This window comes from Roseateles agri (genome assembly GCF_034043675.1).
Classification (GTDB): Bacteria; Pseudomonadota; Gammaproteobacteria; order Burkholderiales; family Burkholderiaceae_C; genus KK5.
Window position 1 is genome coordinate 1 of sequence record NZ_JAXCLA010000008.1, and the last position, 55,861, is coordinate 55,861.

At 68.1% G+C, this 55,861-nt stretch carries 53 protein-coding genes (1 of these 53 cut by a window edge); 22 read left to right on the forward strand and 31 right to left on the reverse strand.

The annotated features are described in order from the left end of the window. Window positions 1-452 precede the first annotated feature (452 nt). Window positions 453-1,328 (reverse strand): sterol desaturase family protein, encoded by an 876-nt coding sequence (locus tag SNE35_RS22745; protein WP_320425314.1) that lies wholly within the window; start codon window positions 1,326-1,328, stop codon window positions 453-455. 232 nt (window positions 1,329-1,560) lie between these two features. Continuing rightward, window positions 1,561-1,986: a VOC family protein gene (locus SNE35_RS22750; protein WP_320425315.1), complete on the reverse strand. Its 426-nt coding sequence runs from the start codon at window positions 1,984-1,986 to the stop codon at window positions 1,561-1,563. A gap of 96 nt (window positions 1,987-2,082) precedes the next feature. On the opposite strand from SNE35_RS22750, the gene SNE35_RS22755 reads away from it, so the two are divergent. Beyond that, window positions 2,083-2,775, forward strand: coding sequence for a dienelactone hydrolase family protein (locus SNE35_RS22755; protein WP_320425316.1), 693 nt, complete (start codon window positions 2,083-2,085; stop codon window positions 2,773-2,775). An 18-nt stretch (window positions 2,776-2,793) separates the two neighbouring features. Here the strand turns inward: SNE35_RS22755 and SNE35_RS22760 are convergent, their stop codons facing one another. The 3 genes from SNE35_RS22760 to SNE35_RS22770 form a co-directional block, all read right to left on the reverse strand. After that, the gene (locus SNE35_RS22760; RefSeq protein ID WP_320425317.1) at window positions 2,794-5,802 is read right to left on the reverse strand and encodes an EAL domain-containing protein; all 3,009 of its coding nucleotides are present in this window, start codon (window positions 5,800-5,802) and stop codon (window positions 2,794-2,796) included. 82 nt (window positions 5,803-5,884) lie between these two features. Further along, window positions 5,885-6,130 carry a hypothetical protein gene (locus SNE35_RS22765; protein WP_320425318.1) on the reverse strand — a complete coding sequence of 82 codons (246 nt, stop codon included), beginning with the start codon at window positions 6,128-6,130 and terminating at the stop codon, window positions 5,885-5,887. Between the two features lie 226 nt (window positions 6,131-6,356). Next, on the reverse strand, window positions 6,357-6,857 hold the full coding sequence (locus SNE35_RS22770; RefSeq protein WP_320425319.1) for a Rossmann-fold NAD(P)-binding domain-containing protein: 501 nt from the start codon (window positions 6,855-6,857) through the stop codon (window positions 6,357-6,359). A gap of 171 nt (window positions 6,858-7,028) precedes the next feature. Here SNE35_RS22770 and SNE35_RS22775 point away from each other — a divergent pair, with 171 nt between their 5' ends. Next, entirely contained in the window at window positions 7,029-7,751 is a 723-nt protein-coding gene (locus SNE35_RS22775) for a Crp/Fnr family transcriptional regulator (protein ID WP_320425320.1), read from the forward strand. Between the two features lie 10 nt (window positions 7,752-7,761). On the opposite strand, the gene SNE35_RS22780 is transcribed toward SNE35_RS22775, so the two are convergent. From SNE35_RS22780 to SNE35_RS22790, 3 genes are all read right to left on the reverse strand, one after another. After that, entirely contained in the window at window positions 7,762-9,831 is a 2,070-nt protein-coding gene (locus tag SNE35_RS22780; RefSeq protein ID WP_320425321.1) for a PAS domain S-box protein, read from the reverse strand. A gap of 1 nt (window position 9,832) precedes the next feature. Beyond that, window positions 9,833-10,585: a response regulator transcription factor gene (locus tag SNE35_RS22785; RefSeq protein WP_320425322.1), complete on the reverse strand. Its 753-nt coding sequence runs from the start codon at window positions 10,583-10,585 to the stop codon at window positions 9,833-9,835. 66 nt (window positions 10,586-10,651) lie between these two features. After that, window positions 10,652-11,740, reverse strand: coding sequence for a fatty acid desaturase (locus SNE35_RS22790; RefSeq protein ID WP_320425323.1), 1,089 nt, complete (start codon window positions 11,738-11,740; stop codon window positions 10,652-10,654). A gap of 176 nt (window positions 11,741-11,916) precedes the next feature. Between SNE35_RS22790 and SNE35_RS22795 the strand changes: the two genes are divergently transcribed. Further along, window positions 11,917-13,467, forward strand: coding sequence for a methyl-accepting chemotaxis protein (locus tag SNE35_RS22795; protein WP_320425324.1), 1,551 nt, complete (start codon window positions 11,917-11,919; stop codon window positions 13,465-13,467). 84 nt (window positions 13,468-13,551) lie between these two features. Then, complete coding sequence (locus SNE35_RS22800; RefSeq protein WP_320425325.1) at window positions 13,552-13,998, forward strand: universal stress protein; 447 nt, start codon at window positions 13,552-13,554, stop codon at window positions 13,996-13,998. Here the strand turns inward: SNE35_RS22800 and SNE35_RS22805 are convergent, their stop codons facing one another. After that, complete coding sequence (locus SNE35_RS22805) at window positions 13,999-14,664, reverse strand: sulfite exporter TauE/SafE family protein (protein ID WP_320425326.1); 666 nt, start codon at window positions 14,662-14,664, stop codon at window positions 13,999-14,001. It lies immediately after the preceding gene. 1 nt (window position 14,665) lies between these two features. Further along, complete coding sequence (gene hemN / locus SNE35_RS22810; RefSeq protein WP_320425327.1) at window positions 14,666-16,096, reverse strand: oxygen-independent coproporphyrinogen III oxidase; 1,431 nt, start codon at window positions 16,094-16,096, stop codon at window positions 14,666-14,668. Window positions 16,097-16,179: 83 nt separating this feature from the next. Here hemN and fnr point away from each other — a divergent pair, with 83 nt between their 5' ends. Further along, window positions 16,180-16,938, forward strand: coding sequence for a fumarate/nitrate reduction transcriptional regulator Fnr (gene fnr / locus SNE35_RS22815; protein ID WP_320425328.1), 759 nt, complete (start codon window positions 16,180-16,182; stop codon window positions 16,936-16,938). 36 nt (window positions 16,939-16,974) lie between these two features. Next, window positions 16,975-18,270, forward strand: coding sequence for an acetyl-CoA hydrolase/transferase family protein (locus tag SNE35_RS22820; protein ID WP_320425329.1), 1,296 nt, complete (start codon window positions 16,975-16,977; stop codon window positions 18,268-18,270). On the opposite strand, the gene SNE35_RS22825 is transcribed toward SNE35_RS22820, so the two are convergent. The 10 genes from SNE35_RS22825 to SNE35_RS22870 form a co-directional block, all read right to left on the reverse strand. Next, window positions 18,271-18,531 (reverse strand): hypothetical protein, encoded by a 261-nt coding sequence (locus SNE35_RS22825; RefSeq protein ID WP_320425330.1) that lies wholly within the window; start codon window positions 18,529-18,531, stop codon window positions 18,271-18,273. Continuing rightward, a complete protein-coding gene (locus SNE35_RS22830) occupies window positions 18,503-18,724 on the reverse strand; it encodes a nitrogen fixation protein FixH (protein WP_320425331.1) in 222 nt (73 codons plus the stop codon). The genes SNE35_RS22825 and SNE35_RS22830 overlap by 29 nt, the downstream gene beginning before the upstream one ends. Before the next feature lie 21 nt (window positions 18,725-18,745). Further along, a complete protein-coding gene (gene ccoG / locus SNE35_RS22835; RefSeq protein WP_320425332.1) occupies window positions 18,746-20,146 on the reverse strand; it encodes a cytochrome c oxidase accessory protein CcoG in 1,401 nt (466 codons plus the stop codon). 4 nt (window positions 20,147-20,150) lie between these two features. Continuing rightward, complete coding sequence (ccoP, locus tag SNE35_RS22840; protein ID WP_320425333.1) at window positions 20,151-21,074, reverse strand: cytochrome-c oxidase, cbb3-type subunit III; 924 nt, start codon at window positions 21,072-21,074, stop codon at window positions 20,151-20,153. Continuing rightward, entirely contained in the window at window positions 21,071-21,217 is a 147-nt protein-coding gene (locus SNE35_RS22845) for a CcoQ/FixQ family Cbb3-type cytochrome c oxidase assembly chaperone (protein WP_320425334.1), read from the reverse strand. The genes ccoP and SNE35_RS22845 overlap by 4 nt, the downstream gene beginning before the upstream one ends. Window positions 21,218-21,239: 22 nt before the next feature. Beyond that, complete coding sequence (gene ccoO, locus SNE35_RS22850) at window positions 21,240-21,872, reverse strand: cytochrome-c oxidase, cbb3-type subunit II (protein WP_320425335.1); 633 nt, start codon at window positions 21,870-21,872, stop codon at window positions 21,240-21,242. Between the two features lie 12 nt (window positions 21,873-21,884). After that, window positions 21,885-23,327 carry a cytochrome-c oxidase, cbb3-type subunit I gene (gene ccoN / locus SNE35_RS22855; protein WP_320425336.1) on the reverse strand — a complete coding sequence of 481 codons (1,443 nt, stop codon included), beginning with the start codon at window positions 23,325-23,327 and terminating at the stop codon, window positions 21,885-21,887. A gap of 332 nt (window positions 23,328-23,659) precedes the next feature. Beyond that, window positions 23,660-23,812 carry a cbb3-type cytochrome oxidase assembly protein CcoS gene (ccoS, locus tag SNE35_RS22860; RefSeq protein ID WP_320425337.1) on the reverse strand — a complete coding sequence of 51 codons (153 nt, stop codon included), beginning with the start codon at window positions 23,810-23,812 and terminating at the stop codon, window positions 23,660-23,662. Between the two features lie 7 nt (window positions 23,813-23,819). Continuing rightward, on the reverse strand, window positions 23,820-26,030 hold the full coding sequence (locus SNE35_RS22865; RefSeq protein ID WP_320425338.1) for a heavy metal translocating P-type ATPase: 2,211 nt from the start codon (window positions 26,028-26,030) through the stop codon (window positions 23,820-23,822). A gap of 66 nt (window positions 26,031-26,096) precedes the next feature. Next, window positions 26,097-27,491, reverse strand: a complete 1,395-nt coding sequence (locus SNE35_RS22870; RefSeq protein WP_320425339.1) for an aminotransferase-like domain-containing protein — start codon at window positions 27,489-27,491, stop codon at window positions 26,097-26,099. 132 nt (window positions 27,492-27,623) lie between these two features. Here SNE35_RS22870 and gabT point away from each other — a divergent pair, with 132 nt between their 5' ends. Next, on the forward strand, window positions 27,624-28,925 hold the full coding sequence (gene gabT / locus SNE35_RS22875) for a 4-aminobutyrate--2-oxoglutarate transaminase (RefSeq protein WP_320425340.1): 1,302 nt from the start codon (window positions 27,624-27,626) through the stop codon (window positions 28,923-28,925). Here gabT and SNE35_RS22880 read toward each other — a convergent pair whose 3' ends face one another. Beyond that, a complete protein-coding gene (locus SNE35_RS22880) occupies window positions 28,926-29,384 on the reverse strand; it encodes an Lrp/AsnC family transcriptional regulator (protein ID WP_320425742.1) in 459 nt (152 codons plus the stop codon). 146 nt (window positions 29,385-29,530) lie between these two features. Between SNE35_RS22880 and SNE35_RS22885 the strand changes: the two genes are divergently transcribed. From SNE35_RS22885 to SNE35_RS22930, 10 genes are all read left to right on the forward strand, one after another. Continuing rightward, the gene (locus tag SNE35_RS22885; protein ID WP_320425341.1) at window positions 29,531-30,841 is read left to right on the forward strand and encodes an NAD(P)/FAD-dependent oxidoreductase; all 1,311 of its coding nucleotides are present in this window, start codon (window positions 29,531-29,533) and stop codon (window positions 30,839-30,841) included. Beyond that, on the forward strand, window positions 30,838-31,635 hold the full coding sequence (locus SNE35_RS22890) for a gamma-glutamyl-gamma-aminobutyrate hydrolase family protein (protein ID WP_320425342.1): 798 nt from the start codon (window positions 30,838-30,840) through the stop codon (window positions 31,633-31,635). Before SNE35_RS22885 ends, SNE35_RS22890 begins: the two co-directional genes overlap by 4 nt. A gap of 137 nt (window positions 31,636-31,772) precedes the next feature. Next, window positions 31,773-33,140, forward strand: a complete 1,368-nt coding sequence (locus SNE35_RS22895; protein WP_320425343.1) for a glutamine synthetase family protein — start codon at window positions 31,773-31,775, stop codon at window positions 33,138-33,140. A 14-nt stretch (window positions 33,141-33,154) separates the two neighbouring features. Then, window positions 33,155-34,543 carry an aspartate aminotransferase family protein gene (locus SNE35_RS22900; RefSeq protein ID WP_320425344.1) on the forward strand — a complete coding sequence of 463 codons (1,389 nt, stop codon included), beginning with the start codon at window positions 33,155-33,157 and terminating at the stop codon, window positions 34,541-34,543. Window positions 34,544-34,562: 19 nt separating this feature from the next. Next, a complete protein-coding gene (locus SNE35_RS22905) occupies window positions 34,563-37,253 on the forward strand; it encodes a TonB-dependent receptor plug domain-containing protein (protein WP_320425345.1) in 2,691 nt (896 codons plus the stop codon). An 8-nt stretch (window positions 37,254-37,261) separates the two neighbouring features. After that, window positions 37,262-38,356 carry an extracellular solute-binding protein gene (locus SNE35_RS22910; protein ID WP_320425346.1) on the forward strand — a complete coding sequence of 365 codons (1,095 nt, stop codon included), beginning with the start codon at window positions 37,262-37,264 and terminating at the stop codon, window positions 38,354-38,356. Continuing rightward, complete coding sequence (locus SNE35_RS22915) at window positions 38,353-39,441, forward strand: ABC transporter ATP-binding protein (RefSeq protein ID WP_320425347.1); 1,089 nt, start codon at window positions 38,353-38,355, stop codon at window positions 39,439-39,441. Before SNE35_RS22910 ends, SNE35_RS22915 begins: the two co-directional genes overlap by 4 nt. A 12-nt stretch (window positions 39,442-39,453) precedes the next feature. Further along, window positions 39,454-40,377 carry an ABC transporter permease gene (locus SNE35_RS22920; protein WP_320425348.1) on the forward strand — a complete coding sequence of 308 codons (924 nt, stop codon included), beginning with the start codon at window positions 39,454-39,456 and terminating at the stop codon, window positions 40,375-40,377. Then, window positions 40,374-41,213 (forward strand): ABC transporter permease, encoded by an 840-nt coding sequence (locus SNE35_RS22925; protein WP_320425349.1) that lies wholly within the window; start codon window positions 40,374-40,376, stop codon window positions 41,211-41,213. The genes SNE35_RS22920 and SNE35_RS22925 overlap by 4 nt, the downstream gene beginning before the upstream one ends. Next, complete coding sequence (locus SNE35_RS22930) at window positions 41,210-42,709, forward strand: aldehyde dehydrogenase (RefSeq protein WP_320425350.1); 1,500 nt, start codon at window positions 41,210-41,212, stop codon at window positions 42,707-42,709. The genes SNE35_RS22925 and SNE35_RS22930 overlap by 4 nt, the downstream gene beginning before the upstream one ends. On the opposite strand, the gene SNE35_RS22935 is transcribed toward SNE35_RS22930, so the two are convergent. After that, a complete protein-coding gene (locus SNE35_RS22935) occupies window positions 42,710-43,939 on the reverse strand; it encodes a YbfB/YjiJ family MFS transporter (protein WP_320425351.1) in 1,230 nt (409 codons plus the stop codon). It abuts the gene before it with no gap. A 113-nt stretch (window positions 43,940-44,052) separates the two neighbouring features. Between SNE35_RS22935 and SNE35_RS22940 the strand changes: the two genes are divergently transcribed. Together SNE35_RS22940 and ribA are read left to right on the forward strand one after the other, a co-directional pair. Next, entirely contained in the window at window positions 44,053-44,634 is a 582-nt protein-coding gene (locus SNE35_RS22940) for a TetR/AcrR family transcriptional regulator (RefSeq protein ID WP_320425352.1), read from the forward strand. A 30-nt stretch (window positions 44,635-44,664) separates the two neighbouring features. Further along, entirely contained in the window at window positions 44,665-45,282 is a 618-nt protein-coding gene (gene ribA, locus SNE35_RS22945) for a GTP cyclohydrolase II (RefSeq protein WP_320425353.1), read from the forward strand. A gap of 11 nt (window positions 45,283-45,293) precedes the next feature. Here ribA and SNE35_RS22950 read toward each other — a convergent pair whose 3' ends face one another. Then, complete coding sequence (locus tag SNE35_RS22950; protein ID WP_320425354.1) at window positions 45,294-46,613, reverse strand: Nramp family divalent metal transporter; 1,320 nt, start codon at window positions 46,611-46,613, stop codon at window positions 45,294-45,296. A gap of 98 nt (window positions 46,614-46,711) precedes the next feature. Between SNE35_RS22950 and SNE35_RS22955 the strand changes: the two genes are divergently transcribed. Next, complete coding sequence (locus SNE35_RS22955) at window positions 46,712-47,197, forward strand: glycoside hydrolase family 108 protein (RefSeq protein ID WP_320425355.1); 486 nt, start codon at window positions 46,712-46,714, stop codon at window positions 47,195-47,197. A gap of 73 nt (window positions 47,198-47,270) precedes the next feature. Next, window positions 47,271-47,753 carry a holin family protein gene (locus SNE35_RS22960; protein ID WP_320425356.1) on the forward strand — a complete coding sequence of 161 codons (483 nt, stop codon included), beginning with the start codon at window positions 47,271-47,273 and terminating at the stop codon, window positions 47,751-47,753. 5 nt (window positions 47,754-47,758) lie between these two features. Here the strand turns inward: SNE35_RS22960 and SNE35_RS22965 are convergent, their stop codons facing one another. Then, complete coding sequence (locus SNE35_RS22965; protein ID WP_320425357.1) at window positions 47,759-48,247, reverse strand: Lrp/AsnC family transcriptional regulator; 489 nt, start codon at window positions 48,245-48,247, stop codon at window positions 47,759-47,761. Window positions 48,248-48,319: 72 nt separating this feature from the next. Here SNE35_RS22965 and SNE35_RS22970 point away from each other — a divergent pair, with 72 nt between their 5' ends. Continuing rightward, window positions 48,320-49,297: a DMT family transporter gene (locus tag SNE35_RS22970; protein WP_320425358.1), complete on the forward strand. Its 978-nt coding sequence runs from the start codon at window positions 48,320-48,322 to the stop codon at window positions 49,295-49,297. 195 nt (window positions 49,298-49,492) lie between these two features. On the opposite strand, the gene phaP is transcribed toward SNE35_RS22970, so the two are convergent. From phaP to SNE35_RS23005, 7 genes are all read right to left on the reverse strand, one after another. Beyond that, a complete protein-coding gene (gene phaP, locus SNE35_RS22975; RefSeq protein ID WP_320425359.1) occupies window positions 49,493-49,939 on the reverse strand; it encodes a TIGR01841 family phasin in 447 nt (148 codons plus the stop codon). Between the two features lie 78 nt (window positions 49,940-50,017). After that, window positions 50,018-51,061: a Gfo/Idh/MocA family protein gene (locus SNE35_RS22980; protein WP_320425360.1), complete on the reverse strand. Its 1,044-nt coding sequence runs from the start codon at window positions 51,059-51,061 to the stop codon at window positions 50,018-50,020. 68 nt (window positions 51,062-51,129) lie between these two features. Further along, on the reverse strand, window positions 51,130-52,362 hold the full coding sequence (gene pcaCD / locus SNE35_RS22985; RefSeq protein ID WP_320425361.1) for a bifunctional 4-carboxymuconolactone decarboxylase/3-oxoadipate enol-lactonase PcaCD: 1,233 nt from the start codon (window positions 52,360-52,362) through the stop codon (window positions 51,130-51,132). Beyond that, window positions 52,359-53,699, reverse strand: a complete 1,341-nt coding sequence (pcaB, locus tag SNE35_RS22990) for a 3-carboxy-cis,cis-muconate cycloisomerase (protein WP_320425362.1) — start codon at window positions 53,697-53,699, stop codon at window positions 52,359-52,361. Before pcaB ends, pcaCD begins: the two co-directional genes overlap by 4 nt. After that, window positions 53,696-54,907: a 3-oxoadipyl-CoA thiolase gene (gene pcaF, locus SNE35_RS22995; protein ID WP_320425363.1), complete on the reverse strand. Its 1,212-nt coding sequence runs from the start codon at window positions 54,905-54,907 to the stop codon at window positions 53,696-53,698. The genes pcaB and pcaF overlap by 4 nt, the downstream gene beginning before the upstream one ends. A 30-nt stretch (window positions 54,908-54,937) precedes the next feature. Beyond that, on the reverse strand, window positions 54,938-55,573 hold the full coding sequence (locus tag SNE35_RS23000) for a CoA transferase subunit B (protein WP_320425364.1): 636 nt from the start codon (window positions 55,571-55,573) through the stop codon (window positions 54,938-54,940). 1 nt (window position 55,574) lies between these two features. Beyond that, window positions 55,575-55,861, reverse strand: partial view of a 3-oxoacid CoA-transferase subunit A gene (locus SNE35_RS23005; RefSeq protein ID WP_320425365.1) — the end only. 418 nt of this gene lie beyond the right edge of the window; the window shows 287 of its 705 coding nt (coding positions 419-705); its start codon lies beyond the right edge, outside the window; its stop codon occupies window positions 55,575-55,577.

A 55,861-nucleotide genomic window follows, 5' to 3' on the forward strand; every position in this document is an offset into this window, starting at 1 on the left:
CATGATCCTGCTCCTGTTGAAGAGCGAGGCGGATTGCCTCGCCGATCAACGGTGGCAGGAATGGCGGATCGAGTTCGGACCAATGCCGCCGGAGCAGCTACCGCGAGAGCGGTTTAGTCCATTGGCCAAGACCTGACCTTCGGAACGTTCAGCCTGACCGGCAGCAATCGCTGCAAAGCAGCCCCCGATCTTTCATTCACCCCGGTTGCATCAGCCGGCATATACGCCGCTTGGTCACCAGACGTTGCGGCTGCGGGCGATCTCTCGCAAGTTTCCGCGGGGCAAATTTCCGAGCTGCTTCTGCGACAACGTCCGACAACAACAATGCCGCCGCCGAGCACGCGGCCAAGGGAGCCGTCGTAGCCGAGCGTCACGAGCTGGGCATGGATCTCATTCAAGGTGCGCCACCGTTCGGCGGGGCCGGCTATCACGACCTGTCTCCCTATTCGTGTCTACAGCCGGTTGATCGGCAGATAAAGCCAACCAAAGAATTCACGGTGCCACTCACGGGGTTTGTCGCTGACGACGCCGGTGCGGTGGTCCAAGCCGATCGGCCCTGCGTTGAAGGTACCGAATACCCGGTCCCAGAACGTCAGGATCTCCGCAAAGTTGTGGGTGGGAGTCGTGGCGTCGTTGTAAGCATGGTGGATCAAGTGATAGGTCGGCAGCTGGAAGACGCTGGCGAGCCGGGTCACCGGAAATTCGACGTTCGAATGAGTGATCAAGGGGATGATCCAGACGACGGAGTACAGCCCCAGCATGACATCCTTGTCGAAACCCAGAACGAACAACACGATGAGCTCGGGCGAGTAGATGATCACATCGTCGAGCGGATTGCCGCGGGCGGTGGACATGGCACCCAGACGTTCGGGCATGTGGTGCAGGGAGTGAATGCGCCACAGCAGGGGAACCTGGTGCATCCAGCGATGGATCCAGTAACGGATGAAATCCATGATGAACACTGCGGCGACGCATTGCAGTGCCCAGTGCAGGCCGACCTGATGCTTCAAGCCGAAATAGGACCGTATGTGATCAGCCAGCCACACGGACATCGCGAAAACCGCTGCCGAAACCACCGCCGCCTCTACAACCTGGAAGATTACGTCAGCCGACAGTTCACGAAACTTGACACCGTCTTTGGTGATGTAGTTCCACGATGCATTGCGGGGTTTCACGAACTCGAACACCACCAGAAAGATGAGGACGGCCGAATAGGTGTAATCCGCCCACGTGATTGCCGGCACCTTCAGGCTCCACAACAGAAGGTCACCGCCGATTACGACAGACAGGACCAGGAGAAACAGCTGGTTCTTCAGGAAAAGCCTCATGGACTCCATCTCCGGCCAATACGTTGCACCCTATGCGTGCAACCGGACTTGGCATTCGCTACTGCGCGCCGTGGCCCCAGAGGATACGCGACCGAGATGTCTTTGGGGATTCGGACGATGTCTCCAGACCAGTCAGTCGGAACTTGAGCCGGTCGGCACCTGAATGACCGGGATCGGCACAGGACCGGTCGAACGAGGAACAGGTGGAAAGCACCCGACCGCAACGTTCGCTTCAGTTCTTCTCGCCCTGGGCAACCTGCGAGACCAGACCCGTCTCGCGCAGTTGGATCACGTTGCCTTCCGAATCCATGCCGTCGCACACGCGCAGGCCCTGAAACGACCACTCCTTGGCGACCGCATCTACGACGCCGCCCACTGCAGCCGCCGCTGCTCGCGCCGCGGCAATGTCGGGCACCGGGAACGCCAGCTTGATCGCAGTGGCTTCGCGACGTTCCGGCGGCGAGGAGATGACGATCCGCGTCGCAATGGCGGCTGGGATCGCCACGATCACCAGTTCGAAGCAGTCCGACTCCAGCACCACGTGGTCGTCCACGCGATGCACGATCGTGAGGTTCGCGACCTCTGCATAGAAGCGCGCTAGGCGATCGAGATCCTTCGCGTAGACGATGGCACCGGCTTGGAAATCAGACGAATTCATGAGGGCCCTTTGGGATGGAAGCCTTGAGTGTCGCGCGGCAGGGTGCTCCCAACGATACTGGAACGGACCAGCCAACGAACAAACAAGGAGAACCCGATGGGAACGACGATCCAATTCAAGCGCCCTGACGGCCAGGAACTGCCGGGCTATCTCGCAGAGCCGGCGCAGCCGCAGGGCGCGCCAGCAGTGGTGGTCATCCAGGAATGGTGGGGTCTGAACGACCAGATCCGCGGCGTGGCCGACCGCCTCGCCCACGCCGGCTTCCTGGCGTTGGTGCCTGACCTGTACCGCGGCAAGAGCACGGTGGAGAAGGAGGAAGCGCACCACCTGATGACGGGCCTGGACTTCGGCACCGCAGCCACCCAGGATGTGCGCGGCGCGATCCAGTTCCTGAAGACCCGCTCTGCCAAGGTCGGCTGCGTCGGCTTCTGCATGGGCGGCGCGCTGACGCTGCTGGCCGCCGCTAACGTGCCCGAACTCGACGCCGCCGTCACCTGGTACGGCTGCCCGCCGCTGGAGTACATCGACGCCGGCAAGATCACGATTCCGCTGCAGGGCCACTGGGCCGACCAGGACCAGTTCTTCCCGCCGGCCCAGATCGCCGGCCTGACGGAGAAACTGAAAGCCGCCGGCGTGAAGCACGACTTCCACCACTACCTCGCGCACCACGCGTTCGGCAACGAGCAGGCCGTGGGTGAAGGTCGGATCGCGGAGACGCACTATGACCCGGTGTGGGCGCAGAGGGCGTGGGACCGCACGTTCACGTTCTTTGCCAAGCACCTGGCCTGACACCGGTAACCCCGGAGCTCAATGCTGCTGCTCGACCATCGCCACGAGCAGATCATCGATCGACGCCGGCCGATGGACCAGGAAACCCTGGGCGTAGTCCACGCCCAGCTCCGACAGCCGCGCCATCACGGCCGGGTGGTCCACGAACTCGGCGACCGTCTGCAGGCCCATCACCTTGGCCACGTCGACGAAGCAGCGCACCGCGGCCTCGTTCAGCGGATCGGTGATGAGGTCGCGGACGAACTGTCCGTCGATCTTCAGGTAGTCCACCGGCAGGTTCTTCAGGTAGCCGAAGGACGAGGCGCCGGCACCGAAATCGTCCAGCGCGACCCGGACGCCCGAGGCACGCAGGTGCTCGACGAACAAGGCTGCGTCCGACATCTTCGTGACCGCGGCGGTCTCGGTGATCTCGAGGCAGAGCTGCGAGCGGATCGTCGGGCCGGCTTCATCCAGCAAGGCGAAGGCCCAGTTGTGGAAAGCACGGTCGCCGACGGACTGGCCCGACAGGTTGACGCTCAGGCCCGCCAACACGCTCGACGCCGGAAGCGCCTTCAGCCACGACACGGCGCGCTGCAGCACCCACTTGTCGATGCGGGTGGCCAGGTGGAAGCGCTCTGCCGCGGGCAGGAAGGCGCCGGGTGGCACCAGGCGGCCATCGACATCCTTGAGCCGCAGCAACACCTCGGCGCGCAGCCCGGCACAGTCTTCCTGCAGGCATTGGATTTTCTGGGCATAGAGGACGAACTCGTTGTTGTCCAGCGCCCGCTCGATGCGCGAGGTCCATTCCATCTCGCCGTGCCGGGCGCGCATCGCGGCGTCCGTGTCGAACCAGGCGTGATAGCGGTTCCGTCCGGCTTCCTTGGCGGCATAGCAGGAGGCGTCGGCCGCCTGCTTGATCTCTTCGGTGTTGGACCAGCGGCTGTCCAGCGGCACCAGGCCGATGCTCGTGCCGATGCGGAAGCGCCGGTCATCGTGCAGGAAGCGAAAGACGTCCATGCGATCGCAGATGCTCTGGGCCACCCGCTGGGCCTGCGCCGCCGTGCAGTGCCCGAGGATGATGGCGAACTCGTCCCCACCCAGGCGCGCGAGCGTGTCCCGGGAGCGGATCGCGTCCTCCAGCAGCCGGCTGACCTGCTGCAGCAGCTTGTCCCCGACGGCATGTCCGCAGGCATCGTTGACCAGCTTGAACTGGTCGAGGTCGATATACAGCAGCACATGCTCGCTGTGCTCCTCGTGCGCACTGTCCAGCGTGCGCTGCAGGCGCGTCTCGAACTCCGTACGGTTCACGAGGCCGGTCAGGGCGTCATGTGTGGCGCGATAGGTCATCTCGCGCGACAGGCGCCGCTGCTCGGACACATCGCGGAAGACCAGCACCACGCCGACCAGTTCGCCCCCGGCGCTCCAGATCGGCGCCGCCGAATCCTCGATGCCACGCTCGCTCCCCTCCAGCGAGATGAGCACGGAGCGATGCGCCAGGCCCACCACCTGTTCCTCGACGAGGCAGGCCGCGACCGGATCGGGGGCCGGCTCGCGCGTCTCCTCATGGATGATGTTGAAGACCTGTCGCACCGGGCGCCCTGAGGCCTCGCTGTTCAGCCAGCCCGTCAAGGACTCGGCGACGGGGTTGAGCCAGGTCACCAGGCCGGTAGCGTCGGTGGTGATGACCGCGTCGCCGATGGACTGCAGCGTGACGCGCAGCAGCTCGTGCTGCTCCGCCAGCTCCCGGGCCAGGCGCTGGCGCTCGGTGACGTCCTGGAAGGCACCGAACAGGCTGACCGCCGTTCCGTCGACCCTGTCGACGGAGCCGATCGTTCGAACCGCGCGCAGTGCGCCGTCGGACCGGACCAGCTCCAGTTCCAGATCGAAGCCCTTGCCCGACCTGATCGCCTCTTGCACGGCGGCCTCGACGACGATCCGCGATCGCGGCTCATAGTAAGCGATGGCCTCTTCCAGCGTGGGCTGATGCCCGGGCTCGACCCCGTGGATCTGGCAGACCGCGGACGACCAGAAGACCTCGCCCGAGACAAGGTTCACTTCCCATCCGCCCACGCCGGCCAGCACGCCCGTCCGCTCCAGGAACTGCTGGCTCCGCCTGAGGGCCTGCTCGTCCTTCTTGCGCGACGTGATGTCCTGGGCCGTGCCACGCACGGCCACCACCTGTCCGGCCTCGTTCAGGACGGCGGTCCCCCGCGTCTCCATCCAGCAGCGCTGCGCCGAGTCTCCGCGGGAGAACTCCGCCTCGATGACGTAGGAGCCGCCGGTGCGGCGACACTCATCAATGGCCCGGCGCAGCCGGCGCTGGCCATCCGGTGCGAACAGCGCAAAGCGCTCGTCCAGGCTGGGCAAAGGCTGGGTCGGATCGAAGCCGGCAATGCGGTACAGCTCTTCCGACCAGACCGTCACGTCGTGGACGACGTCCCACTCCCAGCTGCCGATGTGGCCCAGGCGCTGGGCCTCGCCCAGGGTGCGCGCTGTCTCCCGCAGCACCTGCTCCCGGTTCGCCAATTCCCTGGCGATGTCCCGCGTTCGCCGCGCGACGGCCCGGCTCTCCAGGGCATGGCCCGCGGCCACGGCCAGTTGCTTGAGCACCTCGCGCTGCATGGCGTCGAGGCACCGCGGCTGGCGGTCGATGACGCAGATGGTGCCCACGCGGAAGCCCTGGTCCACGAGGACCGGCATGCCTGCGTAGAAGCGGATGTCGGGCTGGCCGGTGACCAGCGGGTTGTCGGCGAATCGCTCGTCCACCGTGGCGTCCGGCACCTCGAAGAGATCATCACCAAGAACGGCATGGGCGCAGAAGGCCGATTCACGCGGCGTCTCGGTGACGCCCGGGAGCCCGACATTGGCCTTGAACCATTGCCGCTCCGCATCGATGAGGCTGATCAGCGAGACCGGCACGCCGCAGACGGCTGAGGCCACGGCCACCAGAGCCTGGAATTCGGCTTCAGGTCCGCTGTCGAGGACGTCCAGGCCGCGCAGCGCCTCGAGGCTCTGCGTCTCGTTCGATCGGAGAGGTGCTGCGCTCATGGTGCACCTATTGTTCCCCGGTGCACCCGCGGTGCAAGCCGCGAATCGACGCAAGCGCTGTAGGCGAATTGCCTACAACGTGTCAGTCCGTCGGCAGCGCGATGCGCCTGCGCTTCTTGATCGTCACGGTCGGCGCCGCGAGGGATTCCTTGTTCCCTCCGATGGCGCCAGCGTGCTCAGACACGCCCGCCCGGCGGAGCGCCGTCGCGACATGGCCGGCGTTCAGCACCTCGATGTAATCGCCATTGACCTGCGCGTAGTCGCCGGACGGCAGCCGCGCCAGCGCGCCCACCTGCATGCCGGACTGGATGGTGCCCATCAGTTCCATGTCGGCTCGCGCGTAGGTGAAGCGAGTCCAGCCCATACCCGGGGTCACGAATACGGGGGCCGATGTTTCTTGTCTTGAGTTCAGCATTCCTGAAAAGCTCTGATGTAGTTCGTGCGGCGACACCGCAATGCACGAATTTCGTGCATCGACAGGTGCTCCCAGCCGTCTGACCATCCACCAAGCAGCTTTGATGCCACCCGGCAGCCACCCGAACAGATGGCAGGGCTCAGTCGATGCTCCGCAACATCAAGGCCTGGATCACCCACGCCCTTTTCTCGTCGGGCGCGGCATCGCCAGGCAGCGCCTGCGCCAAGGCCTCCGACGGGTGCCCGCTGCAGGCCAGGCCCGGATAAATCGGGATCGATGCGGCCGTTCCCAACCGGTGGACCAGTGCGGGATCCATGCCCTGGCATTCGACGGCGTCGTAGAGCTGGCCCAGCAACTGGGCGGTGGCGTTGACCAGGCGAAAGCTGCTGTCGCCGTCGAGGATGGCGGGGATGTGCGAGACCTGCGCGCCCAGCTCGCCAGCGGCGCGCCGGAACAGCCGCGCGTCCTCGCTCTGGTCGCTCGCGCACATCAGGCCCAGGCGGCGGCCGCGCAGCAGGCTGGCCCGCAGGTCCACTCCCGCGGCCTGCAGCGTCTTCGCCTGCTCGACCGTGGCCTGCGCCTGGTCCGGCGTGAAGGGCTGGGCGGCGAGGATGTCGCGCGCAAGGGCGTTGGCATTCATGGGGCGAAAGACTAGCTGCTGGCCCGCGCGCGCCATTGACAAAGCGCAAGCCCTGACGTCGTGTTTACCAAGCATTACCGACTTGTTACCGAGCGACTCTCGCCATTGCCAGGACGTTGCCGGCCGCTGCCTAGGATCGATCCATCGAACGATCCATTCCCGGGAGTCCAGATGGCGACCACCACCCACCCCTTCCGCTTCGACGACGGCCTGTCGCAGCGCATCTCCGAAACCCTGCAACTGCTGGCCGCCACGCTGGCGCCGCAGCGGCGCGTGGTCCATGCCGGCGAGACGATCTACCAGGCCGGCGAGAAATTCAGCCATCTCTACATCCTCAACTCCGGCATCTGCAAGCTGCTGAGCCAGTCGGCCGACGGGCGCGAGCAGGTGGTGGGCCTGAAGTTCCGCGGCGACTGGCTGGGCTTCGCGGCGATCTCGCAAGGCCACTACGTCTGCGACGCGGTGGCGATGGACACGGGCGAGGTCTGGGCCATGCGCTACGACTCCGTGATGAAGGCCTGCGCCGCCCATCCGGCGCTGATGGCGGTGATCCACGAGGCGATGAGCGGCGAGATCATGCGCGACCGCGACTCGATGATGTCCGTCTGCACCCTGCCCGCCGATGCCCGCGTGGCCGACTTCCTGCGCTACTGGGCCGACTCCCTGGCCGAGCGCGGGCTGCGCACCGACCAGATCACGCTGCGCATGACCCGCGCCGAGATCGGCAACTACCTGGGCATCACGCTGGAGACGGTCAGCCGCGCGCTGTCCAAGCTCGAACGTGCGGCGCTGATCCACTTCACCGAGAAGGGCCGCCGCGACATCGCGATCCCCGACGTCGGCGGGCTGGAGGACTTCATCCAGCGCTGCCTGGGCGCGCCGGTGTCCGTCTGACGCACCTTCTTCAGGCCGCCAGCACGCGGGCGATGGCGCCGGCCAGTTGCTCGCGCGAGTAGGGCTTGGGCAGCAGTTCCCAGGAGGCCGGCGATTCGCGATCGGCGTCCAGCAGCTCGGACGAGAAGCCCGACATCAGCAGCACATGCAGGCGCGGCAGCCGCTCCTGCGCCAAGCGGGCCAGCTCGGTGCCGCGCAGGCCGGGGCCGAGCGCGATGTCCGACAGCAGCAGCTCGAAGTCGGCCTCCGGACTCAGGTGCATCAACGCCTCTTCGGCACTGGCGCTGGCAGTGACGCGGCAGCCCAGCATCTTCAGGAACTGCGTGGCCACCTCGCGCACCGGGCCATCGTCCTCCACCAGCAGCACCTTCAAGCCGCGGGGCACACCCTCCACCGGCGCCGCGCCCTCCTCGCCCGCCTGCGGCTCATGGCGCGGCACGGGCAGGTAGAGCCGGATCGTCGTGCCCTCCCCCGGCGCGCTGTCGATGCTGACGGCGCCGCTGGACTGCTTGGCGAAACCGTAGACCGTGCTGAGCCCCAGGCCCGTGCCGCGGCCGGCCTGCTTGGTGGTGAAGAAGGGCTCGAAGGCCCGCTCCTTCACCGCGTCGGGCATGCCGGTGCCGGTGTCCGACACGGCGATGGCGACGAAGCGCGGCCCCGGACCCGCAGCGGGCCCCAGTTCCAGCGCCGCATGCTCGGCCGCGTCCACTGGCGCGGTGGCGAAGCGCAGCACGCCGCCGTCCGGCATCGCGTCGCGCGCATTGATGGCGATGTTCAGCAGCGCCGCCTCCAGCTGGCCCGGGTCGGCCTGCACGGCGGTGCCACCCGCGTCCACATCGACCTGGATCTGGATGCGCTGGTCCAACGTGCGGTGCAGCATGTCGGACAGCGAATCGAGCAGCGCCCGCAGGTCCACGGCGCTGGGCTGCAGCACCTGCCGGCGCGAGAAGGCCAGCAGCTTGCCGGTCAGCTCCGCGCCGCGCCGCGAGGCCCGCGCTGCGGCGGCCACCATCTGCTGCGCGGTCTCGTCGCGGGCCAGGGTGGGCAGTTCCTCCAGCACCTGCAGATTGCCCTGGATCACCGTCAGCAGGTTGTTGAAATCGTGGGCGATGCCGCCGGTGAGCTGCCCCACGCTCTCCAGCCGCTGCGCGTGGTTCAGCGCCTCCTCGGTCTGCGCGCGCTGCAGGCTGGTGCCCAGCAGGCTCGCCAGCGATTCCATGAAGCGCTGCTCGTCGCTGCCGAAGCGATGGGCCTGCCGCGAGCGCGCCGTCAGCATGCCGACGACGCGGCCCCGGTCGGTCAGCGGCACGGCCAGCGCACTGACCAGGCCGGCGCGCAGATAGGCCGGCGGCACGCCGAAGCGCTGCTCGCGGGCGTAGTCCTCCACCACCACCGGGCGGCCCTGTGCCAGCACGAAGCCCGGCGGCGTGTCCGGCCGGTTGGGCACCGGGTCGCCCAGCCGCTCGCCCTCGAACAGGCCCACGCCGCTGGCCACGCGGAAGGCCTGCTGTTCCTTGTCCAGCAGGAAGACCTGGGCCACCTCCACCTGCAGCGCCTCGGCCGCGATCACGGGCACCTGCTGCAGCAGCTCCTGCGGGTCGCGCGCGTCCACCGCCAGGCGGCCCAACTGGGCCAGGTGCTCGGCATAGCGGGCGCGCTGCAGCGCCTGCTTGACCCGCGGATAGGAGCCGATGTCGCGGATCGCCGCCACCACGAAAGGCAGGCCCTGGTCCTGCAACGGACTCAGCGCGATCTCCACCATCACCTCTGAGCCGTCGCGCCGCTTGGCCACCAGGTCCATCTGCGTGCCCATCGGCCGGGTGCGCGGCGCGTGGCCATAGGCCTCGCGGTAGGCGGCGTGGCGCGGGCGGATCGAATCGGGCACCAGTGCATCGACGCTGGTGCCGGTCAACTCATCCCCCTCGTAGCCCAGCAACGTGGTGGCGGCCGGGTTCGCCAGCACGATCAGACCGCGGCTGTCGACCAGCAGCAGCGCATCCGGGTAGGCCGAGAACAGCGAGCGGAAGACCGTGCTCTCGTCGATGCCGGCGGGCAGCGTTGGCGGCGCGCTGTGGGGCATATCAGCGCTGGCCGGTAGTGACGGGCGGGATAAAGATATAGCCGGCGCCGCGCACCGACTTGATGATCTGCGGGTTCTCCGCATCCTGCTCCAGCTTCTTGCGCAGGCGGCCCACCTGCACGTCGATCGTGCGGTCGAAGGGCCCGGCCTCGCGGCCGCGGGTCTGCTCCAGCAAGGTGTCGCGCGACAGCACGCGGCCCGGGTGGTGCAGGAAGGCGCTGAGCAGGTCGAACTCGCCCGTCGTCAGCGACACCTCGCGGCCCTGCGGGTCGGTCAGGCGGCGCGCGGCCAGGTCAAGCTGCCAGCCTTCGAAGCCCAGGCGCTCGCGGTTCGGCGCAGCGGGTGGCGTGGGCGCAGCGGCGGCGGTGGCCGGTACTGCGGCCGGCACCAGCCGCCGCAGCACCGCCTTGATCCTTGCCAGCAGCTCGCGCAGGTCGAAGGGTTTCGTCACGTAGTCGTCGGCCCCCACCTCGAGCCCCACCACCTTGTCCACCGCGTCGCCGCGGCCGGTGACGATCACCAGCCCGCAGCGCCAGTGCTCGCGCAACTGTCGCGCCACGGCGAAACCGTCTTCGCCGGGCAGGCCCAGGTCCAGCAGCACCAGGGCCGGCGGGTCGCGCGGCATCAGCTCGGCCAGGGCCTGCCCGCTGTGCAACTGAGTGACCCGGTAACCCTGGGCGCTCAGGTAGTTGCCGAGCAACTGGGTGATGTCGACTTCATCGTCGACGACGGCGATATGCAGGCTCGGATTCACAGGCAATCGGGCCGCCGTGGCGCGACACGCGCGACACGGAAAAGTTGGCCCCGTTGAGGTTTGCCGTTAGGTTAACAGCTCACCTGCCGGACCACTGGTGGCGCGCCCACGGAAATCGGTCCAACAGCCGCGCCTGAAGTCGTAGAGCTTGCAGCGCCGCGCCGTGTCGGCATACCAGCGCCACGAGAACGGCTGCACGACGATATGGCCGCGTAGCCGCTCCTCCAGCAGCCGCTGCGCGGCCCTCAGCAGGTACAGCGGCACGCTCATGTCCACGTGGTGCGCCGTGTGCTCCATGATGTGGTGCAGTGCCGCGCCCATGCCGTAGCGGAAGGTCAGGTGCACGGTGGTGGAGACGAAAGGCTGGGCCGCGGACCAGCGGCGCTTGTCCTCATGCCAGGCCACCTCGGGATGGGTGTGGTGCACGTAGACGACGAAGCCCATGAAGCCGTTCCACACGAGGAAGGGCAAGGCGAAGCCGACGGTGAGCAGCCATGCGGCCGAGCGTCCGTCGTGGATGGCCAGGGCCAGCAGACCACCGATCCAGGCAGCGGCGAAGGCGCTCACCAGCAGGCAGTCGAGGGTGAAGATCCGCCGCCGCGTCGGCATGTAGCGCCGGTTGGGAAAGAGCATGCGCTTCCACCAGATCTCCACGACGTAGTAGAGCCACGGCGCCCAGCCGCTGCGATAGACGCTCTCCAGCAGCCGGCGATGCGGCGGCAGCGCGCGGAACTCCTCCAAGGTCAACGGCTGCCAGACGAAGTCCACGCCGCGCAGGTTGGTGTAGCCGTGGTGGACCACGTTGTGCCCCGTCTCCCACAGGCTGTAGGGCGTCAGCGAGGGCAGGAAGACCAGCCGGCCGATCCAGCGGTTCAGCCGCCGGTGCCGGGTGAGGCTCTGGTGGCAGGCGTCATGGCCGATGACGAAGAGCCGGGCGATCATGAAGCCGGCCAGCAGCGCGCCCACCAGTTGCAGCGCCGGCGTCCGGCTGAGGACGGTGAAGGCCATCACCCCGGCGAACAGCAGCAGATCCAGCAGCACCAGGCGCAGCGCCGTGGCTGTGTTGTGCTGGGCAATCGGGATCAGCCAGGAACGGATCTCCTTGCGGTGGGGCATCGCCCCCGGTTCGGCGGCACGCCGTGTCTCATTCGTCATGCGGCCATTCCACCCCGGCGGCGCGAGGCGCGTATTGCGGCAGATCAAAGCCTGGGCCGTTACCGAGCATTTACACAGCCCATACCTAACGTCACCGTTCCACTCACCCGGTTGTCACGGGATTACCCGGAGCTTCCTAGCATTCCTTCATCGATCCTGGACTGAAGGGAGACCCCATGCAAAGCCACCGCCCCGCGCGAGAAGTGACCGGCCGCGAATACCTTGTTCCCGAAGGCTCGCCCTTGGTCTCGACGACCGACCTCAAGAGCTACATCACCTACTGCAACCCGGCCTTCATCGAGGTCAGCGGCTACACCCGCGAGGAGTTGCTGGGCCAGCCGCACAACATGATCCGCCACCCCGACATGCCGCGCGAGGCCTTCCGCGACATGTGGGCGACGATCCAGGCCGGCGAGCCCTGGAGTGCGCTGGTCAAGAACCGTCGCAAGAACGGCGACCACTACTGGGTGGTGGCGAACGTGACGCCGGTGCTGGAGAACGGCCGGGTGGCCGGCTACATGTCGGTCCGCACCCGCCCCACCCGCGCGCAGGTCGAATCCGCCGAGATGCTCTATGCCGGCATGCGCGCCGAGGCCGAGGCCGGCCGCGTGCACACCGCATTGCGCCATGGGCAACTGCAGCGGCTCACGCTCGCCGGGCGCCTGAATTCCGCGCTGGACTGGGTGCTGAAGACCCGCTTCGCCCTCGTCTGCGCGGCGCTGCCGCTGCTGGCGGTGGCCATCGTGGCCGCGCTGCCCAACGCCGGCGGCCTCGCGCTGGTGCTGGCGATGTCGCTGCTGGCCGGCTGGGGGCTGCATGGCCGCGCGGTGGCACCGCTGCGCTCGGTCATCCAGGCCGCCAACCGCATGGCGGCCGGCGACCTGCAGCAGAACCTGAGCGCCTCGGCCGACGACGAGATCGGCCAGGTCAACCGCGGCCTGAACCAGCTCAACGTGAACCTGCAGGCCATGGTCGGCGACGTGCGCCAGCAGGTCGACGGCATCAGCAGCGCTTCGCGCGAGATCTCCGACGGCAGCCTGGACCTCAGCGCCCGCACCGAGACGCAGGCGAGCAATCTGCAGCAGGCCGCGGCCTCGCTGGAGCAGATCACCGGCACGATCCGCGGCAACGCCGAGGCCGCGCAGTCCGCCAACGCGATGGCCGCGCAGGCCAGCACGGTGGCCGAGGCCGGCGGCCGTTCGGTCGACGCGGTGGCCGAGCGCATGCAGGAGATCAAGCGCGCGTCCTCCCGCATCGGCGAGATCGTGCAGGTGATCGACGGCATCTCCTTCCAGACCAATCTGCTGGCGCTGAACGCCGCGGTGGAGGCCGCACGCGCGGGCGAGCATGGCCGCGGCTTCGCAGTCGTGGCCGGCGAGGTGCGCATGCTGGCCGCCCGCACCAGCGCGGCGGCGCGCGAGATCAAGCAACTGGTCGCCGAATCGGCCGAGCAGGTGGAAGGCGGCCGGCAACTGGCCGAGGATACCAGCCGCACGGTGAAGCAGACGGTGGCGGCGATCCGCAGCGTCACCGAACTGGTGGCCCGCATCAGCGACGCCTCGCGCGAGCAGGCCACGGGCATCTCGGAGGTCAACACGGCGGTGGCCGAGCTCGACGGGCTGACGCAGCAGAACGCCGCGCTGGTCGAACAGCTCTCCTCGTCCGCCGCCTCGCTGAACGGCCAGGCCGCGGCCGTCACCGAGGCGCTGCAGATCCTGCGGGCCTGATCTCCCGCATGTCTTGATGCTCGTCAAAACGGCGCCGCCTCAGGCGCCGCACACTGGCTTGGCAAACCCAAACGGAGTCACGCCATGTACCAACGCATCCTTGTTCCCGTCGACGGCAGCGGCACCTCGGCCCGCGGCCTGGAGGAAGCCATCAAGATCGGCAAGCTCAGCGGCGCGCGCCTGAAGCTGCTGCACCTCGTCGAGCAACTGCTCTACGCGCCGGGCCTGTATGCCGAAGTGCTGCCGCTGATGCGGGAAGAAGGCGAGCGGGTGCTGGCCCAGGCACGCGCCCAGGTCGAGGCCGCCGGGCTGGCGGTGGAGACCAAGCTGCTGGAGACGCAAGGCGTGCGCCTGGCCGAGTTCGTGAACAACGAGGCCCGCGCCTGGCCGGCGGAGCTGATCGTGATCGGCACGCACGGCCGGCGCGGCATCAGCCGCCTGCTGCTGGGCAGCGATGCCGAGCAGGTGCTGCGGCTGGCCGACACGCCCGTGCTGCTGGTGCGCGGCCAGGACGAGCCCGCGGCGGCCTGATCAGGCGGCGCACCAGGCTGCCACGCGCAGCCAGAGGCCTTGCGTCAACGCCCAGCCGGACATCAGCATCAGCCCACCGCCCGCCAGGCGCAGGCTCAGCGCATTCAGGGCTGCGCTGCCAAGTCTCCGCTGCCAGCGCGACCAGACCCAGGGCGCGAAGGCCAGCGCCGGCATCGAGCCCAGCGCGAACAGCGCCATCACCGCCATGCCCATGCCGACACTGCCGGCCAGAGCCGCCAGCAGCAGCGCACCTTGCATCGCCGCGCAGGGCAGCAGCGTCCACAGCAGGCCCGCCAGACTCGCCCGCAGCGGCGGCCGCACGCGGGGAAAGAAGCGCAACGGCACGGCGCCGGCGCTGCCCTGCAGGCGTGGCTGCCGTCCGGTGGCCAGCCACCACAGACCCAGCGCGAAGACCGCCAGTTGCACCAGCATCCAGACCGGCCGCAGCGCCGGCGCCGCCGCGCCAAGGCGTGCCAGCGCGGCCATGCTGCCCGCCGCCACGCCACCTGCCAGCGCATAGCCGAGCAGGCGGCCGGCATGGAAGCCCACGCCGCTGCGGCGGCAGCCACTGGTGAGCGCGGCGCAGGGCGCGCTGCACATCAGCACGCAATGCGGCGAGGCCGTCAGGCCCAGGGCGAGGCCGGCCAGCGGGAGGGCCAGATTCATCTCAAATCACGCGCGAGAACCGCTCGCGCTGCCGATCGCTGCGCAGGTTCCGGTCGAACACGGCGGCCACCGCGCGCACGAGGAACCAGCCCGCCGCCGTCACCTGGACCGCGGCCGGCTCCAACTGCACGAGCCCGGCCTCCGCCAGCTCCGCGAGCTGGCCCAGTTCGGTGGCGAAGCAGTCCTGTATGCGAACCAGGTGGGCCTGCTCGATGGCCTCGAAATCGACGCGGCCCTGGCACATCAGTGCCATGATCACGTCGCGGCGCAGCAGGTCGTCGCGGCTCAGCGCGATGCCGCGCTCCACCGGCAACTGTCCCTGGCGCAAGGCGTCGTAGTAACTCTCCAGTGATTTGTGGTTCTGGTAGTAGCAGGCGCCGACACGGCTGATCGCGCTGACGCCCAGGCCGATCAGGTCGCCGTCCGGCTGCACGCTGTAGCCCTGGAAGTTGCGGTGCAGCCGCCCCTGCGCCTTGGTCACGGCCAGCGAGTCGCCGGGCAGCGCGAAATGGTCCATGCCGATGTACTGGTAGCCGTGGGCCACGAAGCCGGCGATCGCGCCGCCCAGCATCTGGATCCGCTGCGCCGCGCTGGGCAGCTCCTCCACCGCGATGCGGCGCTGCGGCTTGAAGCGCTGCGGCAGGTGCGCATAGGCGTAGAGCGCGATGCGGTCCGGCCGCAGGCTGCCGACCTGGGCCACGGTGCGGGCGAAGCTCTCCGGGGTCTGGCGCGGCAGGCCGTAGATCAGGTCCACGTTGATCGAGGCGAAGCCCAGGCGCCGCGCGTGCTGCATCAGCTCGCGAACCTGCTCGAAGGGTTGAACGCGGTGCACGGCCTGCTGCACCGCCGTGTTGAAGTCCTGCACACCGAAGCTGATGCGCCCGAAGCCCATGCCACGTAGCCGGGCCAGGCGCTCGGGCGTGACGGTGCGCGGGTCGACCTCGATGGATACCTCGGCCGAGGGCGTCAGCTGGAAGGCGCTGCCCAGCAGCTGCATCAGCTGCGCCAGCTCGTCGTCGGACAGGAAGGTCGGCGAGCCGCCGCCCAGGTGCAGCTGCGACACCGCCCTGCCCGCTCCCGTTGCTGCCAGCACCAGCTGCAGTTCCTGCGCCACTGCGTCCAGGTACGGCCGGGCGCGCTCGTGGTGGCGGGTGATGACCTTGTTGCAGGCGCAGTAGTAGCAGACCGATTCGCAGAACGGGACATGCACGTACACCGACAGCGGCTGCGAGGAGGCGAGCCCGCCCGCCACGGCGCCAAGCCGGCGCAGACTCAGCGCCTGCAGGGCATCGGCCGGGCCGAAGGCTTCGACGAAGCGGTCGGCCGTGGGATAGGAGGTGTAGCGCGGGCCGGGGGCGTCGAAGCGCCGCAGCAGCGCCTCGCTCAAGACCTCGGGCAGGACGGTGGCGGGAGGAGCAGCATCGACTTTCATGCGGGCTATCGTGCATGGGCACCGACCCGCCTGCCTTGACATTGCGCAAGCCCCGCGCAGAGTGCCCGGCGAAGAATGGCGCCATGGCCACCCTGTCCACTCCCGCGCCAACTCCCGCGCCCACTCCCACGTCACCACCCGGCGCCGTCGCCTGCTCCAACTGCAACCTGCGCGAGCTGTGCCTGCCGATGGGCTTCACGCCGGATGAATTCGCGCGGCTCGACGCGCTGGTGGCCACGCGGCTCACGCTCAAGCGCGGCGAGACGCTGTTCCGCAGCGGCGATCCGTTCCGCGCGCTGTACGCGGTGCGCACCGGCTTCTTCAAGACCCGCATCGGCTCCGAGGACGGGCGCGACCAGGTCACCGGCTTCCAGATGGCCGGCGAGCTGCTGGGCCTGGACGGCATCAGCAGCGACCAGCACAACTGCGACGCGGTCGCGCTGGAGCACTCACAGGTCTGCGTGATCCCGTTCTCGCAGCTGGAGACCCTGTCGCGCGGCTTCCCCGAGCTGCAGCGCCAGTTCCACAAGATCATGAGCCGCGAGATCGTGCGCGACCACGGCGTGATGATGCTGCTGGGCAGCATGCGCGCGGAGGAGCGGCTCGCGGCCTTCCTGCTGAACCTCTCGCACCGGCTCAAGGCGCGCGGCTTCTCGCCCTCGGCCCTGCTGCTGCGCATGTCGCGCGAGGAGATCGGCACCTACCTGGGCCTGACGCTGGAGACCGTCAGCCGCTGCTTCTCGCGCTTCCAGGAAGATGGCATCCTGGAGGTGCGACAGCGCCAAGTCAGCATCGTCGACCAGACTACGCTGGAGCGCCTGGTCAGCGGCGCTTCGGCGTAGGCTGGCCCTTCCTTTCCATCCACGAGGTTTCCATCGATGTCCGTGCGCGATCTGTACCAGAGCAAACTCCAGCCGGCCGCCGACGCGGTGCGCCATGTGCGCGATGGCGACGCCATCATCGTGCCGACCGGCGTCGGCGAGCCGCCTACGCTGCTCACCGCCCTGTCCGAGCAGCGCCGCAACTGGCGCGACGTGAAGGTGCTGCAGATCCTGGCGATGCGCAAGTACGGCTACATCGACCGCGAGACGAGCGAGCACGTGCGGCACGTGGCCCTGTTCTTCGGCGGCGCCACCCGGGCCGGGGGCCAGGAGGGCTGGATCGATTTCCTGCCCAACTACTTCTCCGAGATCCCGCTGCAGATCGAGCGCGGGCTGATCGGTGCCGACGTGGTCTTCGCGATGGCTTCGCCGATGGACGCGCACGGCTACTTCTCGATCAGCCTCGGCGCGGACTACACGATGGCCGCCATCGCCAAGGCGCGCGCCGTCGTGCTGGAGGTGAACCCCAACGTGCCCTATGCCTATGGCAACTGCCTGGTGCATGTGTCGCAGGTGACGGCGCTGGTCGAAAGCTCGGAGCCGGTGCTGGAGGTGGGTCTGCCCAAGATCGGCCCGGTGCAGCAGGCCATCGGCGGCCATGTGGCGGCGATGATCGAGGACGGCTCCACCCTGCAGATCGGCTACGGCGGCATCCCCGACGCGGTGGTGATGCAGCTCACCGACAAGCACGACCTGGGCATCCACACCGAGATGCTGGGCGACGGCATCCTGTCGCTGATCGAGTCGGGCGTGGTCACCAACCGGCGCAAGAACTACCTGCCCGGCAAGACCATCGCCACCTTCGCACTGGGCTCGGGCAAGCTCTACCGCTACATGGACCGCAATCCGGCGCTGGAGATGCACCCGGTGCAGTTCACCAACGATCCGGCGCTGGCCTCGCGCAACGACAAGCTCGTCGCCATCAACGCCACCTTGCAGATCGACCTGCTGGGCCACTGCGGCTCCGAGAGCCTGGCTCACCGCCCCTTCTCCGGTACCGGCGGTCAGTCCGACTTCGTGCGCGCGGCCAATCGCTCGAACGGCGGCAAGGCGATCATCGTGCTGCCCTCGACGGCCAAGGACGACTCGATCTCCCGCATCGTCCCCGTGCTGTCCCCCGGCACTCATGTGAGCACCAGCAAGAACGACATCAACTACGTCGTCACCGAATACGGCGTGGCGCAGCTGCGCGGCAAGTCGGCCCGCCAGCGCGCCGCCGAGCTGATCGCCATTGCCCATCCCAACTTCCGCGCGGAGCTGCGCGAGCAGGCGCGGCAACTGGGCCTGGGCTGATCAGTCGGGTGCGTCCAGCAGCGCGGTGATCGCCGTCGAGGTGGCGATCACGCCCCAGAACGCGAAGAAGCACAGCGAGTAGACAGTCATCCGCGAAGCCTCGATCGCGGCGCCGCCGAACCAGCGCAGATCGCCCGGGTCCACCAGCGCGAAGGTCAGCATCTCCATCACGCCGGCCATCAGGAAGGACGGCCACAGGATGGTCAGCACGCGCGGCGGCCGGGGCACCGTCTCAATGATCGTCGGCAGGCGTGGCGGCATGATTGCGGGCCAGTTGGGCGGGTGTCAGTGCGTGGGCGTGCGAGGCGGTATCGGGCGGCAGAGGCGGGTCCGCGCCATGCACGGCCAGGGCCAAGGTGACGAAGCTGGCCACGACGACCAGTGCCGGCCCCATCACCACCAGCCACATCATGCGCACGCGCCACCAGGGTTGCGGTGTCTCGGTTGGGTTCATCGCTGCTCCTCCTTCTTCAATTCATCGCGGGATCACAAAGGTCGACTTCTCGGCCACCAGCATCGGCTGGCCTTCCACGCCGACGCGGAAGCGGAATGCGTGTGCCCCCGGCCCGGCCACCGCCGCAGCCTCCGGCGCCATGCGCACGGCGAGCGACACCCAGCGCGCCTCGGCGGGCGCCACGTCGATGCCGGCGGTGTCGACGATGCGCGCTTGCGCCAGCCCGTCGATCGAGATGGCGTAGCGCTGCGGCCGCTCGGTAGCGTTCATCAGCTGCAGCCGGTAGATGTTCTCCACCTCGCCCTTGCCGACGATGCGTGCCAGGGTCGAGCGGTCGCGGACCACGTCCACCCGCACCGGCGAGCGCAGGGCCAGGCTTGCGGTGAACGCCGCCGCGATGGCCAGCAGCACGAGGCCGTAGACCAGCACCCGCGGGCGCAGGATGCGCTCGGCCATGCGGGCACGGCCGAGCTGCTGCGCCAGGGCGTTTTCAGTGGCGTAGCGGATCAGGCCGCGCGGGTAGCGCAGCTTTTCCATCATGTGGTCGCAGGCATCGATGCAGGCGGTGCAGGCGATGCACTCGTACTGCAGGCCCTGGCGGATGTCGATGCCGACCGGGCAGGCCTGCACGCACAGGCCGCAATCCACGCAAGAGCCGAGGCCGCTCGCGGCCAGGTCGGCACCTCGACCACGCGGGCCGCGCGGCTCGCCGCGTGCGGTGTCGTAGCTGATGATCAAGGTGTCGCGGTCGAACATCGCGCTCTGGAAGCGCGCATAGGGGCACATGTACTTGCACACCTGCTCGCGCAGGAAGCCGGCATTGCCGTAGGTGGCCAGGCCGTAGAAGTTGACCCAGAACCATTCCCAGGGGCCGAAGCCGAGCGTGAAGGCCTCGGCCCACAGCGCGCGGATCGGCGTGAAGTAGCCGACGAAGCTGAAGCCGGTCCACAGGCCGATCACCAGCCAGGTGGCGTGCTTGCCCGTCTTGCGCCAGAGCTTGTTCCAGTTCCAGGGCGCGGCGTCGAGCTTCATGCGGGCGCCGCGCTCGCCCTCGAAGCGGTGCTCCACCCACAGGAAGATCTCGGTGTACACCGTCTGCGGGCAGGCATAGCCGCACCACAGCCGCCCCGCGACCGCGGTGAAGAAGAACAGCCCGTAGGCGCTGAGCACCAGCAGGCCGGTGAGGTAGATGAAGTCCTGCGGGTACAGGACCAGGTCGAAGATGAAGAAACGCCGCGCGGCCAGGTCGAACAGCACCGCCTGACGGCCATTCCACGGCAGCCAGGGCAAGCCGTAGAACAGCGCCTGCGTGAGCCACACCATGATCCAGCGCCAGCGCGAGAACCAGCCCTGCACCGATCGCGGGTAGATCTTGCGCTGCTTCTCGTAGAGGAAGATCGGCGCCGTCTCCATGGTTTTCATGGCTTCAGCGGGCAGCGCTGGCAGTGGTATCGCCATGGTTGGACAGGCCCCACACATAGGCCGCCAACACGCGGATCTGCTCGGTGCTGAGCCGCTCGCCGTGGGCCGGCATCACGCTGTGCTTGCCGTTGTTGATCATCGCGGTGACCGCAGGCACGCCCCAGCCATGCAGCCAGATGTCGTCGGTCAGGTTGGGCGCGCCGATCAGTTGGTTGCCGGTGCCCTTGGCGCCGTGGCAGGCCGCGCAGGCGGCGAACTTGCTGCGGCCGTACTCGGCGCGGGTCTTGTTCTCCTCGCTGCCCGACAGGCTCAGCACGTAGTTCGCCAGGTCCCGCACATCGTCGGCATTGCCCACGGCGGCCGCCATCGGCGGCATCGAGCCCTGGCGACCCAGCGTGATGGACTCGATGATCTTCTCGGGCGTGCCGCCGTAGAGCCAGTCGGTGTCGGTCAGGTTCGGGAAGCCCTTGCTGCCCTTGGCATCGCTGCCGTGGCAGCCGGCGCAGTTGTTGGCGAACAGGCGCTCGCCGACGGCCATGGCCCGCGGGTCGTGCGCCAGCGCCTCGAACGTGAGCGGCGCGAAGCTGGCGTAGACCGGCGCCGCAGTGGCGCGGGCCTGCTGCTTCTCCTGCTCGTACTGGGCGGTGCTGGTCCAGCCCAGGCGGCCGGCGAGGCTGCCCAGGCCGGGATAGAGACCCAGGTACACGCCCGCGAACACCACCGTGAGGATGAACAGCCACATCCACCAGCGCGGCAGCGGGTTGTTCAGCTCCGTCAGGTCTTCATCCCAGACGTGGCCGGTCGTGTTGTCGCCAGACATCGGCTTGGTGCGTGCAGCCACGAAGAGCAGCACGATGCAGGCGATGAGGCCGAGGACGGTGGCGGTGCCGATGTAGGCGGACCAGCCTTCGTTGAAGAAGTCGCTCATGGTGTGCCGTCCTCCTCGAAGGGCAGGCGGGCGGCCTCGTCCAGCGCCTGGCGGCGGGTGGGCCAGAAGGTCCAGGCCATCAGGGCCAGGAAGAGCAGCAGGCTCAGCAAGGTGACGGCGCTGCGGAAGTCGTTGAGGTCCATGTTCATGTGCTCCTGCGCTGATCTACTTCACGGCGGTGCCGAGCGACTGCAGGTAGGCGACGATGGCGTCCATCTCCGTCTTGCCCTGCACGGCTTCCGCGCTGCCGGCCACGTCGGCATCGGTGTACGGCACGCCCAGCCGCTGCATCGCCCGCACGCGCGGCGGCACGCTGGCCGGGTCGATCTGCGCCGTGGCGAGCCAGCTGTAGGCGGGCATGTTCGATTCGGGCACCAGGTCGCGCGGGTTCTCCAGGTGCAGGCGGTGCCAGTCGTCGCTGTACTTGCCGCCCACGCGCTGCAGGTCGGGACCGGTGCGCTTGCTGCCCCACTGGAAGGGGTGGTCCCAGACGAATTCACCGGCCGTTGAATAGTGGCCGTAGCGCAGCGTCTCGGCCTGCAGCGGGCGGATCATCTGCGAGTGGCAGTTGTAGCAACCCTCGCGCAGGTAGATGTCGCGGCCCACCAGTTGCAGCGGCGTGTAGGGCTTGAGCCCGGGCACCGGCTGCGTGGTGGAGCGCTGGAAGAACAGCGGCACGATCTCGACCAGGCCGCCCACGGCGATCACCAGCAGGATCAGCACGATCATCAGAAAGTTGCTGGTCTCGATGCGTTCGTGGCCTGAGGGGCTTGAAGGGTTTGAGGTTGTAGTGCTCATGTCGGTCTCCTGTCAGGCGTGGGCGAGGCGGGCCGGGATCGGCGAGGGCTGCACGCGCCCCACGCGCACCGTCATCACCACGTTCCAGGCCATCACCCCCATGCCGGCCAGGTACAGCAGGCCGCCGGCGAGGCGCACGACGTAGAAAGGCCAGGTCGCCTTGACCGATTCGACGAAGGTATAGACCAAGGTGCCGTCGGGGTTGACCGCGCGCCACATCAGGCCCTGCATCACGCCGGCGATCCACATCGCGGCGATGTAGAGCACGATGCCCAGGGTGGCGATCCAGAAGTGCAGGTTGATGGCCGGCACGCTGTACATCTCGGTGCGGCCGTACATGCGCGGGATCAGGTAGTACAGCGAGCCCATCGACACGAGGCCGACCCAGCCGAGCGCACCGCTATGCACGTGGCCGATCGTCCAGTCGGTGTAGTGGCTCAGCGCGTTGACGGTCTTGATCGACATCATCGGCCCCTCGAAGGTGGCCATGCCGTAGAAGGACAGCGCCACGATCAGGAACTTCAGGATCGGGTCGTCGCGCAGCTTGTGCCAGGCGCCGCTGAGCGTCATCACGCCGTTGATCATGCCGCCCCAGCTCGGCGCCAGCAGCACCAGCGAGAACACCATGCCCACGCTCTGCGCCCAGTCGGGCAGCGCCGTGTAGTGCAGGTGGTGCGGGCCCGCCCACATGTAGGTGAAGATCAGCGCCCAGAAGTGGACGATGGAGAGCCGGTACGAGTACACCGGCCGCCCGGCCTGCTTGGGGATGTAGTAGTACATCATCCCGAGGAAGCCGGCCGTGAGGAAGAAGCCCACGGCGTTATGGCCGTACCACCACTGCACCATCGCGTCCTGCACGCCGGCGTAGGCCGAGTAGCTCTTCCAGAAGCTCACCGGCATGGCCGCGCTGTTGACGATGTGCAGCACCGCCACCGCGATGATGAAGGCGCCGAAGAACCAGTTGGCCACGTAGATGTGGCGCACGCGGCGCCGGCCGATGGTGCCGAAGAAGACGATCGCGTAGGCGACCCAGACGACCGCGATCAGCAGGTCGATCGGCCACTCCAGCTCCGCATATTCCTTGCCCTGGGTGTAGCCCAGCGGCAGCGTGATCGCGGCGGCCACGATGACCAACTGCCAGCCGACGAAGACGAACTGCGCGAGCCTGGGCAGGAACAGCGGCACCTGGCAGGTGCGCTGCACGACGTGAAAGCTCGTTGCCATCAGCGCGCAGCCGCCGAAGGCGAAGATCACCGCGTTCGTGTGCAGCGGCCGCAGCCGCCCGTAGCTGAGCCAGGGGATGCCGGCCGTGAGGTCCGGAAACGCCAGCTGGGCCGCGATCAGGCAGCCCACCAGCATCCCCACGACACCCCACAGCACGGCCGCCAGTGCGAAGCCGCGCACGGTCTCGTCGGAGTAGTTCACCGGCACCGCCCGGTGTGCACTTGGGTCCATCGCTTCATCCCTCGCTTGCTTGTCGATGAGGGATTCTTTGGCGCCGCTCGATCAGGGACTTTGATAACGATCAAGCCAGGGCCAGTTAGCACTACGGCAAGGGGTCGCGAAGGCACGCCAAAGGGCGCCAATCTAGGCGCAGAACGCCGCCCGCACTCGCGTGCGGGCAAGGGCTGCAACGACGAGTGGCGCCCTTTGGCGTACCTTCCCGAAGGGTTGTGACCAGAAAGGCCGCAGGCAGCGTTGCAAATCCTCGCCGGGCGCGAGCCCGGCTTGCGGTTTGCGCCTTGCCTGCGGCCTTTCTGGTCGCAACGCGACCCCTTGCCGTAGTGCTAACTGGCCCTATGGTCATCAGCGTCGAGAATCTTTTCGCCCTGTTGTTCGAGGTCGTCGAATTGCCCGCCGTGCAGCGCCCAGCCGAACACGCCGATGATGGCGAGCACGACCAGGACGGACATGGGGACCAGCAGGTAGAGAATGTCCATCGGCGTGTCATCGAGAGAGGCGGAGTGAATTGAGCACCACGCCCAGCGAACTGGCCGCCATACCCAGGCCGGCGGCCCAGGGCGGCAGCCAGCCGAAGAGGGCCAGCGGCACGCAGGCAGCGTTGTAGAGCGCCGCCCAGGCCAGGTTCTGGCGCACGATGCGCAGCGTCTTCGCCGCTACGCGGCGCGCCTGCGCCACGTCGCCCAGGCGGTTGGACAGCAGCACGCCGTCCGCATGCTGGCGGGCGATCTCGGCGCCGGCGCCCATCGCCAGCGAGACGTCGGCCTGGGCCAGCACCGGCGCATCGTTGATGCCGTCGCCCAGCATCGCCACCCGCTCGCCGTGCGCCTGCGCGGCCTCGATCAGGGCCAGCTTGTCCTCCGGCGAGGCCTGGGCGTGCCAGTCGTCCAGGCCCAATGCTTCGGCCAGCCGCCGCACGCGCCGCGGCACGTCGCCCGAGACCAGCACCAGGCGCACGCCGTCCTGCTGCAGCGCGCGGATCGCGTCGGCCGCGCCTTCGCGCACCCGCTCCGCGATGCTGAAGCGGGCGACTGGCTGGCCCTGGCGCATCAGCCAGGTTTCGTTGGCGTCGGCGTCAGATTGGCCGGTCGGCCCCTTGCCGAGCAGCCAGCTCACGCCGGCCTCGTCGTCGCCGCCGACGCCCTGCCCCGCCACCTCATGCAGCCGGCTCCAGCAGAAGCTCGTGCCGCTCTCGCGCTGGGCGAGCGCCTGCGCCAGCGGGTGCGATGACCAGGCCGCCAGGGTGGCCGCGCGGGCCCACAGCTCGGCTTCGGCGAACGAGGGATCGAGGCTGCTCATCTGTGCCTCGCCCTCACCCGCTTCGGTGAGCGTGCCGGTCTTGTCCAGGAACAGCGTGCGCATGGCCGCCAGGTCCTCGATTGCATCGACACGCCGCAGCAGCACGCCGCGCCGGGCGATGGCCGAGGCTCCGGCCAGCCAGGCCGAGGGCGCGGCGAGCGACAGCGCGCAGGGGCAGGTGACGATCAGCACCGACACGGCCACCCACACCGCCCGCCCCGGCTCGACGAAGCTCCACGCCGCCGCGGCCCCGGCCGCGAGCAGCAGCACCGCCCACAGAAAGGGCGCGGCCCAGCGGTCGGCGCTGCGCGTGGCCGACGGACGCTGCGTCTGCGCATGGCGCATCAGCGCGACGATGGCTTCGTAGCGTGTGTCGGCGCCCACGCGCTCGACCCGCATCAGCACCGGCGCGCCCAGATTCAGGCTGCCGGCGATGACGGCGTCGCCCGGTGCCTTGGGCTGCGGGGCCGCCTCGCCGTTCAGCAGCGATTCGTCCGCCTGCGTGCTGCCGGCGAGTAGCACGCCGTCCGCCGCGAAGGCTTCGCCGCGCGGCACGCGCACCCGGTCGCCGCGAACCAGCCGCAGCGTGCTCACCGGTTCGATGCCGCCCGACGCGGTCTCGCGCAGCACCGTCTGCGGCAGCCGGCCGATCGCGCCCTCCAGCGAGCGAAGCGCCGCATGGCGGGCGCGCAGCTCCAGGTACCGGCCGCCGAGCAGGAAGCTGACGAACATCGTCAGCGAATCGAAATAGACCGCGCTGCCGAAGGGCCCGCCGGGATCGAAGGCCGCGCCGCTGCTGGCCACGAAGGCCACCGCCAGGCCCAGGGCCACCGGCACGTCCATGTCGATGCGGCGCTGGCGCAGCGCGCGCCAGGCATTGCCGAAGAAGGGCCCGGCCGAGAAGGCCATCACCGGCAGGGTCAGCAGCCAGCTGCCCCAGTCGAGCAGCTGCTTCAAATCCGGCGCCAGGTCGCCGGCGTGGCCGAGGTAGGACGGCGCGGCCAGCATCATCACCTGCATCGCGCAGAAGCCCGCGACGAACAGGCGCCACAGCGCCTGACGGCTCTCCTTCAGCCGCAGCGCGCGGGCGGCGGCACCGGTGTCGGGCGTGGCGGCATAACCGAGCTTCTCGACGGCATCGACCAGCGCCGATGGACGCGTGCGGTGCGGATCCCAGCGCACGGTCGCGCACTGCGCCGCGGGGCTGACCTGCGCGTCGAGCACGCCTTCCACGGCGTGCAGCGCGTCCTCGATGTTGCCGGCGCAGGCGGCGCAGTGCATGCCGCCGATGCGCAGCGAGGACTCGGCCAGACGCGGGCGATCGCCCTCCCCGACCCAGCGGGTGAAGCGTTCGAATTCAAGCTCATCGTCGAGTGCGCGGTGGGCGGCGGCGGACATGCCCCGATCTTGGCGGCCATCGCAAACGAGGCCTTGATCAAACGCAAACGAATGACCTGTTTGGCCTTAAACCGCCTCCTGGATCTGCGCACCCAGATAGGCCCACAGCCGCGGCGCGCCGCTGAACGCCACATTGAACCGCAGCCAGCCGCTCTGCCGGGGCTCGGCATAGAACAGATGCCCGGGGCCCAGCATGATGCCGTTCTGCGCGGCCTGCTGAGACAGCTCGGCGGCGTCGGGAACATCGGGGTGGCGGGCCCAGACGTACATGCCGGCATCGGCCTGCGTGTGCAGCTCGAACCCGAGCTGGCGCAGTTGTGCGGACACGTCCTGCTGCGCGGCCGCAAGCCGGGTGCGCAGCTTGCCCAGGTGCTTGCGCCAGCGGCCTTCGGTCAAGGCGCGCAGCACGAGCCGTTCGGTCAGGTCGGACGAGGTCAGGCCCGAGATCATCTTGAGCGTGGCCAGACCTTCCAGCAGCTGCGGCGCGGCGGCCACGAAACCCACGCGCAAATTGGGCGAGATCGTCTTGGAGAAGCTGCCCAGGTAGGCCACGCGCTGCAGCTGATCGAGGCTGGCGAGGCTGGGGTGCAGGCCCGGATCGAGATCCGCGTAGATGTCGTTTTCGACGATCGCGAAATCGTGCAGGTGCGCGAGCTGCAGGATGCGCAGCAGCTGATCGATCGGCGCGCTCGAATTCGTCGGGCTGTGCAGGCGCGGCTGGGTGAAGAACACCTTGGGCTTGTGCGTGGCCAGCAGGGCCTCAAGTGCCGGCAGGTCGTAGCCCTCGGGCGTGCGCGGCACGGGCAGCATCGTCGCACCCAGGAAGCGCAGCACGTAGTGGATGTTCGGATAACCGGGCGAATCCACCAGCACCGGCTCGCCCGGCTTCACCCAATGCCGCGCGAGCAGGTCGATGGCCTGGCTGGAGCCCTGGGTCAGCAGGATGCTGTCGGCACTGGCTCTCACCTGGCGCTCTGCCAGCAGTTCCGCCAGCAGCACCCGCAGATCCGCGTGGCCGAAGGGCGAGCCGTAACCGCCCAGCTCACCGCCCTCCTGCGCGAGCTGGCGAAAGGCGCGGTGCACGCCCTCTTTGAACAGCCAGTCCTGCGGTAGCCAGCCGCAGCCGGCCTTGATCTCCAGCGCGCGGCTCTCGAAGATCTGGCGCAGGTACCACTTCGGGTCGAAGCGCACCTGCAGGTCCGCGGCCGCGGGTTCGGAGGCCGCGGCGCGCGGGCGGACGAAGAAGCCGGCATTGGGCTTCGAATGCACCAGCCCCAGCGCGACCAACCGGTCGTAGGCCTCCACAACGGTGAACACGCTCACGCCCTGCGCCTGGGCGAACTGGCGGATCGACGGCAGCTTGCCTCCGGCCTTGAGGCCCTGCGTCTCGATCATGTGCTGGAAGCCGCTGACGATCTGGGCCACCAGGGGAACGGGCGAGCCGTGGGCGAGTCGGAACATGGTCACGAGAAGGGAATCTGTGCAGGCTCCGGCACCGGTACGGCGCCGCGCTGTCTGCCGGCAACTGTACCTGTTGCCCCGCAGCGCGCCGGCCTAGAGTCCGCCGCCATCACACGCATTCAGGAACCCGCCATGACCGCCAAGAGCAATGCCGATCTGATGGCCCGCCGCCGCGCTGCCGTCGCCCGCGGTGTGGGCCAGGCCCACGAGATCTTCGTGGACCGCGCCGCCAACGCCGAGGTCTGGGATGTGGAGGGCAAGCGCTACGTCGACTTTGCCGGCGGCATCGCCGTGCTCAACACCGGCCACTGCCATCCGGAGGTGATCGCCGCCGTGCAGGAGCAACTGGGCCTGTACACGCACACCTGCTTCCAGGTGCTGGCCTACGAGCCCTATGTGGAGCTGGCCGAGAAGCTCAACGCGCTGGCGCCCGGCGACTTCACGAAGAAGACGCTGCTGCTTTCGAGCGGCGCGGAGGCGGTGGAGAACGCCGTCAAGATCGCGCGGGCCTTCACCCGGCGCTCCGGTGTCATCGCCTTCAGCGGCGGCTATCACGGGCGCACGATGATGACCCTGGGTCTGACCGGCAAGGTCCAGCCCTACAAAAGCGGCTTCGGGCCCTTCCCCGCCGAGGTCTTCCACGCGCAGTTCCCGAACGAGCTGCACGGTGTGAGCATCGAGGACGCGCTCGCCTCGATCGAGCAGATCTTCAAGAACGACATCGAGCCCGAGCGCGTCGCCGCCTTCATCGTCGAGCCGGTGCAGGGCGAAGGCGGCTTCTACGTGGCCCCGGTCGAGTTCATCCGCCAGCTGCGGGCGCTGGCCGACCAGCACGGCATCCTGCTGATCGCCGACGAGGTGCAGACCGGCGCCGGCCGCACCGGCACCTGGTTCGCCTGCGAGCAGTGGGGCGTAGCGCCGGACCTGATCACCACCGCCAAATCGATGGCCGGCGGCTTCCCGATCTCGGCCGTGGTGGGCCGCACCAGCGTGATGGACGCGCCCAACCCCGGCGGCCTGGGCGGCACCTACGCCGGCAGCCCCATTGCGTGTGCCGCGGCGCTGGCGGTGCTGCGCGTCTTCGAGAAGGAACAGCTGCTGGCGCGCAGCCAGGCGCTGGGCGAGCACATCCGGACGCGCCTGTCGGCGATGGCCCGCGAGCTTCCGACGATCGGCGATGTGCGCGGCCTGGGGGCGATGGTGGCGCTGGAGCTGTTCGCCACGGTGGACGGCAAGGCGGACGTCCACAAGCCCGACGCGGCGCTGACCCAGCGCGTGCTGCGGGAAGCCGCGCAGCGCGGCCTGATCCTGCTGTCCTGTGGCAGCTACGGCAACGTGATCCGCATCCTTGTGCCGCTGACCGCGTCGGATGCCTTGATCGATGAAGGACTGGACGTCCTGCACGCCAGCCTCAAGGCTGCGCAGGCTTCCTGATCACAGCGGAAAGGCCGTGGATTTCTTGATCGTCCGCAGCACCAGCATCGAGTTGGAACGGGCCACCTCGGGCAGTTGCATCAGCACCTGGGTGTGGAAGCGCTCCAGGTCCTCGGCGTCCTTGTAGGCGAAGCGGATCATGTAGTCGTTGCTGCCGGCGACGTAGAAGCAATCAAGGATGTCGGGGCTGGCCAGCACGGCGGCTTCGAAGGCATCCAGCGCCGCCGTCGTCATGCGCTCCAGATTGATGATCGTGTAGCTGGTGCCCTGCTTGCCCACGGCCTTGGGGTTGATCAAGGCCACGTACTGGGCGATCACGCCGCTCTCTTCCAGCCGCTTGACCCGCCGCAGGCAGGCTGACGGCGACAGATGGACCCGCTGCGCGAGGTCCTGGTTGGCGAGCCGGCCGTCCTTCTGCAGCTCCTTGAGGATGGCCCGATCGATCGTATCCAATTGCACTTCAGAGCTCATTGAAAGAATTTTCTGTCTCGACAAAGTCACTTTATCGCAGCAGATTGCAAAAACGCGGGTTTAGCCTGCGTTCAAGCGCTTACATATTGCGCTGCCGCACGCCTAGACTTCATCTCGTCATCACGCAGCAATAAATGAGTTTTCTCGCCATCGATCGCGAACTGACCAAAGACTCCTACTACGCGGCCACGGCGCCGCGTGAAACGGCCTATGCGACTCTGCAGGAGTCCTTGGATGCCGACGTTGCGATCGTGGGCGGCGGGCTCGCCGGCCTGTCCGCCGCGATCGAACTGGCCGATCGCGGCTACCGGGTGGTGATGCTGGAAGCCGCGCAAGTCGGCGGCGGCGCATCGGGCCGCAACGGCGGCCAGGCGATCCACGGCCTCGCCAGCGACCAGTCCATCATCGAAGATCAGCTCGGGTTGGACGAGGCCAGGCGCATCTGGCGCATGAGCATCGAGGCACTGGACCTGATCCAGGAGCGCTGCGCTCGCTTCGACATCGATTGCGAATACCAGGCCGGCTTCCTCGGCCTGTCCACCAAGCCACGCAAGACGGAAGAACTGAAGACCTGGGCCGATCGCATGGCCGAGGTCTACGACTATCCGCTGCAATGGATCGCGCCGCAGGAGATCCAGCAATGGATCGCCAGCCCGCGCTTTCATGCCGGCGTGTATGACTCGCGCTCGGGCCACCTGCATCCGCTCAAGTACTGCCTGGGCCTCGCGCGCGCTGCGACGAGCCTGGGCGTGCGCATCTTCGAGCACAGCGCCGTCAAGGCGATGGACAAGGGCACGCAGCTCACGCTACGCACCGAAGCTGGTCAGGTGCACGCCAAGCAGGTGCTGCTGGCGGGCAACGTCTACCTGCCCGAGCTCTCGCCCGACCTGGCGCCCGAACTGAGCGCACGGGTGATGCCCGTGGGCACCTATATCGGCTGCACCGAGACTATGGACGTGGCGCGGCTGCAGTCCTTGATCCCCAGCCGCTCGGCCGTGTGCGATACCAACTTCGTGCTGGACTATTTCCGCCCGACGGCGGACCAGCGCCTGCTCTTCGGCGGCCGGGTCAGCTACAGCACGGTGCCGCCGCGCTCGCTGGTGGCCAGCATGCGCGAGCGCATGCTGCTGAGCTTTCCGCAGTTGCAGGATGTCGGCATGCAATATGCGTGGGGTGGCTTCGTGGACATCTCGATGAATCGTGCACCCGATTTCGGCCGCCTCGGCCCCGAGCAGAACATCTACTACCTGCAAGGCTTCTCCGGCCATGGCCTGGCGCTGACCGGCCTGGCCGGCCGTGTAGTGGCCGAGGCCATGCACGGCGACGCGGCCCGCTTCGACACCTTCGCCCAACTGCGCCACCGCCCCTTCCCCGGCGGCCGGCTGATGCGCACGCCGGCGCTGGTGCTCGGCATGACCTACTACCGCCTGAGGGACATGCTGTGAGCCGCGCCGCGAACGCCAAACCGGTGGTGCTGGTGCCAGCCTGCACACGCCAGATCGGCGAGCACCCGTTCCACATCGCCGGCAAGAAGTACATCGAGGCCGTGCGCCTCGCCGGCTGCCTGCCGGTGGTCGTGCCCAACGGCGCGCCGCAGGAACTGGACGACTGGCTGGCGATCGCCGACGGCGTGTTCCTGACCGGCTCGCCCTCCAATGTGCATCCCAGCCATTTCGGCGAGGCGGTGCACAACCCGGCCCTGCCGCTGGATGCGGACCGTGACGCGCTGACGCTGGAGCTGATCCCCCGGGCGCTGCGCATGGGCCTGCCGCTGTTCGCGATCTGCCGCGGCTTCCAGGAAACCAATGTCGCGCTGGGCGGCTCGCTGCACCAGGCGGTGCAGGAACAGCCCGGCCTGGCCGATCACCGCGACCCCGACGGCGAGCCGCCCGAGATCGCCTACGGCGAGCGGCATGAGGTGAACATCGTGCCGGGCGGCCGTCTCGCAGCCCTGCTCGGGCGCGACCGGATCCGCGTCAACTCGTTGCACGGCCAGGGCGTGAACGAACTCGCGCTGGGCCTGCGCGTCGAGGCCACGGCGCCGGACGGTCTCGTCGAAGCCTTCAGCGTCGAGGCCAGCCCGAGCTTCTCGATGTGCGTGCAATGGCACCCGGAATGGCGTGCCGAGCACAACCCGGTGTCGATGGCCCTGCTGACGGCATTCGGCCAGGCCTGCGAAGACTATCGCGACCGGATCCGCGAGCCGCGGCACGACTTCAAGCGCGATCCCGACACCTAGCGTCGATCCTGGGCGGCCCGGCCACTGATCTCCATTGGCCCTGCCCGCCCGCTCCTGCGAGGCATCCGTCCCTCGGGTGTCGTCCATGACCGCAAGTTCTCTTGCGGGCCGAATTTCAACAACAAGAGGTGCACAGCATGGTGCTCAGAAATGAATTCACGTTCGTTGAACTGGAGCAATGGTTTCGCGACCATCGCGTGACCGAGATCGAATGCCTCGTGCCGGACCTGACCGGCGTGGCGCGCGGCAAGATCCTGCCGCGCGAGAAGTTCACCGAAGACCGCGGCATGCGCCTGCCCGAGGCGGTAGTGGCCATGGGCGTGACCGGCGAGTTCCCCGAGGAAGGCCCCTACTACGAGGTCATCAGCGCGAACGACCGGGACATGCACCTGCGTGCCGACCCGTCGACCGCCCGCATCGTGCCCTGGGCCGTGGACCCGACGGCCCAGGTCATCCACGACTGCTTCGACCGCGACGGCAATATGGTGCCCTTCGCGCCGCGCTCGGTGCTGCGGCGCGTGTGCAATCTGTTCGAGGCCGAAGGCTGGGACCCCGTCGTCGCGCCCGAGCTGGAGTTCTACCTGGTCGCGCGCAATACCGACCCCGACATGCCGCTGAAGCCGCCGGTGGGCCGCAGCGGCCGCGCCGAGACCTCGCGCCAGGCCTACTCCATCGACGCGGTGAACGAGTTCGATCCGCTGTTCGAGGACATCTACGACTACTGCGAAAAGATGGAGCTGAACGTGGACACCCTGATCCACGAGGTCGGCGCCGGGCAGATGGAGATCAACTTCTTCCACGCCCACCCGATGGGCCTGGCCGACGAGGTGTTCTTCTTCAAGCGTACGGTGCGCGAGGCGGCGCTGCGCCACGACATGTTCGCCACCTTCATGGCCAAGCCGATCGCCAACGAGCCCGGCAGCGCGATGCACATCCACCAGAGCGTGATCGACAAGAAGACCGGCCGCAATCTCTTCAGCAACGAGGACGGCTCGCCCAGCCAGGAGTTCTTCTGGTACATCGGCGGCCTGCAGAAGTACACGCCTGCCGCGATGGCCCTGTTCGCGCCCTATGTGAACAGCTACCGGCGCCTGGCGCGCTTCACGGCCGCGCCGATCAACATCCAGTGGGGCACGGACAACCGCACCGTGGGCATCCGTTCGCCGCTGGCCCCGCCCGAGGCGCGCCGCATCGAGAACCGCGTCATCGGCGCCGATGCCAATCCCTACGTGGCGCTCGCAGCCACCCTGGCCTGCGGCTACCTGGGCATCAAGAACCGCATCGAGCCCACGCCGGAGTGCAAGGGCGACGCCTACCTCGGCGACTTCCAGCTGCCGCGCAGCCTGGGCGAAGCACTGGAGCTGCTACGCGCCGAGAAGGACCTGGCCAGCATCCTCGGCGAGCAGTTCATCACCGTCTACACGGAGGTGAAGGAAATCGAGCACGCCGAGTTCATGAAGGTGATCTCGCCCTGGGAGCGCGAGCACCTGCTGCTGCACGTTTGATCAAGGAGCTGAGGATGAATACCGTCACCCAAGAAAGCACCCGCCAGTGGCAGGCCGCCGATGCCCAGCATTTCCTGCATCCGTTCACCGACCATGCCGGCCTGGCCCGCAAGGGCGCGCGCATCATCACGCGCGCCGACAACATCTACCTCTGGGACAGCGAGGGGAACAAGATCCTCGACGCGATGAGCGGTCTCTGGTGCGTCAACGTCGGCTACGGCCAGCAACCGCTGATCGATGCGGCCACGCGCCAGATGAAGGAACTGCCCTTCTACAACACCTTCTTCCAGACCTCGCATCCGCCGGCCATCGAGCTGGCCGAGCTGCTGGCCCAGGTCACGCCGCCGCAGTTCCAGCACGTGTTCTTCACCGGCTCGGGCTCCGAGGGCAACGACACCATCGTGCGCATGGTGCGCCGCTACTGGGACATCAAGGGCGAGCCGGCGCGCAAGGTCATCATCAGCCGCTTCAATGGCTATCACGGCTCCACGATGGCGGGCTCCTCGCTGAGCGGCATGAAGGGCATGCACGACCAGGGCGGCGTGATTCCCGACATCACCCACATCGAACAGCCGCACTGGTTCGAGCATGGCCGCCCGCAGAACCTCAGCCGCGAAGACTTCGGCCTGATCGCAGCGGGCTGGCTGGAGACCAAGATCCTGGAGGTCGGCCCCGAGCGCGTGGCCGCCTTCATCGGCGAGCCGGTGCAGGGCGCCGGCGGTGTGATGGTGCCGCCCAGCACCTACTGGCCCGAGATCCAGCGCATCTGCGACAAGTACGGCATCCTGCTGGTCAGCGACGAGGTCATCTGCGGCTTCGGCCGCACCGGCCACTGGTTCGGCTGCGAGACCATGGACGTCAAGCCCGACCTGATGACGATCGCCAAGGGCATCACCTCGGGCTATGTGCCGCTGGGCGGCGTGATGGTGGGCGAGCGCGTGGCGCGCGCGCTGATCGACGAGGGCGGCGAGTTCAACCACGGCTTCACCTACTCGGGCCACCCGGTGGCCTGTGCCGTGGCGCTGGCCAACATCCGGCTGATCCAGCAGCTCGACCTGGTGCGCCATGTGCGCGAGGACATCGGCCCCTATCTGGCGCAGCGCTTCGCGGAGCTGGCGGACCACCCGCTGGTGGGCGAGGTGCAGAGCTGCGGAATGATGGGCGCGGTGCAGCTCGTCAAGGACAAGGCAGCAAGCACCTTGTTCGAACCTGACCTGGAAGTCGGCATGTTGTGCCGCGCCCACTGCTTCGGGAACGGCCTGATCATGCGCGCCGTCGGCGATCGGATGATCGTCGCACCGCCGCTGGTGATGACCCGCGCGCAGGTGGACGAAATGATGGCCCTCATCCGCCGTTGCCTGGACCTGACCCTCGCCGAGCTGCACCAACGCAGCTGGCTCTGACTTCAACCCTGGAGCTTCCATGCAGACCTTGAACATGAAAAAGCATGCACCTCGTCGCGTCTCCGCCGTATCCGCCGTATCCGTTGTTGCTGCGGCCTGCTGCCTGGTCGCAGCCGGAGCGAGTCAGGCCCAGGAGGCAGCAAGCGGTCAGGATGCCGAGCAGCTGGGCCGGGTCGTCGTCACCGGTTCCAACCTGCACCGCATGTCGGCAGAGACGCCCAGCCCCGTGCAGGTCTTGACCGCCAACGACCTCAAGCAATCGGGCTACACGAGCATCTCCGACGTGCTGCACGGGATCACCGCCAACAATATGGGCTCGCTGAGCCAGGCCAATGCCTCGGCCTTTGCCCCGGGCGGAGGCGGCGTGTCGCTACGCGGCCTGACCGTCGGCGCCACCCTGGTGCTGATCAACGGCCACCGCATGGCGCCCTACCCGATGCCCGACGACGGCGAGCGCGATTTCGTCGACCTGTCGTCGATCCCCTTCGATACGATCGAAAGGATCGAGGTCCTGAAGGACGGCGCCTCCGCCGTCTACGGCTCAGACGCGATGGCCGGCGTCGTCAACATCATCCTCAAGCACAGCTTCACAGGCACGACCCTGACCGGCGAAGCGGGCATCTCTGGCAAGGGCGACGGCCGGACGCTGCATGGCTCCGTGACGCACGGCTGGGGCGACCTGGGTGCCGACGGCTACAACACCTACGTCTCGCTCGAATACAAGAGCCAGAACGCCATCCTGCTCAGCGACCGCCCCTACCTGGCCATCACCGACTGGACGCCCTACGGCGGTGCCGATCTGAGCAGCGGCGCCAGCCCGTTCTACCAGGTGCAACCGAAGACGGAGAACCTGAACTTTCTGGGCAAGTTCACGAAAAAGATCAACGACGACTGGGAGTTCAACGTCCAGGGCTCGGTCTTCAACAGCAAGGCCACGCAAGTGGGCGTGTTCAACGGCCTGAGCGTCGACCCCGACGGCACGGCCTCCATCCCCACGCTCAAATGGGGCCCGGCGAACTACAGCAACCCGACCGTCGGAACCGTCGGGCCCATCACCGTGCCGTCGAGCTATATCGACGCCGGCTGGATCAACCTCTCCGATTTCGGCCCGCAGACGCAGAAGGCCAGCACGACCTCCTACCGCCTGGTGACGGAGCTAAGCGGCACGGTTGGCGACTGGACCATCGACGCCTCGGCCGGCTGGACCCGCGCAGAGACCAAGCTCAGCGCCACCAACTTCCTCAGTGCCTCGGCCTTCGCGGCCGCCGTCGCCGATGGCAGCTATGTCATCCCGAGCACGGTGCCGGCGAATCCCTACGCGCGAATCTCCGGGGTCAACTACGCGGCGCTCGCGCCTGCCGCTTCGGCCACCTCGACCAGCGACCTCAGCTTCATCAGCGGTCACATCTCGCGCGACGTGATGAAGCTCGGTGGCGGGCCGCTGTCGGTCGGCGCGGGCTTCGACCTGATCCACAAGTCGCTGAACGAGCAGTTCCCGCCGGGCTTCTCGTCCGGCGACCAAAGCTCGCCGATCTACTCTTTCGCCCAGGGCAGCCAGAACATCACGGCCGTCTATGCCGAAGTGGCCGCGCCTCTCACCAAACAGCTGGAGATCGACGCGGCGGCTCGAATGGACCGGTACAACACCTACGGCAGCTCGGCCACGCCCAAGGTCGGTTTCAAGTTCACGCCGACCAAGGAGTTCACGCTGCGTGGCACCTACGCCAAGGGCTTCCGCGCGCCCAATGCCGCGGAGATGGGCGTCTCCGGCTCGACCTCGGGCGTGCTGTCCCCGGTGCAGGACGTGCTGACCGGCCAGACGCTCAGCATTCCCGAACTGCAGCTGTCCAATCCCAAGCTCAAGCCCGAGAAGTCCGACTCCTACACGCTGGGCATCATCTTCGAGCCGAGCGAAGTGCTCAGTTTCTCGATCGACTACTACGACATCAAGATCAAGAACCAGATCAGCTCGCCCGGCCTGCTGGGCTCCATCCAGGTGGCTGCGGCCTACGATCCGGCCAACCCGGCGACCTCGCCGGACAACCCCTACCTGGCCCAGCTCTTCCGCAATCCGGACGGCTCGATCTCCTACGAGACCTACAAGTTCGTCAATGCCAGCGAGACCCACACCAATGGCGTCGACCTGGACGTGCGCACGCAAATCGATCTCGGCAGCGCGGGCAAGCTGAAGGCCGACCTGGCCTTCACCCGCGTCTTCAAGTACGACGCCAATTTCTTCGGCACGAACTATCCGCTGGCCGGCACGCACGGCCCCGGCTTCGTGTCAGGCGACACCGGCACACCCAAGGACCGCATCGTCCTGACGACGACCTGGAGCCAGGGCCCGCTGGAAATGACGGGCACGCTGAACTACATGAGCGGCATCACCGTGCTGGACCCGTCCTACGGCTACAACACCTGCGCCGACGCGCTGCCGAACACCTTCCCCGACGGCAATGTGCCCGCCCAGTTCTGCAAGGTCCCCTCGTTCACGACCTTCAACCTCACCGGCAAGTACACGGTCTCCAAGAAGCTCAGCGTGCATGCGTCGATCATGAACCTGTTCGACCGGCATGCCCCGTATGACCTGCAGACCTTCGGCTCGACCGGCAACGGCGCGCAGAACGGTGGTGCGGCCTACAACCCAGCCCTGCATCAGGACGGCGCGGTCGGCCGCTTCTTCAACGTCGGCGCCAGCTACACGTTCTGACCGGTCGCGTGAAGTTCCACCTTCTCCTCGTCCTTGCATTGCTGGCCTGTGCCTCGGCCCGGGCCGACGAGGAAAAGGTCCTCAACGTCTACAACTGGTCCGACTACATCGCCGACGACACGATCAAGAATTTCGAGAAAGAGACCGGCATCAAGGTCCGCTACGACAGCTTCGACAACAACGAGATCGTGCACGCGAAGATGGTGGGCGGGGCCACCGGCTACGACGTGATCGTGCCCTCGTCCTACTGGGCCAAGCTGCAGGCGGACGGCGGCCTGCTGCGCAAGATCGACAAGTCGCAGATCCCGAACTACGGCAATCTCGATCCGGTGATGCAGGCGCAGCTGGCCAAGCTCGATCCCGGCAACCAGTACATGGTCACCTGGCTGTGGGGCTTCAGCACGGTGGGCATCAACGTCGACAAGGTCAAGGCCGCCATCGCGCCGCTGCCGATGCCCGACGATGCCTGGGCGCTGGTCTTCAACCCCGTCTACATCTCGCGCCTGAAGTCCTGCGGCGTGAGCCTGATGGACTCCGCCACCGAGATCATCCCGGCCGCCCTGCACTACCTCGGCAAGCCGGCCTTCAGCCGCTCGATGGCCGACTACCGGGAGGTCAAGCCGCTGCTGCAGAGCATCCGCCCCTACGCCACGCTGTTCAGCTCATCCGGCTACATCAACGATCTGGCGGCGGGCTCGATCTGCATGGTGCTCGGCTGGTCGGGCGACATCAACATCGCCCGCCAGCGCGCCATCGACGGCAAGACCGGCCAGCGCATCGAGGCCCTGCTGCCCAGGAGCGGCGGCCTGCTGTTCATGGACACGATGGTGATCCCGGCCGATGCGCCGCACCCCGGCAACGCGCTGAAGTTCATCAACTACATCCTGCGCCCCGAGGTGCACGCGGCCATCACCAACAAGGTGTTCTACGCCAACCCGAATCTCGCGGCGCGCCGCTTCGTGCGCCCGGAGATCGCCAACAACCCCAGCGTCTTCCCCAGCGACGCGGAGCTGCAAAAAATGGTCGCCCCCGACGCCCTGACCAACGAGGTGCGCCGGCAGATGACCCATCTCTTCACCGCCTTCAAGTCCGGCTATCAATGAGTGCCTATCTGCAGATCGACCAGGTGGTGAAGGACTTCGGCGGCGGTGCCGTGGCCGTCGACAGCGTCTCGCTCGACATCGAGCGCGGCGAGATCTTCGCGCTGCTCGGCTCCTCGGGCTGCGGCAAGACCACCCTGCTGCGCATGCTGGCGGGCTTCGAGCAGCCCAGCAGCGGCCGCATCGTGCTGAACGGCCAGGACCTGGCCGGCCTGCAGCCGTACGCCCGGCCGATCAACATCATGTTCCAGAGCTATGCGCTGTTTCCGCACCTGAGCGTGTTTGACAACATCGCCTTCGGCCTGCGCCGCGAGGGCTGCGCCAAGGACGAGACGGCCCAGCGCGTCGAGGCGATGCTCAAGCTGGTGCAACTGGAGAAGTACGCGAAGCGCAAGCCGCACCAGCTCTCCGGCGGCCAGCAGCAGCGCGTGGCGCTGGCGCGCAGCCTGGCCAAGCGCCCGCAACTGCTGCTGCTGGACGAGCCGCTCGGCGCGCTCGACAAGAAGCTGCGCGAGGAAACGCAGATCGAGCTCGTCAACATCATCCGCGAGGTGGGTGTGACCTGCGTGATGGTCACGCACGACCAGGAGGAGGCGATGACCATGGCCTCGCGCATCGCGGTGATGAGCGAGGGCCGGCTGCTGCAGGTGGGCGCGCCGTCCGAGATCTACGAGACGCCGGCGACGCGCTTCGTCGCCGACTTCATCGGCAACGTGAACCTGATGGACGGCCGCTTGAGCACCGACGAGCCCGACCACGTGATCATCGACTGCTCCGACTGCCGGCACTTCGTCGGACACGGCATCACCGGCAGTGTCGGCATGCCGCTGGCCGTTGCGCTGCGGCCCGAGAAGATCCTGCTCTCGCGGCAGGCGCCGGAAGATGCGCGCTACAACTGCGTGCAGGCCACCATCAAGGAGCGCGCCTATTTCGGCGCCTATACCGTCTATCGGTTGCAGATGGCCAGCGGCGCCCTGCTGAAGGTCTCGATGGCGAACACCGAGCGGCACCCCGACGAGGCGCTGCACATCGGCGACGGCGTCTGGGCCCATTGGCCCGGCACTGCCCAGATCGTGCTGACCCGCTGACCCGCCGATGCAATGAGCAAGATGCGAATTCCCAAGCTGCGCGGCGCGCAATGGGTCATCGGCCTGCCCTACCTGTGGCTGCTGGTGTTCTTCGCGCTGCCCTTCCTGATCGTGCTGAGGATCAGCTTCTCGGAGATGGATGCGGTGCGGGTGGCCGACATCTGGTCCTACGTGGACGGCACCTTGAGCCTGAAGCTGCGCCTGGCCAACTACCTGTTCCTCGGCGAAGACGACCTCTACATCCGCGCCTACCTGTCCAGCCTGCGCTTCGCGGCGATGACGACGGCGGGCTGCCTCTTCATCGGCTACCCCTTCGCCTACTTCATGGCACGCAGCTCGCCCCGGCGCCAGCCGCTGCTGATGATGCTGGTGATGCTGCCGTTCTGGACCTCCTTCCTCTTGCGCGTCTATGCCTGGAAGGGGCTGCTGAGCGAAGGCGGCTGGGTCTACGGCCTGATCCGCGCGACCGGCCTGGACCACCTGCTGCAGGCCCTGCACCTGATCGAGACGCCGGGCATGCTGATGAACACGCCGTTCTCGCTGCTGATCGGCATGGTCTACACCTACCTGCCCTTCATGATCCTGCCCCTGTACGCCAATCTCTCGAAGATGGACATGCGGCTGCTGGAGGCGGCGGCCGACCTGGGCGCCTCGCCCTGGGTGGCGTTCTGGCGCGTCACCGTGCCCTTGTCTCGCGCCGGCATCGTGGCCGGCTCGATGCTGGTCTTCATCCCCTGCGTGGGCGAGTACGTGACGCCCGAACTGCTGGGCGGGCCGCAGAGCCTGATGATCGGCCGCGTGCTGTGGGATGAGTTCTTCGGCAACAACGATTGGCCGCTGGCCTCGGCCATCGCGGTGGTCGTGATCCTGCTGGTGATCCTGCCGATGGCGATCTTCAACAAGGTCCAGGAGCAGGCGAAGGAGCGCTCGGCATGAGCCGCGTGACCCGGCCGTTGTTCGGCGCGCGCTTCGCCAAGGTGTTCGCCAAGGCCTGGCTGGTGGGCGGCTACGTCTTCCTCTACCTGCCCATCGTCGCGCTGATCGTCTACTCGTTCAACGACTCGCCGCTGCCCGTAGTCTGGGCCGGCTTCACCTTGAAGTGGTACGCCAAGCTGGCGGAAGACGCCGAGATGCTGGAGGCCCTGCTGCTCTCCATGCAGATCGCCTTCATGAGCGCCACAGCCGCCGTGGTGCTGGGCGGCATGGCGGCGCTGGCGCTGCACAAGTACCGGCGCTTCCGCGGCCGGGCGCTGTTCAACAGCATGGTCAACGCGCCTCTGGTAATGCCAGAGGTGATCGTCGGCCTGTCGCTGATGCTGATGCTGGTGTCCGTGCAGCACCTCTTCGGCTTCCCGCGCCGCGGCCTGGGCACGATCTGGCTGGGCCACGTGTTGCTGAGCATGTCCTACGCCACCGTGGTCATCGAGGCCCGCCTGCGCGAGCTGCCGCCGCAGCTGGAAGAGGCCGCGCTGGACCTGGGCGCGCGCCCCTGGCAGGTGTTCTGGCTGGTGACCTTGCCGATGATCGCGCAGTCGCTGCTGTCAGCGTGGCTGCTGAGCTTCACGCTGTCGCTGGACGACGTGGTGTTGTCCGAATTCCTCTCCGGCCCTGGCGCCACCACCTTGCCGATGGTGATCTTCTCGCGCGCCCGGCTGGGCCTGAGCCCCAGCATCAACGCGGTGGCGGCGCTCATCGTCGCCGTCGTCTCCATCGGTGTCATCGGCGCGAGCCTTTGGATCGCGCGCCGGGAACGAAAGAGAGTCATGTCATGAGCAATACCCAAATCGATTGGCACCAGCGTGCCGCCGCCCTCCAGATCGACGGCCGCCCGGTGATCGCCGGCAAGCGCTGCGACACCGTGCAAGGCCAGCGCTTCGACTGCATTTCGCCGATCGACGGCCGCAAGCTGGGCGAGGTGAGCCGCGGCCAGGCGGAAGACGTCGACCTGGCCGTACGCGCCGCCCGCGCTGCGTTCGATGACTGCCGCTGGTCCGGCCGCGCGCCCGCGCAGCGCAAGCGCGTGCTGCTGGACTTCGCCGCCCGGATCCTCGCCGCGCAGGAAGAACTCGCCTTGCTGGAAACGCTGGACATGGGCAAGCCCATCCAGTATTCGATGGCCGTCGATGTGCCCGCCACGGCGCGCTGCATCGCCTGGTATGCCGAGGCCATCGACAAGGTCTACGACGAGATCGCGCCCACCGCGGCCAACGCGCTGGCCCTGATCCAGCGCGAGCCGATGGGTGTGATCGGTGCCATCGTGCCCTGGAACTACCCGATGATCATGGCCTCGTGGAAGCTCGGCCCCGCGCTGGCGGCCGGCAACTCGGTGGTCTTGAAGCCCAGCGAGAAGTCCCCGTTGACGGCGCTGCGCCTGGCCGAGCTGGCGCTGGAGGCCGGCCTGCCGGAAGGCGTGTTCAATGTCGTGCCCGGCTTCGGCCACGAGGCCGGCGAGGCCCTGGCCCTGCATCCGGACGTGGACGCCATCGGCTTCACCGGCTCCACGCGCGTGGGCCGCAAGATGCTGGAGTACGCGGGCCGCTCCAACCTCAAGCGCGTCTACAACGAACTGGGCGGCAAGTCGGCCGTGCTGGTGTTCCCCGACTTCGACGACCTCGGCCGCGCCGCCAGGACCGTGGCCGGCAGCATGTTCTTCAACCAGGGCGAGAGCTGCAACGCGCCCTCGCGCGTGCTGGTCCATGAAAGCATCGCCGACGAGTTCGTATTGCTCGTCAAGGCCGAGGCGCCGAACTACCGCCCCGCCGATCCGCTGGACCCGTCCACCGTGATGGGCGCGCTGGTCGACGAAGGCCAGTTGCGCACGGTGATGGGCTACATCGCCAGCGGACACGAGGGTGGTGCCAGCGCCGTCACCGGCGGCAACCAAGCTCGTGCTGACTCCGGCGGCTACTTCGTCGAGCCCACGGTGTTCGATCATGTCGACAACAGCATGCGCATCGCCCGCGAGGAGATCTTCGGTCCGGTGCTCAGCGTGTTGCGCTTCGAGACCGAGGCCGAGGCCATCGCCCTGGCGAACGACTCGCCCTACGGCCTGCAGGCCAGCGTCTGGAGCAGCCACATCGACCGCGCCCACCGCGTGGCCCGCGCGCTGCGCGCCGGCACCGTGCACGTCAATCAGTACGACGAGGACGACATCACCGTGCCCTTCGGCGGCTTCAAGCAGTCGGGCAACGGCCGCGACAAATCGCTGCACGCCTTCGACAAGTACACCGAGCTGAAGACGACCTGGCTGCGTATCAACAGCGCTTGATCAGCCGCCCGCGCGGCCCAGCTGCGGCTGCTGCCCGCGCTCCGCGATCACGACGAAATCGATCGCCAGGCTGACGACGATGCCGGCCGCGGCGATCAGGAACAGCAGCCGGTGGTCGCCGTGGCTGGCGTTGAACAGTGCCGAGTACGCATAGCCCGCGACCGCCTGCGCGGCGGCGAACACCGTCGTCGCGCGGCTCCAGGTGCTGTTCTGGCGCGCGGGGCTGTGCGGCTCCAGCTCATGCACGCGCGCCAGCACGACCGGAACGATGCCGGGTGGGAAGGTGCCGATGACGATGGCCACGAGGCCCAGCGTGAGCGGCGTGCTCAGCACATACAACCCCAGGAGCGCGATGGCCTGAACGCCGAGCACCGCGCGCAAGGCCTTGCGCGGCCCGAGCTTGTCGCCCAGCAAGCCATAGAGCGGCGGCCCGAAGATCGCGCCGACGCCATACAGCACCCAGAACAAGGCGCCCACATGCGCGCCCTGCTGCAGCCCGCGGGCGATGAAGTCGACGAGGAACACCATGGCCGGCACCAGGCCGACGGCCATCAGCGCGTACTGCGCGTAGAACACGGCCATCGTGCGCGAGGCCGCGCCCGGCTGTGCATCATGGGCAATTGCCGGCGCCTGGACCGCTGCCGCAGCGCCCGGCCACGCAAACCAGCTGGCCGCTGTGAATGCCGCCGAGACCACGGCCAGGCCGATCCAGGTGTCCCGCAAACCCAGTCCGAGCAGCAGCGGCACCACGGTGCCGGAACCGGCGATGCCCAGGCCCAGGCCGAGGAAGATCGCCCCGCTCGTCAGCCCGCGCCGCGCCTGCGGCACGTGCGGCAGCAGAGTGGCCGCCACCAGCACCATGATCGTGCCACCCGCCACGCCCGACACGAAGCGCCAGAAGAAGAACCAGATCACCGAGACCGGAAAGCCGCAGGCGAGAAACGCGACCGTGACGGCCAGCATCATCGCGCGCAGCGCATGGGCATTGCCGATGCGCTGCCCGATGGGCCGGCCCAGCAGCGCACCGACGAGGTAGCCCGCCAGGTTGGCCGCCCCGAGGCTGATGACGTCGGACGCCGAGAACCAGTGCGCCTGGATCAGCGGCGGGATCAGTGGGGTGTACGCGAAGCGCGCCAGCCCGATGCCCACGAGGCTGGCCGAAAGCCCCGCGAGGATGGTGCGCGAGGCGGCGATACGCGGCGGGTCTTGAGTGCTGGAGGTGGAGGACATGGCTCGATTGGATGTTTGACGACGTTGTCAATGTTGGCAATCTAGCCAATCTTGACAACCCTGTCAAAGACAGGTGCAATGCCCCCATCGATCCAGACAATGAAGGCAAGTGAATGGCAGGCGTGCGTCAGTTCGACGAGCAGGAGACCTTCGACAAGTCCATCGAGCTGTTCTGGCGCAAGGGCTACGCGGTGACCTCGATGCAGGATCTGGCCAACGCCACCGGCGTGCAGCGCGGCTCGCTCTACAACGCCTACGGCAGCAAGGACGCGCTGTTCCTGCGCGCCTACGAGGTCCACACGGAGCGCTACCTCGCCAAGGCCCGGCAGGCCCTCGCCCGGCCCACGCTGAAGTCCTCGCTGAACAGCTTCTTCGACTTCATCGTCGACTGGCTGCTGGAGGGTGCGCCGGCACGCGGCTGCCTCAGCACGAAGACCGTGTTCGGCAGCGAACTGGTCGAGCCGCAGATCCGCGACGCCGTCGGCGCCCTGCTCGACGGCCTGGAGGCCGCCGTTCGCGAGCGGCTGTCGCAGCCCGACAAGACCGGCGGCAAGCTCGCGCTGTCACCCGCCAAGGCGGCCCGGCTGGTGATCACCGTGACCCGCGGCATCGTCGTTCTGGAACGCATCTATCCGGACGATCGGCAGCGCCTGCGCGCGGCGGCGGATTCCCTGCTCGAAGTCCTGTTCGAGTGAGGGGATCGGCAAATGAAATATCCTGTGAGGATGTATCAGGATATTGAACAGGCCCTGTGCCGTCTGACGACGGCCCACGGCGACTTCCGCCTTTATGGCTTCAAGGAACCCGGGACCGGCCTGGAGCATGCCGCGCTGTGCTGCGGCGATTTTTCCGACGGCAGCCCGGTGCTCGTCCGCCTGCATTCCGAGTGCCTCACCGGCGACACCTTCGGCAGCTGCCATTGCGACTGCGGACCGCAGCTGCGTGGCGCGCTCGAGGCGATCGCCAAGGAAGGGCGCGGCGCCCTGCTGTACCTGCGCCAGGAAGGCCGCGGCATTGGCCTGCTGAACAAGATCCGGGCCTACGCGCTGCAGGAAAAGGGTGCGGACACGCTGGACGCCAACCGCCTGCTGGGCCTGCCGGCCGATGCGCGCGACTACGGCTTCGCCGCCGCGATGCTGGGCGAGCTGGGCATCTCCAGCGTGCGCCTGCTGACCAACAATCCGCACAAGATGGACAGCCTCAGCAAGCACGGCATCCACGTCGAAGACCGCGTTCCGCTGCAGGTCGGGCGCAACCGGCGCAACGGCGCCTACCTGGACACCAAGGCCCACCGGATGGGCCATCTGTTCGACATCCTGCGCGAAGCGCCGGCCGACGACTGATCGGCGCCGGATCAGCCGGCCAGCAGGTTCCGCAGCAGGGCGGCGTTGGCCAGGCAGATCAGCGCCAGCAGCAGCCAGCCCGCGGCGCGCACCGCCGCCGGTGCGGCCAGCCGGCCCATCAGCCGCGTGTCGCCGTTCATCCGCAGCAGCGGCCAGATCGCAAACGGCAGCTGCAAGCTCAGCACGACCTGGCTGCCGACCAGCATCGGCCCGACGCCGGCCTCGCCCAGCGCCGCCACGCCCGCCCAGGCCGGCAGCAGCGCCAGCGCCCGCGTGGCCAGGCGACGCTGCCAGCACGGGATCTTCAGCTGCAGGAAGCCTTCCATGATCACCTGGCCGGCGATCGTGCCGGTGAAGGTGGAGCTCTGGCCCGAGGCCAGCAGCGCCAGGCCGAACAGCAGCGACGCGCCGGCGGTGCCGACCAGCGGATCCAGCAGGTGGTAGGCCTCCTGGATCTCGGTCACCTCCTTGTGGCCGTTGGCATGGAAGGCACTGGCAGCCAGCACCAGGATCGCGGCGTTGACCAGCAAGGCCAGCGTCAGCGAGATCACCGTGTCGTAGGTGGACAGCCGGATCGCCTCGCGCCGGGCGGCCTCGCCGCTGGCGACATGCCGCGTCTGCACGATCGATGAATGCAGGTAGAGGTTGTGCGGCATCACCGTCGCGCCGAGGATGCCGACGGCCAGCATCAGCGCCTTCGGATCATGGAAGGCCAGCCCGCCCGGCACGAAACCGGCCATCACCGAGGGCCAGTGCGGCCCCACCAGCAGGATCTGGATCAGGAAGCACACGCCGATCGTCGCCACCAGACCCAGCACGATCGCCTCGACCTGCCGGAAGCCGCGCCCTTTCAGGCCCAGCACGAACAAGGTGTCGAGCGCGGTAAGCGCCACCCCCGCCTGCAACGAAATGCCGAACAGCAGGTGCAGCGCCAGCGCGGTGCCCAGCACCTCGGCCACGTCGCAGGCGATGATGGCCAGTTCCGCCATCAGCCACAGCATCAGGTTCACCGGCCTGCTGTAGCGCTGGCGGCAGGCCTGAGCCAGGTCCAGCCCGGTCGCCAGCCCCAGGCGCAGGGCCAGGGCCTGCAGCAGCATCGCGGCCAGGCTGGACGCCAGCACCACCCACAGCAGCGCCGGCCCGAAGCGGGAACCCGCCTCGATGTCGGTGGCCCAGTTGCCCGGATCCATGTAGCCGACGGAGACCAGCAGGCCCGGCCCCGCGACCTTCAGCAGCCGCTTCCACAGCGGCGCCTGGCTCGGGATCACGACGGAACCGCGGACTTCGGAGGGACAGAAAGGCGCGGTGGCGGTCGTGGGGAGTCCGAACATGGGCCGCATTGTGCGTGAAGCGCGGTCCCCCTTTTGTGGATGCGCGGGCTCCCGATCCTTGGCATAACGGCCAGGTTCGACTCACACGTGAGGCAGCCATGGCGGATTTCTCATCGGCGGTCACCAATACGATCGCCAACGAAGGCGGCGCCCGGTACACGGAGATCCCGGGCGACGCCGGCGGCGCGACCAAGTTCGGCATCTCCAAGCGCGCCTACCCGCAGCTGGACATTCGCATGCTGAGCGAAGACCAGGCGCGCGAGATCTACCGGCGCGACTACTGGAACGCGGTCAAGGGCGACGACATCGTGTCGCAGGCCGTCGCCGAGAACCTGTTCGACAGCGCGGTCAACCTGGGCGTCGGGCGCGCGGTGCGCCTCGCGCAGCTGACGGTCGGTGTGGCGCAGGACGGCGTGCCCGGCACCGACACCATCACCGCCATCAACCAGGCGCCGCCGGATCGCTTCGTCGCCGACTTCACGCTGGCCAAGATCGCCCGCTACGTCGGCATCTGCAACAAGGACCGCTCGCAGAGCAAATTCCTGCTCGGCTGGCTCAACCGCGCGATGGGGACCCAAGCATGAGCGCCGCGCCGGGCCGCCCCAAGCAAGCTCGCTCCCGCTTGGCGGGACAGGCCGCAGGCCGAAGGGTGCACCAATGAGCGTCATCAGCAGCCTGCTCGCCGGTGGCGCCGGCAACCTCGTGGATTCCGTCAGCAACGCCGTCGACAAGTTCGTGACGACGGACAAGGAGCGGATGGAGCAGCAGATCGAGCGCGAAAAGACGCTGATGGACCATGAGTTCCGCATCGCGCAGCTCGACCAGCAGCTTTCGCTCGGCCAGATCGAGGTCAACAAGGTCGAGGCCGCCAACCCCAGCGTCTTCGTCGCCGGCTGGCGCCCCTTCATCGGCTGGATCGCCGGCGTCGCGATGACCTACCAGTTCCTCGGCTACCCGCTGCTCACCTGGCTGTGGGCCTTCCTGCAGGCGAAGAACATGGTGCCCACCTCGGTCGGCGCGCCGCAGCCGCTGCAGGTCGACCAGCTGTGGGTCATCATCACCGGCATGCTGGGCATCGGCGGGATGCGCTCGTACGAGAAGGTCAAGGGCGTGGAGACGAAGGACGTCGGCAACAAGTAAACGCCTCAGGGAATGACGATGCCTGCGCCCGCCTTCACCCGGTCCAGCGCGATCAGCGTGCGGTAGCTGCGCACGCTGTCGTTCTCGGCGAACAGGCGGCGGGTCAGCCGCTCATAGGCGGGCATGTCCGGCGCCACGATCACCAGCACGAAGCTGACGCCGCCGGTCACGTAGTAGCACTGCTGTACCTCCGGCGTGTCGCGGAACAGCGCCTTCGCGCGATCGACCATCGCAGCGCGCTCGTTCTCCAGCTGCACCTCGACGAGCGCGGTGATCGTCGCGGCCACGGCCTGCGGATCGACCAGCGCGACGTTGCCGGCGATGACGCCGCCCTGCTCCATCGCCGCGATGCGCCGCTGCACCGCCGCAGCGGACAGGTTCACCTGCTCGGCGATCGTGCGCTGCGGCGTCTTGTTGTCGCGCTGGACGATGCGCAGGATCGCGCGGTCGTAGGCGTCCAGCGTGCTCTCCTGGCCGGCGGGCTTCTTCGGCATGGCGGGTTTTTGTTGCGTTTGGCGCCCGAATATAGAGTGATTTCATCCAGCAGGCGTGAATACGATGCACAGATGAACACTGCTGCAGCATCTCCCGTGCAGGACGGGCGCCAACTCGCGGGTCTGGCCTGCGGCCTCGGCGCCGGCGCGCTGTGGGGCCTCGTCTTCCTGGCGCCCGAGCTGGTGCGCGAGTTCAGCCCGCTGCAGCTCAGCGCCGGTCGCTACCTCTGCTACGGGCTGATCGCCGCCCTGTTGCTGGCGCCGCGCTGGCAGGCGCTCGCGCCGCGCATCGGCGTGGCCGAGTGGCGCCGGCTCGCCTGGCTGGCCCTGGTGGGCAACACGCTGTACTACGTGCTGCTCTCCACCGCGGTGCAGACCGGCGGCATCGCGATGACCTCGCTGGTCATCGGCTTCCTGCCGGTGGCGGTGACGATCATCGGCAGCCGCGACCAGGGGGCTGTGCCGCTGGCGCGCCTGCTTCCTTCGCTGCTGCTGTGCGCGGCCGGGGCGGTCTGCATCGGCTGGCAGGCGCTGGCAGGCCCCGCCACAACACAAGGCCTGTTGGGCTTGATCTGCGCCATCGGCGCGCTGGCCTCGTGGACGACCTATGCGGTCGGCAATGCGCGCAGCCTGGCGCGGCTGGGGCCGCAGGTGTCGGCGCACGACTGGAACCTGCTGACCGGCGTCTCCACCGGCCTTCAGGGCCTGCTGCTGATGCCGCTGGCGCTCGCCTTCGGCAGCACCGAGCACGGAGCCGACGCCTGGCTGCGCTTCGGTGCCGTCTCGGCGGGCGTGGCCGTGCTGGCCTCGATGTTCGGCAATCTGCTCTGGAACCGGATGAGCCGCCTGCTGCCGCTCACGCTCGTCGGCCAGATGATCCTGTTCGAGACCCTGTTCGCCCTGCTCTACGGCCTGGCCTGGGAGCGGCGGCTGCCGGGCGGACTCGAAGTGGCGGCGCTGACCTGCGTCGTCGGCAGCGTGCTGGCCTGCCTGCATGCGCACCGCAGGCCCAACGCGCCACGAGCTACATCGACTTCGGCGGATCGCTGACCGGCGGTGACTGCGAGGGTGCCGGAGGATCGGTGACCGGCGGTTCGCCAACGGACGGGGGTGGAGCCGGCGGAGGCGCCGATGGCGGCTGCGGCGGAACGTCGTGCAGAAGCTGGGGAAGTTTTTCTTGCATGCACGCTGTGGGCAAGCCGTGTTCCGGCTCGCCCATTGCGGCTTGCGGCCCGCGACCTGAACCTACTTACCCGTCTTCGGCGTCATCATCTTCTTGATCTCGGCCATGTGTTCGTTGGCCCGTTCGGTGATGTGCGCGGCGGCCTCGGCATGCGATTGGCGGGCCATCTCGGCGAGTTCCTTCATGTCCTGCAAGGCCTTCTCGCAGGCCTTGCGGGCCAGGTCGGCCTGCTTGCCGGGGTCGGTGGCGTTCTTGCCGCTTTCCTGGATGCTCTGCATTGCAGCCTTGAACATCTCGGCCTGCTTGGCGCCCATCGTTACCATCGAGTCGTAGGCCGCCTTGTTGGCAGCCACCAGGGCTTCCAGGTCCTTGCGGCGCGCCTCGACGATCGCCTCCATGTCTACGCCGGGCAGCTTGAAGCCGGCGATCATCTTGCCGACGTCGCCGAACGGGTTGCTGCTGGTGTCCGCCGAGGTGCTGTTGCTGCCGGTGCCGCGCTTGATGACCATGTCCGAGTCTCCTGTGTGTCGAGGGGATGGCGCATCGTCGGCGCGGCATCGTGCCGCGTCAAGCAGCTTCGGGCAGGGTCAGCGCTTCACCGGTTCGGCCAGGCCGCTGCGCGAGCTGCGAGCGATAGCTTCGAGCGTGACCATATTGTCCAGACTGGCCTCGGCGGCTCGGCCGATCGCGTCGAAATCGCATTCGCGCACCACCTTCGCGAAGGCCTCGGCGGCGAAGCGGAAGCCGCTGCCGACGCCGCTCTCCACCCGCTCGAACGGCGTGTTGATGCCGCGGCGCAAGCGCATCTCGCTGGGCACATAGCCCCAGGCGTCGCCGCCGGGCACGTCGCTCGTGTGGTTCAGGTACTCGGTCTCGATCGCACCGGCGCTGCCGATGATCAGCGCGCGGCGGTGGACGGCCGTGTCCATCGCGCAACTGAGCTGCGCCTGGCGGCCGTCGGCATAGTGCAGCGTGGCCGTGGTGCCGATGTCCACGCCGCTGGGGTCCCAGCGCGCCTCGGCCCGCACCTCCACCGGTGCCTCGCCCATCGCCAGGCGGATGATGGACAGCGCATAGCAGCCGGCATCCAGCAGCGCGCCGCCACCCAGGGCCGGATCGAAGCGGATGTTGCCGGTCGGCTTGGACAGCGAGAAGCCGAAGCTGGCCTGCACGCCGCGCACCTTGCCGATCGCGCCGCTGTGCAGCAGCTCCAGCATCGCGCCGGTCTGCGGCTGGAAGTAGTACGGGTAGGCCTCCAGCAGGACGATCTCGTTGCGCCGCGCGGCGTCGAACATGCGCTCGGCCTCGGCCAGGCCCAGCGACAGCGGCTTCTCGCACAGCACGTGCTTGCCGGCGTCGGCGGCCTTGATCGCCCATTCCGCATGCAGGCTGTTGGGTAGCGGGATATAGACGGCGTCGACCTCGTCGTCGGCCAGCAACGCCTCGTAGCTGCCGAGGCTGCGCGGGATCTTCAGGTCGGCCGCGAAGGCCGCGGCCGTCTCGGCCTTGCGGCTGGCCGCGGCGACGATGCGCACGTCGGGGCTGGGCATCGCGTCGCGCACGAATTGGCGCGCGATGTTGGCGCAGCCGAGGATGCCGATGCGCAGCGGCGAGGATGGGGACATGGCCATGGTCAGGAAACTCCTCCGGGTTGTTTGTTCGACCCGGGGAGTATCGTCAAGACCGCGATTGCTTGCAGTCAGACCCTCTGCAGGAACTCCCGCACCAGCGCGGCGAACTGCTGCGGCTGCTCGGCCACGCTGAGGTGGGAGGCCTCGTCCAGCACGACCAGGCGTGCGCCAGCGATGCGGCTGCTGATCGCCTCGGCCATGCTCGGCGGCGCGCCGGCATCCAGGGCGCCGGCCAGCACCAGGGTCGGCGCCTTGATCTCCGGCAGGCGCGACAGCCAGTCCACCCCGGCCACCGCCGCGCAGGCGGCGACATAACCGCGAGGATCAGCGTGCTGGATCTTGGCGCGCAAGGCTGCGGCCTTGGCCGGATGTTCACGCCGGTAAGCCTCGTGCAGGTAGCGCTCGACGACCATGTCGGCGATCACCGTCATGCCGCCCTGCTCCACCTTCTCGATGCGCTGCTGCCAGCCGGCCTTGGCGGCTTCCGGGTACTGGGCCGTTGTGTTCGCAAGCACCAGGCCGCGGACCAGCTCCGGGTGGCGGATGCCCAGGCCCTGGCCGACCATGCCGCCCATCGACAGCCCGACCCAGACGACCGGCCCCACGCCCCACTCGCGGATCACGCGGGCCGCGTCGTCGACCAGTTCGTCCATCGTGTACGGGCCGGCCGGCACGGCAGAGCGGCCATGGCCGCGCTGGTCGTAGCGCAGCACCGGGTGGCCGGCGGCCGCCAGCTCGTCGGCCAGGTCGTCCCACATGTCGACGTCCAGGCCCAGCGCATGCGCGAGCACCACTGGCGCGCCCGGCCCGGCGCCTTGCAAGGCGATGTGCAATTGCGGCAGGCTGAAGGTCTGATGCGTCGCCACGCGGCGCGCCGGCGTCAGCGGTGCCGGTTCGACGGCGATGCCTTCCTTCTTCAGCAGCTCAACGAAGATCTTGAACGCCGTGTTCGCTGCCGGCACGCCGCAGTAGATTGCGCCCTGCAGCAGCGTTTCCTTGATCTGCACCAGGCTCACGCCGGACCCGGGCTGCTGGCTCGCGCGGACGGCCGCGCCGCAGTGTAGCTCGAACTCCTCCCAGCGCGCCAGACCCATCGTCATGCCCAGCACCAGCAGGCGCCGGGTCGGGTGGTCCAGGCCCGGGCGGCCCCAGACGTCGTTCCAGGCGAAGCGGGTGATGAAGTCCTGGAACTCGGCGTTGAAGGCGTTGGCACCGGCGGTCGATCGCTCGACCCAGGCCTCACCCAGCACGCTGCGGCGGTTCTTCAGGCCGCGCTCGAAATCGTCTTGCCGGTCGCTCATGGCTTCTTCTTTCCCCATCCATCGAATTGCCGCGCAGCGATCGCTATCGCCGGCTGCGCGGCCCGGTCTGCATCGAACAGCGCGTCCAGCTCCTGCGGCGTCAGCGTCGGGTCCACCGAGAGATCGACCAGCGCCTTCAGCGGCCGCTTCTCGCGCAAGGCCGTCTGCGACCACTGCTCGATCACGTGATGCGCCTTCGCCTTGCCGATGGCCTTCGCGAGCCGCATCGACAGCGCCTCGGCGAACACCAGGCCCTGCAGCCGGTCGATGTTGGCGCGCATCTGCACGGCGTCCACCGTCAGGCCCGCGGCGGCCTCGGCCAGCGCGCGGACCGCGCCGTGGGTGGACACGAAGAGCCCCACCCATTCGGCCAGCTCGGCCTGCCAGTTGCCCAGGCCCCGCTCGTGTTCCTGATCCATCGCCGCGAGCAGCCCGGCTACGCGTTGCGGCACGCGGCCGGCCGCGGCCAGCGCGACCAGCGAGGACACCGGATTGCGCTTGTGCGGCATTGCGGACGATCCACCGCGGCCGCCGCCCGAGGGTTCGGCCAGCTCGCCGATCTCCCCCTGGGCCATCAGCGACCAGTCACGCGCGATCTTGCCGAGGCTGCCGCAGAGGATGCCCACCTGCGCACCCAGGGTCAGCCACTCGTCGCGCTGCGTGTGCCAGGCGGTCGGCGGCAGACGCAGCCCGAGCGCCTCGGCCACCTTGGCGGCCACGGCCGGGCCCTGCTCGCCCATCGCAGACAGCGTGCCGACTGCACCGCCGAACTGCAGCTGCAGTCCGCGTTCGGCCGCTTCGCCGATGCGCTCGCGGGCGCGCAGCAGCGGAGCGGTCCAGGCCGCGAGCTTGAAGCCGAAGCTGATCACCTGGGCCGGCTGCATCAGCGAGCGGGCCAGCACCGGCGCGGCGCCGTGCTGCTCGTAAAGCTTGCGCAGGCTGGCGATCAGTGCGTCCAGGTCGGCGGTGATCAAGGCCAGCGCCTGCCGGGTCGCCAGCACCATCGCGGTGTCGACGACGTCCTGGCTGGTGCTGCCCCAGTGGACATAACGGCCCGCCTCGGCGTCATGCGCGGCGACCCGTTCGGTCAGCTGCTTCACCAGCGGGATCGCCAGGCTGCCGGCCGTGCGGCTGGCCGCGACGACGGTGGCCGCGTTGAAGAACTCGGCGCGGCAATGCCGGGCGATCTCGTCGGCGGCGGCCTGCGGAACCAGGCCGACGTCGCCTTGTGCTCGCGCCAAGGCGGCCTCGAAGTCCAGCATCCGCTGGACGATGGCCTCCTGGCCGAAGACCTCGCCGATCTCCGCCGTCGACAGGAACCCTTCGAAGGGATTCACACGCGTTCGACGATCAGCGCGATGCCCTGGCCCACGCCGATGCACATCGTGCACAGCGCGTAGCGGCCTTTGATGTTGTGCAGCTGGTTCACGGCCGTCGTCACCAGCCGCGCACCGCTGGCGCCCAGCGGGTGGCCCAGCGCGATGGCGCCGCCGTTCGGGTTGACGCGCGGGTCGTCATCTTGCAGCCCCAGATCGCGCAGCACCGCCAGGCCCTGCGAGGCGAAGGCCTCGTTCAGCTCGATCACGTCCATCTGCGCGAGCGAAAGGCCGGTCTGCGCCAACACCTTGCGCGTGGCCGGTGCCGGACCGAAGCCCATGATGCGCGGCGCCACGCCGGCGGTGGCCATGCCGACGACGCGGGCGCGCGGCGTCAGGCCGTTCTTTGCGGCGGCGGCTTCGCTGGCCAGCAGCAGCGCGCAGGCGCCGTCGTTGACGCCGGAGGCATTGCCGGCCGTCACCGTGCCGTCGGGCCTGACCACGCCCTTGAGCTTGGCCAGCGCTTCCAGCGAGGTCTCGCGCGGATGCTCGTCCTTGCTGACGACGATCGCATCGCCCTTCTTCTGCGCGATCGTCACCGAGACGATCTCCTTGTCGAAGAAGCCCGCCTTCTGCGCGGCCACGGCCTTCAGCTGCGAGGCCAGCGCCATGCGGTCCTGCGACTCGCGGTCGATCTTGAAATCCACGGCGACGTTCTCGGCCGTCTCGGGCATCGAGTCGACGCCGTACATCTCCTTCATCAGCTTGTTGACGAAGCGCCAGCCGATCGTGGTGTCGTAGACCGCATTGGCGCGGCTGAAGGCGCTCTCGGCCTTGGGCATCACGAAGGGCGCGCGGCTCATGCTCTCGACGCCGCCGGCGATCATCATCAACGCCTCGCCGCTCTTGATCGCGCGGGCCGCGGTGCCCACCGCGTCCATGCCGGAGCCGCACAGGCGGTTCAGCGTAGAGCCCGGCAGCTCGATCGGCAGGCCGGCCAGCAGGCTCGACATGCGGGCGACGTTGCGGTTGTCCTCTCCGGCCTGGTTGGCGCAGCCGTAGAGCACGTCGCTGACGGCCTGCCAGTCCACGCCCGGGTTGCGCGCCATCAGCGCCTTCAGCGGGATCGCGCCCAGGTCGTCGGTACGCACCGAGGACAGCGCGCCGCCGTAACGGCCGAAGGGCGTGCGGATGGCGTCGCAGATGAAGGCTTCTTGCAGTTGGCTCATGGGGTTGACTCCTCGGTACTTCTGTCTCGTTTACGAATGCAGGGCTGCGGCAGTGAGCTTCTGAAGCTCCTCGAAGCTCAGGCCCTCGACCATCTCGATCACCTTCAGGCCCTGCGGCGTCACGTCGATGACCGCCAGGTCCGTGTAGATGCGGCTGACGCAGGCGATGCCGGTCAGAGGGTAGCTGCATTGTTCGACCAGCTTGCTCTCGCCGGTCTTGGTCGTGTGCTCCATCATCACGAAGGTCTTCTTCGCGCCGATGGCGAGGTCCATCGCGCCGCCGACGGCCGGGATCGCATCCGGCGCGCCGGTGTGCCAGTTGGCCAGGTCGCCGTTGGCGGACACCTGGAAGGCGCCCAGCACGCAGATGTCCAGATGGCCGCCGCGCATCATCGCGAAGCTGTCGGCGTGATGGAAGAAGGAGCCGCCGGGCAGCAGGGTCACCGGTTCCTTGCCGGCGTTGATCAGGTCGTAGTCTTCCTCGCCCTTGGCCGGTGCCGGGCCCATGCCGATGACGCCGTTCTCGCTGTGCAGCACCACCTCGCGGCCGGCCGGCAGGTGGTTGGCCACCTTGGTCGGCAGGCCGATGCCGAGGTTCACGACGGCGCCGTCGAAGATGTCCTGCGCGACGCGCTGGGCCATCTGGTCTTTCGTCCATTTGTTCATCTCATGCTGCCTTCTTGAAGCCACCGGCCGTGGTGGCGACGCGATCGATCTTGACGAGGCGCTGGACGAAGATGCCCGGCGTCACGACCGTCTCCGGATCGATGGCGCCGAGTTCGACGATCTCATGCACCGTCGCCACCGTCACCTTGGCGGCCATCGCCATCACCGGGCCGAAATTGCGCGCGGTCATCCGGTAGACGAGGTTGCCCCAGCGGTCGCCGGCCTCGGCCTTGATCAAGGCGTAGTCGGCGTGGATCGGCGATTCGAGCACGTACATGCGGCCGTTGA

Excerpts from the sequence above, each read along its gene's own strand:
- SNE35_RS22745 (WP_320425314.1), bottom strand. The coding sequence starts at position 1,328 with ATGAGGCTTTTCCTGAAGAACCAGCTGTTTCTCCTGGTCCTGTCTGTC.
- SNE35_RS22750 (WP_320425315.1), bottom strand. The coding sequence starts at position 1,986 with ATGAATTCGTCTGATTTCCAAGCCGGTGCCATCGTCTACGCGAAGGAT.
- SNE35_RS22755 (WP_320425316.1), top strand. The coding sequence starts at position 2,083 with ATGGGAACGACGATCCAATTCAAGCGCCCTGACGGCCAGGAACTGCCG.
- SNE35_RS22760 (WP_320425317.1), bottom strand. The coding sequence starts at position 5,802 with ATGAGCGCAGCACCTCTCCGATCGAACGAGACGCAGAGCCTCGAGGCG.
- SNE35_RS22765 (WP_320425318.1), bottom strand. The coding sequence starts at position 6,130 with ATGGAACTGATGGGCACCATCCAGTCCGGCATGCAGGTGGGCGCGCTG.
- SNE35_RS22770 (WP_320425319.1), bottom strand. The coding sequence starts at position 6,857 with ATGAATGCCAACGCCCTTGCGCGCGACATCCTCGCCGCCCAGCCCTTC.
- SNE35_RS22775 (WP_320425320.1), top strand. The coding sequence starts at position 7,029 with ATGGCGACCACCACCCACCCCTTCCGCTTCGACGACGGCCTGTCGCAG.
- SNE35_RS22780 (WP_320425321.1), bottom strand. The coding sequence starts at position 9,831 with ATGCCCCACAGCGCGCCGCCAACGCTGCCCGCCGGCATCGACGAGAGC.
- SNE35_RS22790 (WP_320425323.1), bottom strand. The coding sequence starts at position 11,740 with ATGACGAATGAGACACGGCGTGCCGCCGAACCGGGGGCGATGCCCCAC.
- SNE35_RS22795 (WP_320425324.1), top strand. The coding sequence starts at position 11,917 with ATGCAAAGCCACCGCCCCGCGCGAGAAGTGACCGGCCGCGAATACCTT.
- SNE35_RS22800 (WP_320425325.1), top strand. The coding sequence starts at position 13,552 with ATGTACCAACGCATCCTTGTTCCCGTCGACGGCAGCGGCACCTCGGCC.
- SNE35_RS22805 (WP_320425326.1), bottom strand. The coding sequence starts at position 14,664 with ATGAATCTGGCCCTCCCGCTGGCCGGCCTCGCCCTGGGCCTGACGGCC.
- hemN (WP_320425327.1), bottom strand. The coding sequence starts at position 16,096 with ATGAAAGTCGATGCTGCTCCTCCCGCCACCGTCCTGCCCGAGGTCTTG.
- fnr (WP_320425328.1), top strand. The coding sequence starts at position 16,180 with ATGGCCACCCTGTCCACTCCCGCGCCAACTCCCGCGCCCACTCCCACG.
- SNE35_RS22820 (WP_320425329.1), top strand. The coding sequence starts at position 16,975 with ATGTCCGTGCGCGATCTGTACCAGAGCAAACTCCAGCCGGCCGCCGAC.
- SNE35_RS22825 (WP_320425330.1), bottom strand. The coding sequence starts at position 18,531 with ATGCCGCCACGCCTGCCGACGATCATTGAGACGGTGCCCCGGCCGCCG.
- SNE35_RS22830 (WP_320425331.1), bottom strand. The coding sequence starts at position 18,724 with ATGAACCCAACCGAGACACCGCAACCCTGGTGGCGCGTGCGCATGATG.
- ccoG (WP_320425332.1), bottom strand. The coding sequence starts at position 20,146 with ATGAAAACCATGGAGACGGCGCCGATCTTCCTCTACGAGAAGCAGCGC.
- ccoP (WP_320425333.1), bottom strand. The coding sequence starts at position 21,074 with ATGAGCGACTTCTTCAACGAAGGCTGGTCCGCCTACATCGGCACCGCC.
- SNE35_RS22845 (WP_320425334.1), bottom strand. The coding sequence starts at position 21,217 with ATGGACCTCAACGACTTCCGCAGCGCCGTCACCTTGCTGAGCCTGCTG.
- ccoO (WP_320425335.1), bottom strand. The coding sequence starts at position 21,872 with ATGAGCACTACAACCTCAAACCCTTCAAGCCCCTCAGGCCACGAACGC.
- ccoN (WP_320425336.1), bottom strand. The coding sequence starts at position 23,327 with ATGGACCCAAGTGCACACCGGGCGGTGCCGGTGAACTACTCCGACGAG.
- ccoS (WP_320425337.1), bottom strand. The coding sequence starts at position 23,812 with ATGGACATTCTCTACCTGCTGGTCCCCATGTCCGTCCTGGTCGTGCTC.
- SNE35_RS22865 (WP_320425338.1), bottom strand. The coding sequence starts at position 26,030 with ATGTCCGCCGCCGCCCACCGCGCACTCGACGATGAGCTTGAATTCGAA.
- SNE35_RS22870 (WP_320425339.1), bottom strand. The coding sequence starts at position 27,491 with ATGTTCCGACTCGCCCACGGCTCGCCCGTTCCCCTGGTGGCCCAGATC.
- gabT (WP_320425340.1), top strand. The coding sequence starts at position 27,624 with ATGACCGCCAAGAGCAATGCCGATCTGATGGCCCGCCGCCGCGCTGCC.
- SNE35_RS22885 (WP_320425341.1), top strand. The coding sequence starts at position 29,531 with ATGAGTTTTCTCGCCATCGATCGCGAACTGACCAAAGACTCCTACTAC.
- SNE35_RS22895 (WP_320425343.1), top strand. The coding sequence starts at position 31,773 with ATGGTGCTCAGAAATGAATTCACGTTCGTTGAACTGGAGCAATGGTTT.
- SNE35_RS22900 (WP_320425344.1), top strand. The coding sequence starts at position 33,155 with ATGAATACCGTCACCCAAGAAAGCACCCGCCAGTGGCAGGCCGCCGAT.
- SNE35_RS22905 (WP_320425345.1), top strand. The coding sequence starts at position 34,563 with ATGCAGACCTTGAACATGAAAAAGCATGCACCTCGTCGCGTCTCCGCC.
- SNE35_RS22915 (WP_320425347.1), top strand. The coding sequence starts at position 38,353 with ATGAGTGCCTATCTGCAGATCGACCAGGTGGTGAAGGACTTCGGCGGC.
- SNE35_RS22920 (WP_320425348.1), top strand. The coding sequence starts at position 39,454 with ATGAGCAAGATGCGAATTCCCAAGCTGCGCGGCGCGCAATGGGTCATC.
- SNE35_RS22925 (WP_320425349.1), top strand. The coding sequence starts at position 40,374 with ATGAGCCGCGTGACCCGGCCGTTGTTCGGCGCGCGCTTCGCCAAGGTG.
- SNE35_RS22930 (WP_320425350.1), top strand. The coding sequence starts at position 41,210 with ATGAGCAATACCCAAATCGATTGGCACCAGCGTGCCGCCGCCCTCCAG.
- SNE35_RS22935 (WP_320425351.1), bottom strand. The coding sequence starts at position 43,939 with ATGTCCTCCACCTCCAGCACTCAAGACCCGCCGCGTATCGCCGCCTCG.
- SNE35_RS22940 (WP_320425352.1), top strand. The coding sequence starts at position 44,053 with ATGGCAGGCGTGCGTCAGTTCGACGAGCAGGAGACCTTCGACAAGTCC.
- ribA (WP_320425353.1), top strand. The coding sequence starts at position 44,665 with ATGTATCAGGATATTGAACAGGCCCTGTGCCGTCTGACGACGGCCCAC.
- SNE35_RS22950 (WP_320425354.1), bottom strand. The coding sequence starts at position 46,613 with ATGTTCGGACTCCCCACGACCGCCACCGCGCCTTTCTGTCCCTCCGAA.
- SNE35_RS22955 (WP_320425355.1), top strand. The coding sequence starts at position 46,712 with ATGGCGGATTTCTCATCGGCGGTCACCAATACGATCGCCAACGAAGGC.
- SNE35_RS22960 (WP_320425356.1), top strand. The coding sequence starts at position 47,271 with ATGAGCGTCATCAGCAGCCTGCTCGCCGGTGGCGCCGGCAACCTCGTG.
- SNE35_RS22965 (WP_320425357.1), bottom strand. The coding sequence starts at position 48,247 with ATGCCGAAGAAGCCCGCCGGCCAGGAGAGCACGCTGGACGCCTACGAC.
- SNE35_RS22970 (WP_320425358.1), top strand. The coding sequence starts at position 48,320 with ATGAACACTGCTGCAGCATCTCCCGTGCAGGACGGGCGCCAACTCGCG.
- phaP (WP_320425359.1), bottom strand. The coding sequence starts at position 49,939 with ATGGTCATCAAGCGCGGCACCGGCAGCAACAGCACCTCGGCGGACACC.
- SNE35_RS22980 (WP_320425360.1), bottom strand. The coding sequence starts at position 51,061 with ATGGCCATGTCCCCATCCTCGCCGCTGCGCATCGGCATCCTCGGCTGC.
- pcaCD (WP_320425361.1), bottom strand. The coding sequence starts at position 52,362 with ATGAGCGACCGGCAAGACGATTTCGAGCGCGGCCTGAAGAACCGCCGC.
- pcaF (WP_320425363.1), bottom strand. The coding sequence starts at position 54,907 with ATGAGCCAACTGCAAGAAGCCTTCATCTGCGACGCCATCCGCACGCCC.
- SNE35_RS23000 (WP_320425364.1), bottom strand. The coding sequence starts at position 55,573 with ATGAACAAATGGACGAAAGACCAGATGGCCCAGCGCGTCGCGCAGGAC.